This window comes from Anaerolineae bacterium (genome assembly GCA_035529315.1).
Taxonomy (GTDB): domain Bacteria; phylum Desulfobacterota; class Desulfobacteria; order Desulfobacterales; family ETH-SRB1; genus Desulfaltia.
The window spans coordinates 1-50341 of record DATKWZ010000052.1 but is presented as its reverse complement, the minus strand read 5'-3'; the positions used below and the strand labels follow the sequence as shown (position 1 = coordinate 50341).

The 50341-nt window shown below is 41.0% G+C and carries 55 protein-coding genes; 31 read left to right on the top strand and 24 right to left on the bottom strand.

Going from position 1 to position 50341, the window contains the following annotated elements:
- On the top strand, positions 1–145 hold a 145-nt coding region (locus VMW78_09755), incomplete at its 5' end, for a 4Fe-4S binding protein (protein HUV51288.1).
- Between the two features lie 218 nt (positions 146–363).
- Entirely contained in the window at positions 364–795 is a 432-nt protein-coding gene (locus VMW78_09750; protein ID HUV51287.1) for a SoxR reducing system RseC family protein, read from the top strand.
- 46 nt (positions 796–841) lie between these two features.
- Here VMW78_09750 and VMW78_09745 read toward each other — a convergent pair whose 3' ends face one another.
- The 12 genes from VMW78_09745 to VMW78_09690 all read right to left on the bottom strand — a co-directional run bounded on the left by VMW78_09745 (position 842) and on the right by VMW78_09690 (position 10560).
- Positions 842–2347: a proton-conducting transporter membrane subunit gene (locus VMW78_09745; GenBank protein ID HUV51286.1), complete on the bottom strand. Its 1506-nt coding sequence runs from the start codon at positions 2345–2347 to the stop codon at positions 842–844.
- A gap of 29 nt (positions 2348–2376) precedes the next feature.
- Positions 2377–4407, bottom strand: coding sequence for an NADH-quinone oxidoreductase subunit L (locus VMW78_09740; GenBank protein HUV51285.1), 2031 nt, complete (start codon positions 4405–4407; stop codon positions 2377–2379).
- Between the two features lie 15 nt (positions 4408–4422).
- Positions 4423–5916 (bottom strand): monovalent cation/H+ antiporter subunit D family protein, encoded by a 1494-nt coding sequence (locus VMW78_09735; protein HUV51284.1) that lies wholly within the window; start codon positions 5914–5916, stop codon positions 4423–4425.
- Between the two features lie 2 nt (positions 5917–5918).
- Entirely contained in the window at positions 5919–6320 is a 402-nt protein-coding gene (locus VMW78_09730; GenBank protein HUV51283.1) for a cation:proton antiporter subunit C, read from the bottom strand.
- A gap of 1 nt (position 6321) precedes the next feature.
- Positions 6322–6606: a hydrogen gas-evolving membrane-bound hydrogenase subunit E gene (mbhE, locus tag VMW78_09725; GenBank protein HUV51282.1), complete on the bottom strand. Its 285-nt coding sequence runs from the start codon at positions 6604–6606 to the stop codon at positions 6322–6324.
- Positions 6603–6848, bottom strand: a complete 246-nt coding sequence (locus VMW78_09720) for a hydrogenase subunit MbhD domain-containing protein (protein ID HUV51281.1) — start codon at positions 6846–6848, stop codon at positions 6603–6605. Before VMW78_09720 ends, mbhE begins: the two co-directional genes overlap by 4 nt.
- Positions 6845–7168 (bottom strand): monovalent cation/H(+) antiporter subunit G, encoded by a 324-nt coding sequence (mnhG, locus tag VMW78_09715; protein ID HUV51280.1) that lies wholly within the window; start codon positions 7166–7168, stop codon positions 6845–6847. The genes VMW78_09720 and mnhG overlap by 4 nt, the downstream gene beginning before the upstream one ends.
- Positions 7168–7434: a monovalent cation/H+ antiporter complex subunit F gene (locus VMW78_09710; protein ID HUV51279.1), complete on the bottom strand. Its 267-nt coding sequence runs from the start codon at positions 7432–7434 to the stop codon at positions 7168–7170. The genes mnhG and VMW78_09710 overlap by 1 nt, the downstream gene beginning before the upstream one ends.
- A 53-nt stretch (positions 7435–7487) precedes the next feature.
- Positions 7488–8390, bottom strand: coding sequence for a sigma-54 dependent transcriptional regulator (locus VMW78_09705; protein ID HUV51278.1), 903 nt, complete (start codon positions 8388–8390; stop codon positions 7488–7490).
- Positions 8391–8442: 52 nt separating this feature from the next.
- Entirely contained in the window at positions 8443–8934 is a 492-nt protein-coding gene (locus tag VMW78_09700; protein ID HUV51277.1) for a Na(+)/H(+) antiporter subunit B, read from the bottom strand.
- A 63-nt stretch (positions 8935–8997) separates the two neighbouring features.
- Positions 8998–9711 carry a Na+/H+ antiporter subunit E gene (locus tag VMW78_09695; protein HUV51276.1) on the bottom strand — a complete coding sequence of 238 codons (714 nt, stop codon included), beginning with the start codon at positions 9709–9711 and terminating at the stop codon, positions 8998–9000.
- Positions 9712–9786: 75 nt separating this feature from the next.
- Positions 9787–10560, bottom strand: a complete 774-nt coding sequence (locus tag VMW78_09690) for a universal stress protein (protein HUV51275.1) — start codon at positions 10558–10560, stop codon at positions 9787–9789.
- A gap of 713 nt (positions 10561–11273) precedes the next feature.
- On the opposite strand from VMW78_09690, the gene VMW78_09685 reads away from it, so the two are divergent.
- Positions 11274–12140, top strand: coding sequence for a universal stress protein (locus tag VMW78_09685; protein ID HUV51274.1), 867 nt, complete (start codon positions 11274–11276; stop codon positions 12138–12140).
- Positions 12141–12200: 60 nt separating this feature from the next.
- Here VMW78_09685 and VMW78_09680 read toward each other — a convergent pair whose 3' ends face one another.
- The 5 genes from VMW78_09680 to VMW78_09660 all read right to left on the bottom strand — a co-directional run bounded on the left by VMW78_09680 (position 12201) and on the right by VMW78_09660 (position 18797).
- Entirely contained in the window at positions 12201–12593 is a 393-nt protein-coding gene (locus tag VMW78_09680; GenBank protein HUV51273.1) for a response regulator, read from the bottom strand.
- A 93-nt stretch (positions 12594–12686) separates the two neighbouring features.
- Positions 12687–14255, bottom strand: a complete 1569-nt coding sequence (locus VMW78_09675; GenBank protein ID HUV51272.1) for a response regulator — start codon at positions 14253–14255, stop codon at positions 12687–12689.
- A gap of 5 nt (positions 14256–14260) precedes the next feature.
- A complete protein-coding gene (locus VMW78_09670) occupies positions 14261–16345 on the bottom strand; it encodes an ATP-binding protein (GenBank protein HUV51271.1) in 2085 nt (694 codons plus the stop codon).
- An 80-nt stretch (positions 16346–16425) separates the two neighbouring features.
- Complete coding sequence (locus VMW78_09665; GenBank protein ID HUV51270.1) at positions 16426–16881, bottom strand: multiheme c-type cytochrome; 456 nt, start codon at positions 16879–16881, stop codon at positions 16426–16428.
- Positions 16882–16910: 29 nt separating this feature from the next.
- The gene (locus tag VMW78_09660; protein ID HUV51269.1) at positions 16911–18797 is read right to left on the bottom strand and encodes a sigma-54 dependent transcriptional regulator; all 1887 of its coding nucleotides are present in this window, start codon (positions 18795–18797) and stop codon (positions 16911–16913) included.
- Between the two features lie 368 nt (positions 18798–19165).
- Here VMW78_09660 and VMW78_09655 point away from each other — a divergent pair, with 368 nt between their 5' ends.
- Both VMW78_09655 and VMW78_09650 read left to right on the top strand, forming a co-directional pair.
- Positions 19166–20047, top strand: a complete 882-nt coding sequence (locus tag VMW78_09655; protein HUV51268.1) for a deoxyribonuclease IV — start codon at positions 19166–19168, stop codon at positions 20045–20047.
- Positions 20048–20177: 130 nt separating this feature from the next.
- The gene (locus tag VMW78_09650; GenBank protein HUV51267.1) at positions 20178–21854 is read left to right on the top strand and encodes an electron transfer flavoprotein-ubiquinone oxidoreductase; all 1677 of its coding nucleotides are present in this window, start codon (positions 20178–20180) and stop codon (positions 21852–21854) included.
- A gap of 19 nt (positions 21855–21873) precedes the next feature.
- Here VMW78_09650 and VMW78_09645 read toward each other — a convergent pair whose 3' ends face one another.
- Both VMW78_09645 and VMW78_09640 read right to left on the bottom strand, forming a co-directional pair.
- Complete coding sequence (locus tag VMW78_09645; GenBank protein ID HUV51266.1) at positions 21874–23571, bottom strand: AarF/ABC1/UbiB kinase family protein; 1698 nt, start codon at positions 23569–23571, stop codon at positions 21874–21876.
- A gap of 20 nt (positions 23572–23591) precedes the next feature.
- Positions 23592–23909, bottom strand: coding sequence for a hypothetical protein (locus VMW78_09640; GenBank protein ID HUV51265.1), 318 nt, complete (start codon positions 23907–23909; stop codon positions 23592–23594).
- A 537-nt stretch (positions 23910–24446) separates the two neighbouring features.
- On the opposite strand from VMW78_09640, the gene VMW78_09635 reads away from it, so the two are divergent.
- From VMW78_09635 to VMW78_09540, 20 genes are all read left to right on the top strand, one after another.
- Positions 24447–25529, top strand: a complete 1083-nt coding sequence (locus VMW78_09635) for an aminoglycoside phosphotransferase family protein (protein HUV51264.1) — start codon at positions 24447–24449, stop codon at positions 25527–25529.
- Entirely contained in the window at positions 25504–26100 is a 597-nt protein-coding gene (locus VMW78_09630; protein ID HUV51263.1) for an adenylyl-sulfate kinase, read from the top strand. Before VMW78_09635 ends, VMW78_09630 begins: the two co-directional genes overlap by 26 nt.
- Positions 26101–26179: 79 nt before the next feature.
- Positions 26180–26425, top strand: coding sequence for a zinc ribbon domain-containing protein (locus tag VMW78_09625; GenBank protein HUV51262.1), 246 nt, complete (start codon positions 26180–26182; stop codon positions 26423–26425).
- 142 nt (positions 26426–26567) lie between these two features.
- Positions 26568–27242 carry a transcriptional repressor gene (locus tag VMW78_09620; GenBank protein HUV51261.1) on the top strand — a complete coding sequence of 225 codons (675 nt, stop codon included), beginning with the start codon at positions 26568–26570 and terminating at the stop codon, positions 27240–27242.
- A gap of 41 nt (positions 27243–27283) precedes the next feature.
- Positions 27284–27523: a FeoA family protein gene (locus VMW78_09615; GenBank protein HUV51260.1), complete on the top strand. Its 240-nt coding sequence runs from the start codon at positions 27284–27286 to the stop codon at positions 27521–27523.
- Complete coding sequence (feoB, locus tag VMW78_09610) at positions 27523–29700, top strand: ferrous iron transport protein B (GenBank protein ID HUV51259.1); 2178 nt, start codon at positions 27523–27525, stop codon at positions 29698–29700. The genes VMW78_09615 and feoB overlap by 1 nt, the downstream gene beginning before the upstream one ends.
- Positions 29701–29717: 17 nt before the next feature.
- Complete coding sequence (locus tag VMW78_09605) at positions 29718–30146, top strand: SH3 domain-containing protein (protein HUV51258.1); 429 nt, start codon at positions 29718–29720, stop codon at positions 30144–30146.
- A gap of 301 nt (positions 30147–30447) precedes the next feature.
- On the top strand, positions 30448–31134 hold the full coding sequence (locus VMW78_09600) for a tetratricopeptide repeat protein (protein ID HUV51257.1): 687 nt from the start codon (positions 30448–30450) through the stop codon (positions 31132–31134).
- 147 nt (positions 31135–31281) lie between these two features.
- Positions 31282–32661 carry a sigma 54-interacting transcriptional regulator gene (locus tag VMW78_09595; GenBank protein HUV51256.1) on the top strand — a complete coding sequence of 460 codons (1380 nt, stop codon included), beginning with the start codon at positions 31282–31284 and terminating at the stop codon, positions 32659–32661.
- A 199-nt stretch (positions 32662–32860) separates the two neighbouring features.
- Positions 32861–33085, top strand: a complete 225-nt coding sequence (locus VMW78_09590) for a hypothetical protein (protein ID HUV51255.1) — start codon at positions 32861–32863, stop codon at positions 33083–33085.
- Complete coding sequence (locus VMW78_09585) at positions 33082–33264, top strand: hypothetical protein (protein ID HUV51254.1); 183 nt, start codon at positions 33082–33084, stop codon at positions 33262–33264. Before VMW78_09590 ends, VMW78_09585 begins: the two co-directional genes overlap by 4 nt.
- 215 nt (positions 33265–33479) lie before the next feature.
- A complete protein-coding gene (locus VMW78_09580; GenBank protein HUV51253.1) occupies positions 33480–33866 on the top strand; it encodes a response regulator in 387 nt (128 codons plus the stop codon).
- A gap of 23 nt (positions 33867–33889) precedes the next feature.
- Positions 33890–34735, top strand: coding sequence for an ATP-binding protein (locus VMW78_09575; GenBank protein ID HUV51252.1), 846 nt, complete (start codon positions 33890–33892; stop codon positions 34733–34735).
- A 6-nt stretch (positions 34736–34741) separates the two neighbouring features.
- Positions 34742–35620 carry a P-loop NTPase gene (locus tag VMW78_09570; protein ID HUV51251.1) on the top strand — a complete coding sequence of 293 codons (879 nt, stop codon included), beginning with the start codon at positions 34742–34744 and terminating at the stop codon, positions 35618–35620.
- 37 nt (positions 35621–35657) lie between these two features.
- Complete coding sequence (locus VMW78_09565) at positions 35658–36047, top strand: NifB/NifX family molybdenum-iron cluster-binding protein (protein HUV51250.1); 390 nt, start codon at positions 35658–35660, stop codon at positions 36045–36047.
- A gap of 14 nt (positions 36048–36061) precedes the next feature.
- A complete protein-coding gene (locus tag VMW78_09560) occupies positions 36062–36418 on the top strand; it encodes a NifB/NifX family molybdenum-iron cluster-binding protein (GenBank protein HUV51249.1) in 357 nt (118 codons plus the stop codon).
- Positions 36419–36527: 109 nt separating this feature from the next.
- Entirely contained in the window at positions 36528–37178 is a 651-nt protein-coding gene (locus VMW78_09555; GenBank protein ID HUV51248.1) for a NifB/NifX family molybdenum-iron cluster-binding protein, read from the top strand.
- 40 nt (positions 37179–37218) lie between these two features.
- Positions 37219–37665: an iron-sulfur cluster assembly scaffold protein gene (locus tag VMW78_09550; protein HUV51247.1), complete on the top strand. Its 447-nt coding sequence runs from the start codon at positions 37219–37221 to the stop codon at positions 37663–37665.
- Entirely contained in the window at positions 37662–37847 is a 186-nt protein-coding gene (locus VMW78_09545; protein ID HUV51246.1) for a hypothetical protein, read from the top strand. Before VMW78_09550 ends, VMW78_09545 begins: the two co-directional genes overlap by 4 nt.
- Before the next feature lie 260 nt (positions 37848–38107).
- Positions 38108–38743, top strand: a complete 636-nt coding sequence (locus tag VMW78_09540) for an MBL fold metallo-hydrolase (GenBank protein ID HUV51245.1) — start codon at positions 38108–38110, stop codon at positions 38741–38743.
- Between the two features lie 582 nt (positions 38744–39325).
- Here the strand turns inward: VMW78_09540 and VMW78_09535 are convergent.
- The 5 genes from VMW78_09535 to VMW78_09515 form a co-directional block, all read right to left on the bottom strand.
- On the bottom strand, positions 39326–40696 hold the full coding sequence (locus tag VMW78_09535) for a sigma-54 dependent transcriptional regulator (protein ID HUV51244.1): 1371 nt from the start codon (positions 40694–40696) through the stop codon (positions 39326–39328).
- A gap of 138 nt (positions 40697–40834) precedes the next feature.
- The gene (locus VMW78_09530; GenBank protein HUV51243.1) at positions 40835–42259 is read right to left on the bottom strand and encodes an ATP-binding protein; all 1425 of its coding nucleotides are present in this window, start codon (positions 42257–42259) and stop codon (positions 40835–40837) included.
- Between the two features lie 34 nt (positions 42260–42293).
- Positions 42294–43673 carry an MlaD family protein gene (locus tag VMW78_09525; protein HUV51242.1) on the bottom strand — a complete coding sequence of 460 codons (1380 nt, stop codon included), beginning with the start codon at positions 43671–43673 and terminating at the stop codon, positions 42294–42296.
- Positions 43661–44404: an ABC transporter ATP-binding protein gene (locus VMW78_09520; GenBank protein ID HUV51241.1), complete on the bottom strand. Its 744-nt coding sequence runs from the start codon at positions 44402–44404 to the stop codon at positions 43661–43663. Before VMW78_09520 ends, VMW78_09525 begins: the two co-directional genes overlap by 13 nt.
- 194 nt (positions 44405–44598) lie before the next feature.
- Positions 44599–45369: an ABC transporter permease gene (locus VMW78_09515; protein ID HUV51240.1), complete on the bottom strand. Its 771-nt coding sequence runs from the start codon at positions 45367–45369 to the stop codon at positions 44599–44601.
- A gap of 370 nt (positions 45370–45739) precedes the next feature.
- On the opposite strand from VMW78_09515, the gene VMW78_09510 reads away from it, so the two are divergent.
- The 6 genes from VMW78_09510 to VMW78_09485 form a co-directional block, all read left to right on the top strand.
- A complete protein-coding gene (locus tag VMW78_09510) occupies positions 45740–45937 on the top strand; it encodes a helix-turn-helix transcriptional regulator (protein ID HUV51239.1) in 198 nt (65 codons plus the stop codon).
- Between the two features lie 9 nt (positions 45938–45946).
- The gene (gene pilM / locus VMW78_09505) at positions 45947–47002 is read left to right on the top strand and encodes a type IV pilus assembly protein PilM (protein HUV51238.1); all 1056 of its coding nucleotides are present in this window, start codon (positions 45947–45949) and stop codon (positions 47000–47002) included.
- Entirely contained in the window at positions 46999–47538 is a 540-nt protein-coding gene (locus VMW78_09500; protein HUV51237.1) for a PilN domain-containing protein, read from the top strand. Before pilM ends, VMW78_09500 begins: the two co-directional genes overlap by 4 nt.
- Before the next feature lie 36 nt (positions 47539–47574).
- A complete protein-coding gene (locus VMW78_09495; GenBank protein ID HUV51236.1) occupies positions 47575–48198 on the top strand; it encodes a type 4a pilus biogenesis protein PilO in 624 nt (207 codons plus the stop codon).
- Positions 48199–48206: 8 nt separating this feature from the next.
- On the top strand, positions 48207–48935 hold the full coding sequence (locus tag VMW78_09490) for a pilus assembly protein PilP (GenBank protein ID HUV51235.1): 729 nt from the start codon (positions 48207–48209) through the stop codon (positions 48933–48935).
- Between the two features lie 3 nt (positions 48936–48938).
- Positions 48939–50341: AMIN domain-containing protein (locus VMW78_09485; GenBank protein HUV51234.1), on the top strand; the 1403-nt coding region annotated here is incomplete at its 3' end.

Genomic DNA, 50341 nt, shown 5'->3' with positions numbered 1-50341 from the left:
GGTCAATGAAGCCCTATGCAAAGGATGTGGAAGTTGTGCCGGATTCTGCCCGAGCGGTGCGGCACAGGTTAAACATTTCAACGAGAAGCAGATATTTGCAGAACTCGAAGGGATCGTTGATTCGTTGCATTCAGTGGGAATATAAAATCGTGTTTCTTATTCAGTGTGCCGTTTTTTTATTATGAATATTGAACATAAAACCAGAGGCCTTTGAAAAATGTTCAATTTTGATCAAGTTCGAGGAAGGCGAAAATTTTAACCGCAGACATACATTGGGTATTTCGAGGATTAAAATTTGAGCCTGACGCAGAAATTGGGCAAAAGGGGGCGTTTTGCAAAGGTCTCACGATAAAGGCTGATATTTTGGCAACTCAAGAAGGCATTATAACGAAGGTTTATTCTACTACAGCATGGGTTAAATGCGCCAAATGCGCCGCGTGTGAGTCGTGCTCGGCAAAAGGTTTCTGTAATACGGCTGGAGTGTCTGATGATGTAGAGGTGGAAGCAATAAATGCTGTGGGAGCAAAGGTTAATGACAGGGTTACTATAAGTTTTGAAACATCTTCATTATTAAAAGTATCTTTCCTTGTTTATATGATTCCTGTTTTATTTTTAATCCTGGGGGTAATTATCGGCGATAAAATTGCGCTGATAATTAATTATGACAAATCAATATGTTCGATGCTTGTCGGTTTTTTATTTTTAGTTGCTGCATTTTTCTTTGTTAAAGCAAAAGGAAGGGAGCTATCCAAGAAAGATGCATATCAACCCAAAATCATTAGAATCCTAAAATAATAGTGCCGTTTTAGCTTTTCGAAATTCCTTGTTCGACATTACACTTCTATGGGATCGCTATCCCACCTATCACATAATCAAAAAGATTAAGAACCAGTTTAGGATACAATCCCAGCGTAATTGATACGCCTGCTATCATAAGAAGCGGAATACTCATTGTTAAAGGTGGATCCTTGATTTTATCGTTCGCCAGATCCGGATTTAACGGGCCGAAAAATATTATCTTCACAGACCGGAACGTATAGGCAACCGTCAGTATAATTGCGCCGGCTCCGAAAATGGCCACCATAAGTCCGGTGGGCATGGTCTGAATTCCTGTTTCAAATATGCCTGTAAACATAATCCATTCCGCGGGGAAGCTGCTCATCGGCGGAAAACCGGAAAGCATCAATGCTCCCATGATCCATAGCGCCGCTGTAATGGGCATTTTCTGCGCAAGTCCGCCCATCTGCCGCATATCCCTTGTCCCTGTCGTATAAACCAGTATTCCTGCCGTTGAAAAGAGTAATGTTTTCCCCATAATGTGTCCCAGGAAAAAGAACATACCTCCTTCAATGCTTGCTATAGTAAGAGCTGATATGCCAAGAAGCGAATATGCAAGCTGGCTTATTGTTGAACAGGCGGCAAAACGTTTTACATCTGTTTGCGCCATAGTCAGAAGGGAACCATATACCATTGTTACAAGCGCCATTACCATTAAAGGGATGGAAAATGCTTTAAAATCGGCAGGTAGCGGGAAGACTATTACTCGTAACAATACATAGGCCGCAACATTTGCATAAACAGCAAGAAGACCAGCTATGCACGTGGGATGCTCTGCATGGACCCATGGCATCCAAACATGAAAAGGCACAGCCGCCATTTTTATCAGTATTGCAATAAGAAGCACAAATATAATCCAGAAAGTCATCGGATTCCCTGCAAGAGCACTCATATCCGAGATATTAAAACTTCCGATCTGACTATAAGTCATCAAAAATCCGGCGATAAAAAATGACGCTCCGATAACAGCCCACATCAAACAGATCATAGCCACTCTTACTCTGTCAACATACCCAAAAGTAGCCATAATAAAATATAGCGGAATGGGTAGCACTTCCAGAAAAAAATACATCGCTATCAAGTTCTTTACAAGGCATACGCCCATAAAACCCATAGGAAAACCAAGGAACATGAAATAAAATCGTGTATAGTGGTTTAAATATGTCCGCTCATCCACATCACCGTATATTGCCTCTATTCTGTGATCTACATAATGTATTGCATAAAATGCAAGAGCAGCGCAAAGGCCGTTAATTATCAACGCGACCGGCAAACTCAACCCGTCGCCGAGAAGACCAAAGGTGATCGCCGAATCAATAAAGGGATATTCTTCAACAATTACTTCACCATGATAGACTCTTACACATGCCATAGCTAAAAGTGCTGTTGAATATAAAAGACTAAAACCCGCTATCCATCCTGCTTTTCTTCCTATCAGGTGCCTGGTCAAGAGTATAAATAAAGAAGCAATCGGCGGAACAATTATTATTTGCAAAAGAATATGAGACATCTATTTTATCCCCGTAATGTCATAAGAAATTATTTTAATACCACAAACAACAGGCAAACAAAGACAATAATAACATAGGATATATTATACAAAAGATCATCCGACTCGGTCCGCAGTTTAAACATCACCGCAGGGCATCTCTGCGTAAAAAAAGTCGGAATTTTCCTGTGGACGAAATTGTCAAACCCTTCTTCAACAGTATAAGCCACAATGTCCGACAGTTTAAAAATCCCGTCCATAAAAACTTTTAAATAAAAAGCATCAATGAACCATCTATTCCAGAAGAACTGATGAAAGAAATGTATAATTGGATTTCCCTCCACAATAGCCTTTGGATCCCATTTTCTGGCAATATACATCATATAGGCTGGTATGGCACCTAACAGTATAGACCCTATAGACAGCACTAAAACAAGTGTATGATAATTAAACGCATGTTCTCCTCCAGGTATAAGCGGTAAAGAAAGGGTTCCAACCAGGTTGGTCTTAAATCCTTCTTTTAGGAGATGCTCTACTTGCGGCCCTACCAGGCCAAGTGCCACAATGATTACAGCCAGAACACCGCACGCAACCCACATGGTTGGGGAGGCCTCATGAAGATGTCCTCCTTCCTGCTTTATATGTTTTATCTGTTTGCTCTCCTGTCCATAAAATACCATACCGACCATGCGTGTTGTGTAAAATGCCGTTAAAACTACGGTAATGACGGCAATAATAAATATCGGTATTTGATGGGCTTCCAGAGCGGAAAGTAAGATGGCATCCTTGCTGAAGAAACCCGGCAGAGGCGGAATCCCCATCAAACATAAAGCGCCTATCAGCATAAAAATCCAGGTTAGCGGCATATACTTTCTCATTGAACCCATATCGTTCATGTAAATTGAATGAGCAGTATGTATTACAGAACCGGCGCACAGGAAGAGACATGCCTTGAACACAGCATGACTTACAAGGTGAAATATTCCGGATGTGGTTCCGCCTAATAACACTGATCCGCTCAAGCCGGCCATGCCCAGACCCACCCACATATAGCCGATCTGGCTTACAGTGGAAAATGCAAGGGCCTTTTTAAGCTCTAAGGCGACCATGCCCTGAGTTGCCGCAACAAATGCCGTAATAACACCCACCCATGCTACAATCGTAAAAAACAAAGAAGCTTCACTGATGCCGGCCACCCAGTAGCCGTAATAAAAGATTGGAATAAACCTGGCTACCAAATAAACCCCGCTCTTAACCATGGTCGCCGCATGAATCAAAGCTGAAACCGGACCCGGACCTGCCATGGCTTCCGGAAGCCATTCATGAAAGGGAAACTGAGCTGATTTACCAATAGGGCCTGCAAGGAGAAGCACGGTAGTTAATGTGATTATACCGGGCGTCTTGGCCATTTCAGGCATCCAGATTGACGCTGTAGTGTAAATCTCCATGATATTCAAGGTCTTGGCATAGTAAAATATAATTAGTATGCCGCCTAACATGATAAGATCTCCCACGCCTGTTACCACCAATGCTTTTAATCCGCAGTGGGTTGGGGTAACAAACTTGGTTGGAGAGGGACCACCTATCCAGTATTTTTTCTCATCCCTGTAATAAAAACCGATCAAACCATAACTGCACAAACCAACAAGTTTCCATCCAACAAAAAGAAACAGCAAATTATTCGTAAGTACCAACAGAAGCATACTTCCGATAAAAAGGTTTACCAACATTAAAAACCTGGTTATGCCCGGATCTCCCTTCATATAGCCAAGGCAGTACACAATAATAATAAAGCTTATGACGGCAACGACAGTTGTCAGAATAATGCTGAGCGGATCCACCAATACCCCGAATTCCACTACAAAGGGTATCTCAATCCACTTCACAGAACTTTCTAGAGGCAATGTTTCCGGATGAAACAGATGCGTCAAGAGCTTCAGGCTGCCCAGGGCGGATAAAAAGGGGAAAAGTACAGCCGCGGCATTTCTTAGCTTAGGATGTACCTTGGCAAGCAGGAAGATGAAAACCACACCCATAAAGGGGAAAAATACACATAACCATGCTATTTGCAACGTATCCACGTAAAGTCCTCCTACTTAGAAACCTACAGGTATTACAAATTGAATTACCGTTGATATAATCTTTGAGCTGAAAATACCGGACAACAGTATCCCTGCAGCCATAATCTGTATAGGGATAAGCATACTTAAAGGAACTTCATCCATGTAAACTGCCTCGTAAGCCTTATCGCGGCCATAATCCGGCATTGGTGTTTCAAATGTCGCGATCTGTATTACTCTAAAGAAATAGATTACATTGAGAATGCTGCTAAATAACAGAACAGCTACAAAAATCCATTTATCGGCAGCAATTGCACCCATGATTAAATATATCTTGCTGAAAAAACCGCATGTAGGCGGTATGCCGACCATAGAAAACGCACCGATCAGAAAGGCCGACATAGTAAACGGCATTTTTCTATATAAATCTTTAAATTCATTAATATTGCAAGCGCCCATTTTATAGACGATAGCCCCTGCTACCAGAAACACACAGCCTTTTGTAAAAGCTTCATTTAGAATATGGAGCACTGCACCGGTAAGACCGGATTTGTTTGCCAGCCCTATTCCCAAAGCAATGTATCCGATCTGAGCCACAACTGAGTAAGACAGCATCTTTTTAAGATCAGTTTGGGCGATGGCATATATTGAACCAAGGATTACGGCAACAGCCGCCAGCCAGGTGAGTATGGTTGCCACAGGAATTATCTCTATGAAGAAAACGGGCTTAAAAACAGTAAACATAACCCGTATCATCATGTATGCCGCCACCTTTGTCATTAAGGGCGCAACCAGGCCGCTGACCGCTGAAGGAGCATCGGCATATGCATTGGGAGCCCATGCATGCAAAGGATAAAGCGCCATCTTAAGGCCTATGCCCACGATCATAAAGATGCCTGCCGTCAGTACAACCTTAGAATCATAGAGAGGTGGCAACAGTTTTGACACATCTGCCATATTCAGCGACCCTGTTACTATATATAAGTAACCAACGCCAAGAAGATAAAACGAGGCCCCGACTGTACCCATCATAATATATCGATACGTTGCAAAAGGAGCTCCATCCCTGCCTATAGCCATTAGGGCATAACATGAAAGAGAAGCGATTTCTAAAAATACAAACACATTGAAAAGATCTCCTGTTACAACTATTCCGAGAAGGCCTGTAACAAGGAGAAGGAAAAGTGTATAGAATGGAACAACTTTTTCGGGCAATTCCTTTTCAACGCTCTTTTTGGAATATATGGAAACTATTAGACTAATAGCCGTTATTATTACCAAGACAAATGCATTGAGATAATCTAATGCATACTCGATACCCCACGGAGGAGCCCATCCTCCGAGATAATATGAAAATGGCCCGCTCTCTATTACTCTATTTAAAATGCCAAGAGCTGATATAAGTGGAACAACGAGAACGGCAACGACCAATGGGTAGCACAGTCCTTTTTTCCACCATCCAATAACCGGCACAAAAAGAGCGGATATTAAAGGAATAACTATTAAAAGAGCAGGAAAATGTGTTGCCATATCTAAACTCCAGTGTCTTTTCTTATTTTCATAATTTCGTCAAGCTCTAAGGTCTTATATCTTCTGAAAATCAGTATAAGCACCGCAAGGGCAACGCCTGTTGTAGCAATGGAAACCACTATAGCCGTAAGCATCAGTACATGAGGAAGAGGATTAATATAACTGGCGGCATCAATAACAGCATGTCCGTGCGCCGCATGTGCATCCCCCAGAAATATCGGAACAGTCGCTCCCCCCTTCTTTACGCCGATGGAAACATAAAAGAGAATCACAGCAGACTGAAATATATTCATTCCGATCAGCTTCTTAACCAGATTTTTCTTGCCCACCATTGCATAAAGCCCGATGAGCAGCAAAATGACATACGCCCAGAAGTTGTATTTACTGACAATGTACTCAAGCATATCAGGCTCCTTCTCCCTTGCGTTTTTTTCTTAACATCAGAATACAGCCGATCCCGGCAGTAAAAATAACAGTGGTTTCACCCATGGTATCATATCCTCTGTAATCAGCCAGAACAGCAGTAACCATATTGGGAGTTGCTGTTTTTTTCAGCGAATCCTTGATATACTCCGGTGAAACATAGGCGTTGGCGGGAGAATTTGGATCGCCCCAATCAGGCATATCTTCAACACCGTATATAAGCAATCCTCCTGTTAAAACTATTATGAGTATCGCGATAGTTTTCAATCCTTTGACCTCCTTTTTGTTTTACTGACAGCCGCAATAAACAATACTGTTCCAACTCCGGCACCTACGGATGCTTCGGTAAAAGCAACATCCACCGCCCCCATCTCAGTCCAGAGGATACACATAAAAAAGCTGTAAGCGCCAAGAATAATAACAGCAGCCAAAAGATCCTTAATAGTGATAGCTGCAATCGCGCAGATAATGACAAAGATACAGAGAATAAGATCGAGTTGCCAGATCATTTGTTTTCCCCCCTGATCCAAGGTTTAACACCACACCGAAAAGCGGCCCTGGAAATGGCATGAGTCGCCGTAGGATTAGCTAAAAATATAAAAACAGCAATAACGACCAGCTTAATACAGTCTAAAATAGCTCCGTGGTTAAAGGCATGATATAATGCAAGACCAACAAGACATATGAGCACTGCAAGGGTGTCTCCTTTTCCGGTGGCATGCATCCTTGAATAAAAATCCGGGAAACGTATCAGACCGATAGTGCCGGTAGTAAAAAAGAAACATCCTATCAAAATCAAAATAATGGATATTGTTTTAACAACTTCCATCAAATTTCACCTCTCCCTTCAAAGTACTTTGCTGCCGCCAGTGTCCCGATAAAGTTCAGAATAGCGTAAACCATGACGATATCCAAAAACATCTCTATCCTGCCGTAGATAAATCCCATAAGTGCCAGTACCACCAGCGTTTTTGTGCCGATTGCTCCAACACTTACAACCCTGTCAATAATAGTCGGTCCAAATACTACCCGATACAAACAGACTAAAACAAGCAAGCAAAGAAAAATGCTGACGCCTAAATAAAAATCTTCCATATCGCTGCTCCTGAACTTAGTTCGCTTCGCTTACAATCAGCTTGTTAGCCAACTTATTGTTTTGTTGTTAAGTTATACTTTTTCAGCTTTGCATATAGTGTGCTGCGGCTCACATTGAGCTGTTTTGCAACCTGTAATTTATTCCAGTTACACTCCTGCAAAATTTTCATAAGGAATCTTTTTTCATTTTCCTCAAAAGAGCTTATCCCTTCATCCTTTTCTATCAAAACATCAGTTAAGATTCGAGATGGCAGAAATTCACGCTCGATTTTTTCATCCTCTGTCAGAAGAAAAGCGTGTTGTATTGAGTTTTCCAACTCCTTGATATTACCCGGCCAGGAATAGTCCATTAATATCTGCATGGTATCGGATGTAACACCTCTAACCTTTTTTCCTATTTCTACATTCAGCTTTTCTAAGAAGTGTTCTACTAAAAGGGGGATATCATCTTTCCTCTGCCTCAAAGAAGGTATATGTATATTAATCACATTCAACATATAAGAAAATTCTTCGTTAAAAGTTCCGCTTTCTACCTCCCTTCCCAGATCAGTATTAACAGCGGCGATTATCCTGACATCTGTCTTTATAGTTTTTTTTCCTCCAAGCCTTTTTATTGATCCATCCTGCAAGAATTCCTGAAGTTTGATCTGGGTCAAAGGAGCTATTTTGTCAATCTCACACAAAAACACTGTCCCGCCATTATTTAGTTCCAGACATCCTTTTTTCTGAGATACCGCCCCTTCAAAGGCGCCTATTTCATGGCCCAAAAGACCGCTTTCTACAATAAACTGCGGATAAGCCGAGCAGTTATACACATCAAAGGGGAAGTTTTTTCTCGCGCTGTTTAAATGAATAGATCTTGCCACCAATGCTTTTTCCGTTCCTTCTTCACCACAAACCAAAACTGTGGCATCAGTGGGAGCAAGATTCAATATCATATTATAGATCTGCTTCATCTTTGCAGATCCTTTATTAGTGTCCTGTATTCTCAAGCTTAGCCCTTAAATGTTAATCAGATTGATTCTGATCTTTTGTCGAAGGAAGCCCTCCGGTAGATATATCTAAAAAGATTGAGAGCATAACAGCCATGACAGCGATTCCCACACCTGTCTCAACACCAAGAATGCCGAGAGATCTTGCCTGGGGTATCCCAACATGCAGAAACTGATCAAGCGCCTTATAATCCAGAAAGTTTTCGCCAAGTATTACACATAACAACCCAATTCCAGCATATATAAAGACCCCAAGGCTGCAGAAAACGGTGTTTAATCTTTCTGACATCATGCGCAAAGCATTGTCCAGCCCATAAGTTATTACCAATAGAATTAATGCTGCCCCTAAAATTACTCCTCCCTGGAATCCTCCTCCAGGGCTGTAATGCCCGTGCGCGATAACATAGAGAGCATAAATCTGCATAAAGGGTATTAATAACCTGGAAAGTGTCTTAACAATAACATCGTCCGATTGTCTGGTCATGTCTACTGTATGTTTAATTACCATATTGCCAAGCCTCAATTCTCCAAATTATAATAATATGAAAAGTTATCTTTAATCATAACTCGTCTACTTTAATTCTACAAAGATAGGCGCCATATCAAGAACATCCTGAACATACACATGGTCGGCTTCCATGAATATATGAGCGATCCTGTCCTCCATCTCGCCGGTCATAAGATCTTCCGCCACCTTCTTGCTGACAGCGTGCACATAAAATACACCGTCTTTCACATCTACTGTGATAGTGCCAGGGGTAAGGGTTATCGAATTAGCAAGAGTAACCATCGAGATATCACTTTCCAGTTTTGACTTAAACTCAATTATCTTCGGATCAATAAGCCTTTTGGGCCACAGGGCCAGCCTTGCAACATGCAGGTTGGACAGGACAATCTGATACATTAGCCATGGGATATAAACAATAAATCTCTTAACTATAACACGCATATCCCCGGCCCTTGGATTGGCAAAAAGCAGACCATGCGATACGTGTGACACCAGGCCGCAACAAAGAACTCCGATGCTGATATGAAATAAATCATATTTTCCTGACAAAAGCAGCCAGAAACCGAACATAATAATAAATGTTGCAATAAACCTGGTGGCTTCGGCTTTTCTTTGTTTGGCGCCTGTAAATATTGCCTCTACCCTTTTTCGATGCACAGCCTGGGTCTCGGATGTGAGTCTGGCGGCGGTATCCAATATCTGCCTGGCCTTATTTCTTGCTTCGCCTAGCATCTCAAATGACTTATATGTGGCTTGAACCAGTACTGTTACTTCCATTCTGTTCCTCTTTTTTCCATCTTTATTTTAAAAAAATAGCTCGATTTACAGATGCTATTACAAATCCAAATACGCTTAAGGAACCAGCAACACAGGTATCGGAGCTTTTTCTATTACTCTACACACCGGCCTGCCTAAAAAAATATCCTTAAACTTCTGCCTGCGTGTTGCGCCCATAACTATCACAGTAGATTCATATTCATGAGCAGCGCGCAGGATTTCTTCACTAATCTCTCCGGCATACATGTGGTATTCTGTTGAAACACCGAGCTTTAAACACATTTCACGGGTATTAATCATATCTTCCATTAGCTGTTGCACATCGCGCATGCTCAATTTTTCGAATATTACATTTACAAGTTCGAGTTCACTTATTAATTCTTTAAAATCGAGTACCTGTTGCAATGCCTTTTCATATTCTGGTGACCAATCTGCCGTCAACAAAACACGCTCAAACATTCCTTTTGAACTAAAATTTAATCCTTTTTCGTCCTTATCGACAATAAGAAGAGGAATATTAGTGGACTTGATAATATCATTTAAAATTGAACCGCCAAATATTCTTCGATTCTCTTTTTTATTAAAATGCAATATAATAAGTGATATATTGTTTTTTTGAATTATGTTTAAAACACTTGCGGAGAGTTTGCATGGATCAATTTTAATGCTTACATGTATCCCTAAATCACTCAATCTCTTTTTCCATGCCTCAAACAGATCAGGACTTGCGTTGTTTGAAAGAAGAACAATCTCTTGCAAACCAAGACGTTTGAGACCCGACAATCCATCCAGCACACGAAAGGTGGGCTCGCTTAAATTTGTAGCATAAACAATTTTTTTTACGTCCATAACTTCCCTATGTCATAGTTTATACGCAGTCAATAATGAAAACTCATAAATACATATAATGCCTGCTCTAAGAATCTATACCGACCTTATCGATCATTGATAAAATCGTAAAAAGTCAAAAAGTTCTCTTTTCCGTCATTCCGGCCCCGCATCAAGTGCGGGATAAACTCCAGCCGGACACGTAGTAAAGCGTCAGCGCTAACCATTAGCGCTATCCAGCAAACTCAATGCATTCTGGATGCCCCCGTATCAAGTACGGGGCAGGCTTATCAAGTCCGGCATGACGATTTCGAGACTTTTTACGAGTTCATTATCATTAAACATGATATAAAAATTAAAGTATTGCAACATTCATGCCTTTTCGGTTGCAATTCATATCTAACTGTTTTGTTTAATATTTTTGAGCTCAAAAACAAAGTGCAATCAATGATCCTAACACAATCTGTCCAATAACTGGACAAAAAATAGTTATGTTTAGGAACATATTTATATCTTTACATAATTTTGTGTACAAATAACGAACACTTCTTGCCGCAATATCATACAGTAAAATTTTATGCATTTTTTTTCTGCTGCATTATTGTCTTTATACTACCTGTTTGCCCATACAATACATATGCTCAGACACACAATAAAAACTTGACAATCTAAACACTTTCTGATTATCTTTATAAAATTTAAAAATGGGATCCATAAGTTTAGGAGGAAGTTATATGAAATTTAAAAAGATGCTGTTTGCAACCAACTTTGATGAACTGTGGTTTGATGCCTTGGAATCATTGATGGAACTAAGAAAGGCCGGGCTTAATCATGTGGTTTTTCTCCATGTAATAAACAGAGAAGCAGTTGCCATGCATCGTGGGACAGGTTACCTTAAAGATGAAGATGTTAGATTAAAACAAATGGCAGATGTGCGTTTTATTGATTGGGCGGAAAGCGTATTTGAAAAAGGAATGGAATGCGGCGCCTATGTGGTTGTTGGAGATCCCCTCCCAAAAATTCTTTCAACGGCTGAAACAGAAGGTGTAGATCTCATCGTAACAGAAGCTTATAAAAGAACAAAATTAGAGAAACTGTTTGCAAGTTCAACCACAATGGAACTCCTCAGGCGGTCAAAAACTCCTGTGCTGGTTCTTAAATATATGCTGCCGTCAGGCAGGGTTAATGATAAGCCATTTGATAGACCTCTACTGGTAACAGACTGGTCATCTCCATGCGAAAGGGCGTTGGAACAGTTAATAGATATAAAAAAGGCTGTAAAAAATGTGGTGGTAATACATGTTATCAGTGATGATGTTGTAAAGGGCAAATCAAAAGCTGACCTTATGAAGATTCAAAAGGAAAATAAAAAAAGACTGAAAGATGTCTGCACAACTTTTGAAGATGAAGGGGTTGAAGCGGATTTTCATCTTTACATGGGTGACGTGGCCTCACAGATTGAAACCGCCGCGCGTGAACACAGCGCCACTATGATTGTCATGGGTACAACAGGAAAGGGAGCCTGGCGGGCACGCTGGCTTGGCAGTGTATCTCAGAAAATAACAGAAACTTCTGAATTTCCAACACTGCTGATACCTTAAAACCTCGTCAAACAGTCGAGTGGCAGCGTCATTAACCACTCGACTACATTTACATTCGAATCAGGACAAGAACTTCTTTAGGGTTGCCGCCAGTTCTTCCGGTTCAACCGGTTTTTCCAGATAGGCATCCGGTTCAGGTACGTCTTGACCCTCAAACTCTGCAAGGGCCTTTTGAGAACGGGTAAAGGTTCTTTGAGCTATTCCGGAAAGTATTATTACCGGAATAGCACTAAACGCGGGGTCTGTTTTGACTTCCCTGTACATCTTAATCCCGCTTTCTTTAGGCATTAATACATCTAATATAATTGCGTCCGGTTTTTCCGCTCTAATTTTATTAATACCTTCTTCGCCGTTTAATGCGGTTATCGGAGTATAGCCGCTGTTTTCTATAACGCTTGACGCAAATGTTATTATATCAGTATCATCATCAACAATCAGAACCTTTTTACCCATAATACTCCTCCTTTGTTCTATGAGACCTTTAAAAGCATATTTGTAACTATATTTAAAATAATACAATAAATTTATAAAATATTACAAGTAAAATTATTCTTTCTCTGTAAATTCTTGTTTCGGGAGCCTGATTAAAAACCTTGTGCCCTTGCCTGGTTCCGATTCCACCTCCATGGTTCCTTTATGCTCATGAATGATCTTTTGAGATACAAGCAACCCAAGGCCTGTGCCACGATTTCCCTTTGTGCTGAAAAATTCGGTAAAAATTCTATCTTTAACTTCCTGATCCATACCGCAACCATTATCAACCACATCGTAAATCACACCGCCTTCCTTGTCATGATGCACCCCAAGCTTTACCTGCCAATTTTTTTCTGTATCAGAGTCAAAAATGCAGGCATCAATCGCATTTGAAACCAGATTAAGAAGACAGGTGTGTATCCCTTTTGGATCAAGATAAACTTCGCCTATTTCCTTGTCCAAGCTCCTTATCAGTGTAACATCATTTTTTTTAGCCTTTGACTCCATAAGATTGTAGACTTCATCCACAATAATATTTGGATCATATTTTTCATATTCCGGTTCACGTTCCTTTGAATAACTGAGAAGACCCAAAACCAGATCAGAAACTCTATTAATATTTCTTTCCACCATGTCCCAACCTGTTCTTAGTTTGCTTTCCGGATGCCCCTTTTCTGCACCAGAACCGGCAAAGCTATCAGGCGACTTTTTCAAGGCGGTGTTAACGATATAGACCCCACCTTTTAAGCCATTTAAAATATTCTTTATGCCGTGTGCAAGACCGGCTACTGTCTGGCCAACAGCTACCAGTCTTTCCGACTGAATTAATTCTTTTTGCAGTTGTTTAATTTCTCTAAGATCCTGGAAAAAGCCAACACTGCCTATAGGTCTTTCGTCTTCATAAAGTATCGCGCCTGAAAATCTGACCGGTACTAATCCACCTTTTTTTGCCCTTAAAAACGTATCCTGTCCTGTAAAAATAACATTAGCACAATTTGTCTTATCTGAAAAAGCATCAGAGATCTTCTGCATTATCTCTACGGGATAAAGATCTTCTGCTTTTTTTTCTCTTTTAACTTCATTCTCGGTATATCCAAAAAGTTTTTCAGCAGCCTTGTTAAATATTATAATATTATCTTCTCTGTCAGTGGCAATAATTCCATCAATCGACCGCTGTACAAGTTTATTCTCAAATTCATATCTTCTCTTTATCTCTTCTGTTTTATCCTTTACCATTTTCCACAATTCATTGGCATACCTGTTCAACATCTTTTTCGTTTTCAGCCGATCTTCAGCCCTTTCAAGGGCAACTGAAAGGACCTGATCGCTAACCGGCTTGTTAATAAAATCTGATGCACCCAGATGAAGAGACTGAACTGCGGATTCCATATCACCATGACCGGTAATAACAATAACCTCTGTGCTTGGATTAATTTTTTTTATCTCCTTTAAAACCTGTATGCCGTCCATGCCAGGCATTTTTATATCAGTAAGCACTATTGGAAAAAATTCTTTTTTAAAAAAATTAATACCCTGTTGTCCGCTCTCAGCGGCTATCACTTCATATCCATCGCTTTTAAGAGACATGCTGAGAAGTTTTCTAATACCTTCTTCATCGTCAATCAGTAATATTTTTGGCATATCAATTACTCCGATGCGTGTAAACAAACAGGAAATCTCAACTCAAAGGTTGTACCAACACCTTCTTTGCTCCTTACGTCGACTGTTCCTCCATAGTCACGAACAATTCCATAACTTATGGACATGCCCAGTCCTGTACCCTTACCTACATCCTTGGTGGTAAAAAACGGCTCAAATATTCTTTCTATATTGCTGCCGGGAATACCTATACCAGTATCAGATACAATAACCACAATCTGATTTTCCTGCACAAATGATTTTATTGTCATAGTTTTTTCAAACTCTGGCCCCATTTTGTGGACCTTTTCATCTATAGCATCCACTGCATTGGTTACCAGATTGATAAAAACCTGCTCAAGCCGGTTGTGATCAGCCATTATGGATGGCAAATCTTCGGCTAATTCAAGATCAACTTCTATCTGATGCAATCTTATCTGCTGGCCCAATACTTTAAATACATCTCTGATGGGGTTATTAATATCTACCATTGACCGAGCAGAAGGAGATATTCGGGAAAAATCCCTTAAATGATTAATAATTGCAGATGCTCTGTCCACATAACTGCTCATTTCTTCAGACACGCTTTTCAAGTCTTCAATATTTATTTTTTTACCTTGTTTAACTATTTTCTCAATAAAATTACTTCCAATTTTGATAACATTTAAAGGCTGATTTAATTCATGGGCTATACCAGAAGCCATGGTGCCTATAGTAGTCATTTTGCTGGCCTGTACTAACTGGGCTTCCTTTTGTATGTTTTTTGTAATATCAGTAGTTGCCACAATTAACACATTTTTCCCCATATATTTTGACGGGCAAGCCGTAATGTTTACATAGAATACACTCTTATCCTTATGCACATGCCTTTTTTTCGTAAAGAATCCCCTTTGGCTGGAGGAAAGTTTTTGGAACCCATCTATAACTTCTCCGGTTTGTTTATGTCCCAAATCGCTGAAAGACATTTTAATTAATTCTTCCCTCGAATAACCGTAGGTATCAATAACCCGTTCATTGATATCCAGAATTTTGAAATTATCCCTGTCTATTATAAAAATGGGATCAGGATTGGTATTAAACAACAGTCTATATTTTTCCTCGGATAATCTGAGCTCTTTCTCATAAGATCTCAACTTATAAAGCATGTGTTGAAACGAATCCCGGAGTCTAACAGTTTCATCTCCTTTATAATCCTGATAAACAGAGCATTTCATACATTGATCTAATTTTTGTGGAAATATTCCTGACGGCTCGCGAAAACATAATGTATCCATCATATACCAGCACGGAATAGCATTGTTTTCATAGGCTGGACAATCCGTTTTGTCACAGCTCAACAGCCTCCAGCAAGGTATAGATCGCCCATGGGATTTCTCAAGTTCATGGACATATTTTACACGGCTAATCTCATCAGCGACCTTAGTTAGCTGAACAATGGGTCGAACGGTATATCTATTGAGCCACAAGGTCAGGGAAAAAGCGACCACTGCTAAGGATATAATAGTTAAAATTATATTCTGCTTTCGCACCGAGGCAAGCGCATTCTGAATCGGCCGCCAGCTAAACCCAACCGACAACACCCCCAGGAGAGGTTTTTCATCCCCGTGACACTTATAACAGGCCTTCTCATTATGGACAGGAATGGCGTAACGCAATATCTTGACATTTACATCATTTTCAAGGAACGTTTCCAGACCCTGTGCTAATTTACCTGTGCTAAACACTTCAAGAGTAATCTTAGAAACGGTTTTTCTGTTGATATCATGACGGTTTGTTCCATTACGCTTGATAATACCAGTGTCATCGCAAAGATGAACTACTTCCATATCTTCCAGGGTGCCCAGCCTCTCCAATATGGCCTGAACTTGCTCCATTTCGCCATCCAGCATGGGATACTCTATGCTCTTCATAACAGTATCACTTATTTCCAAGGCCATTTTTTTGTTCTCTTCAGTATAACGATTAACCTGGGAAATCACATCAAAATAGCCAAAAGCGCCCAGCACCGTAAACAGGATTATGCTCACGCCTAATATTATCTTGGTTCTTAAACCTCCTGATATGAATCTCTTTAAATTTACCCATCTGAACATAAAGAAAATTCCCGCTCAAACCTAAAAATAAATTATGGCATAGATGCCTGAACCTGCCAGGAAACTGATTTTAGCCTTTTTCAATACCCCGGATGCTTGTGTCCGCTGTGACAGGAAGTACAAATGTTCTTTGGAATACTCAGTGTCTCTTGATGTTCGCGCTTGGTAGGAGCTTTGAGGTGCAAGCTGGCAGGACCATGGCAGCTTTCACATTGCTTATTGATCATGCCCGGAGTCTCCCGGACACTGGTAAATCCTCCCTGTTTTCCGTATCCCGTGGTATGGCACGGTATACAGCCTGAGTCATTGTCTTTTTTTCTCATCTTTATGATCCGGAAACTTTTTGAGTATTTCCAAGAATAATAGCTCGTCACGTGTTCGGAATGGCAGTCATTGCATTTTTCCATTCCAACATATTTTGCTTGCTTTTCTTGTCCGGCAATAACGGCATTAAATAAAAAAAACGAAAATAAAATCAGCAGGAAGACAATCAGGATAGAGCCTCTTGACATATAAGCTTTATTTTTACTCTCCATATGATGCTCCATAAAAAATCCATTAACACTTATTTATTAACCGAATTAATATTATACTTTTTCAACTTTGCATACAGTGTACTGCGGCTGATGTTTAGTGTTTTTGCTACCCGCAATTTATTCCATCTGTATTCTTCCAGGACTCTTGCAAGAAATCGTCTTTCGTTTTGCTGAAAGGAGCTTATGTTTTCTTTTTTATCTTTATCAATATTATCAATAGGAAAACTCGTATTCTGGGGAAAATTTTGTTCGGTAATATATTCATCCTTGGTAAGAATAAAAGAGTGTTCAATAATATTTTCCAGCTCTCTGATATTACCAGGCCAATTATAGCCCAATAATAGCCTCATAGCCTCGGAAGAAATTCCTTTTACTTTTTTATTCCCTTGCGAGTTCAGTTTTTCAATAAAATATTCAACCAGAAGAGATATATCGTTTCGTCTAACCCTGAGAGGGGGAATATTTATTGGAATAACATGTAATCTGTAATATAAATCCTCCCGAAAGCTTCCCTTCTCCACCTCTTTTTGCAAATCTTTATTAGTTGCTGCTATTATCCTGACATTTACTCCAATGGTTTCCTGCCCTCCCAATCTCTCAAACTTTTGAAACTGGAGAAATCTTAGGAGCTTAACCTGTGACATTAAAGGAATCTCTCCGATTTCATCCAGAAAAAGGGTCCCATCATTCGCCAGTTCAAATCGTCCGATCCTCTTATGTGTTGCGCCGGTAAAGGCTCCCTTCTCGTGGCCGAACAACTCGCTTTCGAGCAATGTATGAGGGTATGCAGAGCAATTCACAACAACAAAAGGCTTGTCTTTTCTATGGCTATGCAAATGAACTGCCCTCGCAATAAGCTCTTTCCCTGACCCGCTTTCACCTTGAATCAATACTGTTGCATCGGTAGGAGCTATATCTAAAATCAAATTATAAATCTGACGCATCTTGTGATCTTTCCCGATGATGCCTCCAAAGCCTGAAAACATTTCGACCTTATCATCTAATCCCTTCAGCCTCTCCTCATTCAGCGCTATTCTTCTAATATCATAGGCAACCTGCGAAAGCATAAGATAAAAAAAGCGTAAATCATCTCCTGAAAAAACATTAGCCTCAGATGCAAGCAGAATCACTCCGCCGGCAATATCACCATTTCTATCTATCGGGACAACAGATAAAGACTTATAATTTTCAAAGTTTTTTAACCATCCATAGCCCATAGCGCTCAGTTCGGCAATCTCCATTGGATAATGCATCGAATTAATGGTAGATATAATTTCTTCTTTATCCTCTGCCTGCAAGCATCTATAACCATTGACCTTAATGAATTCGTCTTTTACTTCGTTAAAAACAAGGGGAATTGCCTCTTTAAACGAAAATATATTTTTGATTCGCTCGATGATAAGATCAAAAGCTTCGGCAAGATATTCCTTTTCACTGAGGTTGCATGTAATATCGCAAAGAGTTTTTATTTCATTATGCGATTTTTCAAGCGCTACTGTCTTTTCCTTTACCGCCTTTTTAAGCTTAAATGTATAATGCTTAAGCGTTTGTTTGACCTTCAACTTTGCTTCAGCACGTTGAAGAGCCTTGGAAAGAGCGTCCGCATTAATAGGTTTTGTTATAAAATCAGAAGCTCCAAGCTGTATTGACTTGACAGCCTTTTCCATGTCTCCGTGCCCGGTTATTATAATGACCTCTGCATCCGGATTTATCTCTTTGATCCTTTTTAAAACATCTATACCATCTATCCCGGGCATTTTTATATCTGTTAAAACAATAGAAGGGGCTTTTTGTTTAAACAGTTCAATACCGTTGTGTCCATTATCAGCCATTATAACATCATATCCCTCGTTTCTAAGAGATATGCTTAATAATTTTCTAATGCCTTCCTCGTCATCTATAAGCAATAACTTCAAAACGCCTATCCTCCCAATTTCGACTCCGGAAATCCGATTCTAAAATTGTTTGTTTGATTAAAGTTGCGAAACAGCATATTTTATATAAATTATTTCAAACAAAATACATATTCTGAAACGCAATAGCGAGCGAATCTAAAAACGGCTAACTTCCTTATGGTCTAAGATTCCCCGTAGCTTACTACAGGGAATCTTCAAATAGCTCATTTGGCATTTTAATAGGGCATTATTCGGCAAATTGTCAACAGAATTAGCAGCCACACATGTATTCGCAGCGAGCAAAGCCTGCGTTTGAGCTAAACATAATCTTTTTCATTGATGTTTTTTATTTTTTTGATAGTTTTATTTGATGAAATCGGATATAAAATATGCGTCAAAAAAATGAGATAAATGCTATGGCCTCCTGCCTGCTTGGAGCGCATTTTTCAATTGCAAAGGGCATGCACAACGCTCTGTATGAGGCAAAAGCGCTAAAATGCAATGCTATTCAGATTTTTACGCAATCTTCAAACGCCTGGAAGCAACGCATACTGACGCAAGAGGAGGTAGAACTCTTTGAACAGGCAAAAATAACAACCGGCATTAAAGCAATCGCCTCACACACCTCATATCTTATAAATCTTGCAGGTTATGAAAACAAGAAGCACGGCATGTCCCTTCATGCGCTGAAACAGGAACTTATCAGATCTTCAATGTTAGGCATCCCTTTTGTCGTGCTTCACCCGGGTTCTCATATGGAAAAAGGGGAAAAAGAGGGAATCATCAGGATAGCTGAAAGCATAAATGAGATATTTGCCCAAACATCTGATATAAGTTCACGCCTCCTGCTTGAAACCACCGCGGGCCAGGGCTCAAGCATCGGGCATACCTTTGAGCAGCTTGCATCTATATTAGATTTAGTAGAAAATAAAGAAAAAATGGGCATCTGCCTTGACACATGCCATATCTTTGCCGCAGGCTATGATATCAGGAATATCGAGTCATACAGTAAAACAATAAACCTTTTCGACAATATAATAGGCATTAACCGTCTATATTTTATACATTTAAATGACTCAAAAAAGGCTCTGGGCACAAGGATTGATCGGCACGAACATATTGGGCGGGGATTTATCGGCTTAAAAGCGTTTGAATATTTTATGAACGACAAAAGGCTTAAAAATATTCCAAAGATTATTGAAACCCCGAAAGAAAATGTGACTTGCGATTATGATAAAATCAATTTAAATAAGCTAAGGGCGATGTTATAGTAAAAAGGTCTTGAAATCGTCATGCCGGACTTGATAAGCCTGCCCCGCACTTGATGCGGGGCAGGAATGACGGAAAAGAGAACTTTTTGACTTTTTACGAGTTTATCAATCATAAAAGGCTATAAATAAAATGAATATAGAACACGAGAAGATAGATTTTGATATGCTTTTTGTTGGAGGCGGCCCTGCAAGCCTTGCAGGCGCTATTAGATTAATGCAGTTAGCCAAACAAAAGGGGATCAATCTGGAGGTGGCTATTATTGAAAAAGGGGCTGAAATAGGATCGCACGCTTTGAGTGGAGCTGTTTTAAACCCTGTTGCACTAAAGGAACTTATCCCTGATTTTCTTGAAAGAGGATGCCCTGTTGAACAAACCGTAAGAGAAGACGAATTTTACTTTCTGACCCGTAAAAGCTATTATAGCCTTCCTTATACACCGCTATATATGCGAAACAAAGGCTTTTACGTTATAAGCCTTTCACGGTTTACAAGATGGCTTGCGGAAATTGCCGAAGAGCTTGGAATAAACATCTTTCCAGGTTTTGCCGGAAGAGAGGTTCTTTACTCTCTGGATAATAAGTCAATCATAGGAATACGCACGGGAGACAAGGGGCTTGATAAAGAAGGTAAGCCTAAAGGCAATTTTGAGCCGGGAATAGATATATTGGCCAAGGTTACTGTGTTCGGAGAAGGGTCAAAGGGAAGTCTTATGCAGAATGTTGCAGAAAAATTTGATATCTTTTCCGGAAAAATGCCGCAGGCATTTGAAACAGGCATCAAAGAGGTTATACAACTGCCTGAAAACAACTATTTTAAGACCAGCAAAGGCAATGATATCCATACGTTCGGCTATCCTCTGGGCATCAGCGCACCTGGCGGCGGTTTTATCTATGAAATGGAAGGCAACAAAGCAGCTCTGGGATTTATTACAGGTCTTTCATATCAGGACCCTATGCTTGATCTGTATGAGGAATTTATTAAATTCAAACATCATCCTTTGGTATCAAAAATTATTCAAAACGGCAAGGTGGTCGAACAGGGAGCGAGGACCGTTTCCACCGGAGGATATTATACTATTCCCAGGCTCGCTGTAAATGGCGGAGTATTCATTGGCGGCAGTGCGTCAATGCAGAATACTCCGGGACTAAAGGGCATACATGTTTCCATGAAATCAGGTATGCTGGCAGCAGAGGCAATTATAAAAGCTCATGAAAAAAACAGCTTTACGCAGGAAACGCTCAATAATTATCATGAGTTGTTTGAAAAAAGCCTGCTAAAAGAAGAAGTTTATGAAGGAAGAAACTTTTCCCAGGCCATGTCAAAAAAGGGGCTGGTAAAATTTATCCATCTTGGCGCCCAGTATTTCACAAGAGGATGCGGGATACATGACAAAATGCCTGTTGAAGAGGATTATAAAACCCTGCGGCCTGCAAAAGCGGGCCCTAAAGACTTTAAAGGGATAGAGCCTGATAAAAAGCTTTTTGATGGTGTTTTATATGTTGACAAACTTACAGGAGTTTATCTGTCAAAAACCATGCACAAAGAGGATCAGCCGTGCCATATTCTTATCCACGATCAAAATCTGTGCATGAATGAATGTTATATTACCTATCAATGCCCCTGTATAAGATTCTGCCCTGGTAATGTTTACGAAATCGAGACGGATGAGAACAGCTCTCAAAGACGGCTTAAACTCAACCCGTCTAATTGCCTGCACTGTAAAACGTGTGAAATAAAGGATCCTTATAAAAATATAACCTGGACATGCCCGGAGGGCGGAGAAGGCCCGGGTTATACGCTACTGTAATTTAATAACTGTTTACGGTTTACAGCCTTCCTTTTCTTAAAATAGCCACAAGAAGCCATATTCCCATCATCGCGGCAGAAATAAATCCTATAATGCCGATTATAGATAATCCGTGAAACAGCGGAGGGGTTTTTGCAAAAACTATCAGGGCGGAACCGATAATAAGTGATGCTATAACAATCGAAAAGGATATCCTGTTGCTTATCTGGTTATAGGTTTCAAGCACAGGCTCAAAACCCTTATGCTCAAACCTGATGCTTAATTTCTGCTGTTTTATCAGCCGTGTAATTTCAAGAGTATCCTTAGGAAACTGCTGAAAAAATTGAAACGTGGCAGATATAAGGCTAATAATATCGCCGGCAATTCTTTTTGGATAAAACCTTGCGCTTTTCACCTTCTCAATAAACGGCGCTGCCTGTGCTATCATGTCAAAATCAGGATTCAGCTGAAGACCAACACCCTCTATGGTACTGAAGACCTTCATCATAAGAAATATATCGGCCGGAATTCTCAGGCTGTGACGTGAAGCCATTTCAATCAGGCCATAAAGCATTTTGTCGATTTCGATATCCTTTAGCGGCTTGTAAAGGTGCAGACCCATGAATTCCGACACCCCTCTTTCAAGCATTCGAACATCAGGATCTTCATCATATATGGTAAGTTTAAGCAGCGCCTGGGTTGCTCGTGCCGAATCTTTATGTACCACATTATCGATAAGATCAACAAAGTCCTCCTGTGTCTGCCTGTCCACAGAGCCTACCATTCCATAGTCGAGCAGGCATATTACATTGTTCGGCAGCACATAAATATTTCCAGGATGCGGATCTGCGTGAAAAAATCCATGCTCAAATACCTGACGTAAATATAGATCTGCTCCGCGTGAGATGATAATCTTTCTGTCAAGCCCGGCCTTGTCCAGCTTGTCAATTTCAGACACCTTGATACCATCCACAAACTCCATTGTAAGAACACGTGATGTTGTTGTATCTCGAAAGACCTTTGGGATATAAATGGTAGGGTCATCCAAAAATTCTACGGCAAACCGTTCCATGTTTGAGGCTTCTATGTTATAGTCTATTTCTCTTCCAATTGTTCTGGCGAATTCTTCGACTACTTTAACCGGACGGTGCAGGGCCATCTCCTCTATGTGACGTTCCATAAGGGTTGCCAGATGGAACATGATCTCGAGATCAACCTCTATGATTTTCCTGATACCCGGGCGTTGAACCTTGACAACGACCTCTTCGCCATCCTTTAATCTGGCCCTGTAAACCTGCCCGATCGATGCAGAAGCCAGAGGAGTCTTGTCTATAAAATCAAATATCTTTTCGGGCGGAAAACCGAGTTCCGTTTCGATTATATTGCTTGCTTCATCAAAGGAGCATGGAGGCACCATATCCTGAAGTTTGGAAAGTTCATTAATAAAATCAACCGGAATCAGATCAGGACGGGTGGAAAGTATCTGGCCGAGCTTAATAAAGGTCGGGCCCAGTTCTTCTAAAGCCAACCTGACCCTTTCCGCTTTTGAAAGCTTTTCAAGGCGATCGCGCCGTTTTTTTGAAATCATATTTAAACCGATTTCAAGATACTGCTCTATCTTCAACACTTCAATAAGATTGCCAAATCCATATTTAAAAAGGACTGTCAGTATCCGGCGATAGCGTTGCAGATGACGATAGGTACGGCCTATTACTCCGATTTTTCGTATGCTAAACATAATATTTTATGCTCTATGCTCTACTCTCCACGCTCCATGCTCTTTTCGCTGACAGCCTTTTTTAGCTCTCTTATCTCTTTTTTCAAACCCTTTAACTCATCTGCGGTTACCAAATCCGCCTTTTTCATCAACCTTTTTACTGTTTCCTCCACCCTTTCTTCCATTTTATTCTGGGCATCCTCATACCTTTTCTGAAGCTCATCAACAAACTTTTCCCCTTCCTTTTCAGACAGCTCTCCCTTTTTTACAAGCTCTTCAGCCAGGTCTTCAACCTCGTCCTTGGTTTTAAGGGCAAGGCCAATGCCGGTAAAAATAGCCTTTTTAATAAGATTAAGCATGGCATACTCCTTTTTTGTAATTTATCTTTTTATAAGTTTTCAGGTTTATGAAACAAGCCGGCCACAAAGTTCCACGCCGCCTTATAGTTTATAAGCCTTGCAAGCTCTATTTTTGTGGCCCTATCAGATAGCTTATTCTGCGCGACCTGGAGATGTAACTTTTAACAAACTTTTATTTTAATAAATTAACATATATACAAGGCTATTGCAAGGAGTTTAAGCCTTCTAACCGCACCTTGGCATCACATGTTAACGGGCTGTTGCCCGGCAGACTTTGTAAAAAACATTCGGCGCCAGCATTACAGTATATGTTTAAATAAAACCGCCCACATGAACAATTCTCACAAATACACCTGCGCAAGAAACTTTACATATTCCGATTGTTGTGCAATATATTCTCGTGGTTAATCCGCCTCAGGCGGACCCAAGTTATGAATTTTAAGAGAATTATATTATAATTCTGGTGTGTTGGTGCTTTTGTGGCTGAACTATTGCATATTCTGGCCAGCTTTAATGCTATGGTAAGGAAATAAAACAATGGAAACAATACCTGTCAAGCTCGAATCGCTAAAGGAATACCTTGAAGAACGTTTTGGCGGAAAACTTGAAATTCTTAGAGTCAAAAAGCTTGGGACCTTTACTGATACAATAAAAAAGTTAGGATATGGCGACACATTTCTGGTTACCTTTAGCAAAGAAGGTCGAGATAGATCGGTGGTGTTTTCTACAATGCGAAAGGATAAATACGGCCACCAGTATCTGTGGGACCGGGCTAATGTTTTGATGTTTCAGTATGATGCCGGCCAACGCCTTCCTAAACATGCTCATCCCCTTGATATCGGATACTTTAACCTCGAAGGGCTGGCTCGTTCTGTTCGTGATGCAAATATCTATTTTCTGCTGACGGAAAAGGTCGAGGGAACCGATTATTATTTGGATTTAAAACGCCTTAAAAATGAGCCTCTAAGAGATCTTGATATGGAAAGAGCAAGGGCGCTTGGCGAGTATCTGGCAGATATTCACAGCCAAAAAAAAGATGAACCGGACCTTTATACAAGAAAAATTAGAGAGCTTATAGGGCATGGCGAATGCATAATGGGTATTATCGATGGATATCCGGAAAATTACGATTTTTCCCCAGGCACTGCTTTTTGTGATATTGAAAAACTTTGTGTTGAATGGCGCTGGAAGCTAAAACAGTATACCCACCGCCTTTGCCGTGAACACGGAGATTTTCACCCATGGAATATAAAATTTAGAAAAGGAACGGATTTTTCTACATTTGACAGAAGCAGAGGAGAATACGGAGAGGCAGCAGATGATGTTTCCACATTGAGTATCAATTATCTGCTCTATTCTCTCCTGAAGCACGGCAAATTAGATGGTCACTACAAAAAACTGCACGATATTTATATGACTACATATTTGGAAAAGACAAAAGATCAGGAAATCTTTAAAATCATACAACCTTTTTATGCTTTCAGATGTCTTGTAATAGCCTCCCCTGAATGGTATCCAAATCATCCTGCAGATATACGCAAAAAACTTTTTAACTTCACAAGAAATATTTTGGCAACAGAAACAGTGGATATAAATGAAATCAACCGATACCTCGAATAGAGCATGGGCTGTCTGGTTTACAGGACTTCCCGGGTCCGGGAAAAGCAAGCTGTCACAACTTGTGTTTGAGATGTTGATCGATAATGGGATAACATGCGAACGGGTTGAGATGGATGCCATACGAAAGCAGTATGTTCAAAATCCTGAATATACGGACAAAGAACGTGATTTTGTTTATGAAAAACTGGTTGATTTTGCAACAGAACGTGTGCAAAACGGAATCAATGTAGTCATAGATGCGACCGCCCATAAACGATCGTACCGGGAAACAGCGAGAAAAAAGATCAAACGGTTTATAGAGGTGATGGTCAGATGCCCTCTTTCAATCTGCATTAAAAGGGAATCTAAACGCGAGAAAGGTCTGGTGGCGGCACAAATGTATCGTCGGGCGCTGGAACGAAAAGAAAAAGGGGTTCAGTTCAAAGATCTGGGGCCTGTAATCGGAGTGGATGTCCTGTACGAAGAAAACCCGGAGGCTGAAATCATTATCGATAACGGCACGGGCACGGCTATGGATAATGCCCTTAAAGTTAAAGAGGCAATCAGACAATACATAACCGTTCACGGTTAACAGTTCACGGTTCACGGTTAAAAAAACTGTGAACCGTAAACCGTGAACTATTACAGATATGTTTTAAAGGAGGGTAGCTATGCCGATATATGAATTTAAATGTTTAAAATGCCAGGAATATTTTGAGCTGCTTGTAATGGGTCAGGATGAAGAGAGCGAGCTTAGATGTCCTAAATGTAAGTCCGAGGAATTTGAGCGAATTATCAGCACAACCAACTATTCCATGAGCAGTGGTTCAGGCAAAGGTCAAGAGGGGGGCGTTAAGACAAGGCAATGTTCATCCGGCTCCTGCACTACCTATGATATACCGGGGCTGAGCAGGTAGAGCCCTTTGAAAAATTATCTGAAGTTTAAGTTATTTGAAAGTTGAAATCAAACACAAAGTAAAGGGTTTTGATGAGGATTAACAGGATGAGTTGTGATGTTTTAATCCTGAACATCCTGTTAATCCTGTCAAAAAAGTCTCTATGAAACAGATCCACAGTCAGGAAAAGCAGCAGTTTAAAAAGCTTTTTAAGCAGGAGCTTATTGATAATTTTGAGGACAGATTCAAGGTTCTTGAAGTTTTTTTGAAAACAGAACAGCATGTTACCATCGGCGAACTGGTTCAGATTCTTGAGGACCAGGGATTTCATTTTGAGCCCGATTTTGTAAGAGACACCATCAAGCTTATGTGCCGCTTTGGTTTTGCTCAGGCAAACAGGTTCGACAGCGGGCTTGTGAGGTATGAGCACAGACATTTATGCCGGCACCATGATCATATGATCTGCACAAAATGTGGAAGAATTATTGAATTTCACGACAAGCGGCTTGAGCTTTTACAGATACAGATAGCTGAAAATTACGATTTTCACATACTCCAGCACAAGATGGAGATTTACGGTATATGCCCTCAGTGTCTTAAAGAGCGAAAACAGACAATACCACTTGTTATGGCTAAACAGGGTGAACAGCTTGTTATCAAAGATTTTACAGGCGGCACAGGCGCACGCATGCGTTTATTGTCAATGGGTTTGAAGATCGGGGATACAATAGATGTGATTACCAATATCGGCAAGGGGCAGGTGGTTATTGCAATAGATTGCAACCGTTACGTGTTGGGGCGCGGCCTGTCGCAAAAAATACTTTGTTGCCTGGTTTAGACTTTTTGCAAAACCATCAATACTGACACGGAGAATTGAATATGCTGCTGAGTGAAATGAAGAAGGGGCAAAGCGGAATAATATCCGGCATGGGCGGTAATGGCATCTTGCAAAGAAGGATAAGAGAGATGGGCATTCTTAAGGGAACCCGGGTGTATGTTGAAAAATATGCGCCCCTTAAAGATCCGCTTGAATTGATAGTTAAAGGCTATCATATATCCCTTCGCGTTGAAGAGGCTGCCCAAATAACGGTCGATGATGTTAAACAGGATTCTTTGTAATGCATAAAAAGAGTATAACTATAGCTCTTGCAGGCAACCCGAATTCAGGCAAGACAACAATATTTAACAATATTACCGGAACCAGGCAGAAGGTTGGAAACTGGCCCGGGGTAACGGTTGAAAAAAAAGAGGGGATAGTCAGCAAATACGGTTATGATCTTAAAATTGTCGATCTTCCGGGAACTTACAGTTTAACGCCATTTTCCATTGAGGAGATAATTGCAAGGGATTTTGTCCTTGAAGAATGTCCGGATGTGGTAATCGATATTATTGATGCATCCAACCTGGAACGAAGCCTTTATCTCGCAACACAGTTAAGAGAAATCGATTGCAGGGTTATATTTGCCCTTAATATGGCGGATGTTGTCCGGGCACATGGGACCAGAATCGATGCTGAAAAGCTTTCCGAACTGCTTGATCTGCCTGTAGTATTTACTGTGGGCAATAAAAATGAGGGGATTGATACACTGTTAAAAAAGGCTATTGAGCTGGCCGGGTCAACAGCAGAAATCCAGCAAAAACGGAAGGTCAAATACAGCAAGGATATTGAAAATGCGATTGTTAAGCTTCAAGATTTTATTGAAAATAAAGTTGAAGTAAAGCCCGGCTATAATTTGAGATGGACAGCAATAAAACTGCTTGAAAATGATAAAATCGTAATGGAACGGATTTTCCGGAAGGCAGAGGGCAAAGGAGATGATTTGCTTCAGGAGGTTAAAACGCTTCGCGCGCACCTCATGGATCGTTTTAATGATGATCCTGAAATAGTTATGACCGATGAACGGTATGGTTTTATTGCCGGAATAGTAAAGGAGACGCTTACAAGTTCATCGCAAAATCGTGTTGATATATCCAGAAATATCGACCTTGTTTTAACGAACCGGCATTTCGGGTTTCCTATCTTTATTGTATTTATCTGGGCCATGTTTCAGCTTACCTTTTCCCTGGGAGCCTATCCAATGGAGTGGATTGACAGGGGGGTTACTATTCTTGCCATAGGGCTGAACAGCCTGCTCCCGGACTCTGTTTTGAAAGATCTCATTATAAATGGAATAATTCCCGGAGTAGGGAGCGTTATAATCTTTTTGCCGAATATTTTAATCCTTTTTTTCTTTATAGCCATCTTTGAAGATACAGGCTATATGGCAAGAGCGGCTTTTCTGATGGACAGAATAATGCATGTTATCGGTCTTCACGGAAAGTCTTTTATACCGATGCTTATGGGCTTTGGCTGCAATGTTCCTGCCGTAATAGCCTCCCGGACTCTTGAGAGTGAAAAGGACCGCATTCTTACAATTCTTATTACCCCCTTTATGTCCTGCTCGGCTAAACTACCTATTTATATAGTTCTTGCAGGCGCCTTTTTCAGCGCAAAGGCCGGCACGGTAATATTTGCAGTTTATCTTGTCGGAATAATAGTTTCCTTTGTATCCGGACGATTGTTCAGGGCCACTCTGTTAAAAGGGGCTGATGCTCCGTTTGTAATGGAGCTGCCTCCATACAGGGCTCCCATGATCAGCAGCCTTTTGATTCACATGTGGGACCGCGGCAAGATGTTTTTAAAGAAGATGGGAGGCGTGATACTTGTTGGTTCAATTATTATCTGGGCACTTTCGGCATTTCCCGGGAACATACGATATTCTTTAGATTATGCATCAGAAATTGTCAGGGTAGAAGCTTTATATGAGGCGGAAATTACGGCTGCCGGTAAATCTGAAAGAGATGTGATTGAGAAAAAAAAGGATGCGGCCATAGCAAAGCTTATAATGGCCCGGAGAGCGGAAAAGACGGAAAAATCTTTTATGGGGAAAATCGGCAAGAGCATTGCTCCTCTGTTTGCGCCTCTTGGAATAGACTGGCGCGGAAGTGTGGCGCTTCTTACCGGTGTTGTGGCCAAGGAAATCGTTGTCAGCTCAATGGGCATACTTTATGCTGTTGAAAAAGAGCCTGATGCTCTTCAGAGCGCTCTTGTCAAATCCAACATGACCCCTCTTTCCGCTTTTTCAATGATGCTTTTTGTTCTTTTGTATCTTCCATGTATTGCCACAATGGGAACCATCTGGCGGGAAACAGGGGGCTTTAAGTGGATGCTTTTCTCTCTTCTGTACAGCACGTCTCTTGCATGGATTGTGTGTTTTTGTGTGTATCAGGGAGGAAAGATTATAGGGATTAACTAAAGAAGGCGATGCAAAACTTGAAATATATAGTTGCAGCGATAATTTTTTTTATAATATTTAGCGGCATTGCCCTGGCTGAACGCTTAACTGTGGAATCGTCAGTCGCCAACATACGTTCCGGGCCGGGCAGTGATTATGATATCTTATGGAAGGTTGAAAAATATTATCCCATTGTAATTATAAAAAAATCAGGGCCATGGTACTTTTTTCGTGATTTTGAAGAGGATGAAGGGTGGGTGCATAAATCACTTGTCAATAAAACTCCCTCTGTTATCACAAAGAATGTAAAGTGCAACATCCGGTCAGGGCCGGGCTTAAACTATAAGATATTATTTTATGTTGAGAAAGGAATTTCGTTTAAGGTTATTAAACAAAAAGGCAAGTGGATTAATATTCAGCATGCTGATGGAGACAGCGGGTGGATCCACCAGTCTTTGGTCTGGTGATTAAAACCATCGTGGATCAGGAGCATAAGCGCTTAAATAAGTGGGGAATCGTTAACAATTAGTAATTCACAATTGATTATTAATTATTATACAAAATGGGTCGGTGCCGATAACTACTTAATTTATCACTGCAAATTGTCAATAATCAATTGCTAATTGTGAATTGTGAATTTTACTCCAACTACTTCTGATAGCATCTTAAAAAGTCAAATTCGTCGAACATGTCAGTTATTTTCGGTCACAGTACCGCAGGCGGCATAATCTATCTTTTTACGAATTAATCAAATATTAAAGGAGAAAAATGGCTAAGAAAAAGATAACGAGAAAACAACTGATAAAAGGACCGGATGAATTTATAAGCCTTTCATCCAGATTATTAGAATCCGCGATAAAATATAAGGTTCAAATATCATTTGTCCTTGGTGTAATTGCATTGCTTATAATTGTTGTTTCAGGGATTCGGTATTTTTCAAATAAAGCCGAAAACAGGGCATTCGCCTTGCTGGACCAGGCTATAACCGGATATAATTTTATTTTAAAGGATAATGGACCTGAAAAGGCTTACCAGGATTTTGGGCAGAATTTTGATTTTATTATAAAAAAATATTCAAGAAGAGATGCCGCAAAACTTGCAGGGCTTATATATGCCAATATTTGTTACAATGCGGGAGATTATGAAAAGGCAACAGCCTTATATGATAAATCTTTAAAAGACTTTAAAAATCACCCATCGATTGAAACATTTATTCTAAGCGGAACAGGTTACAATCATGAAGAAAAAAAAGATTACAAGGCCGCAGTGAACTGTTTTGAAATGATTGTTGCGCAATCAGGCACTATAATGAAAGATGATGCTCTTTTCAATCTGGGCCGGCTTTATGCGGCAATGGGTGAGAACGAGAAAAGCATAGCTGCTTTTAAGAAGATTATTTCCGACCATACTGATTCAATCTATATTGAGATCGCAAGCGAAAGGGTAAGCGGTTGAGATCTTTGCAAAACGCTCCCTTATTTCCAACAAGTTGCCATCACAAATTGCGCTAACTGCGGAGAATGCGAGCGAATTCAAAAAGCTCTTATAGACAGCCCTTCTAAACATAATATTATTGAAAATTCGCCTTTTAAATAACGGAAAATGACAAAACCACAAAGAACTGTAAAACTGGATGAAATCACAACGGAAATTATTCTTGAAAGTATATCCGATGGTGTTTTTACGATAGACCACAACTGGCAAATCACCTCGTTCAACCACGCCGCTGAGGAGATAACCGGGATTTCCCGAAAGGAAGCAATCGGGAGGCACTGCTGGGAAGTTTTTCGTTCAAACATGTGTGAAGGTGATTGCGCCTTAAAAAGAACGATGAAAGAAGGCAAATCGTTTGTCAGTACGTCTACCCATATTATTAACAGTGAAAAAAAACGCATCCCCATCACGGCATCCACCTCCCTTTTAAAAGATAAAAAAGGAGAAATCCTTGGCGGGGTCGAGACATTCCGGGACCATAGTCTCGTGGAAGAATTACGGAAGGAGCTTTCCGCTCGTTTTCAGATGGGGGATATGGTAAGCAGCAGCACGGCGATGAAAAAAATTTTTAATATCCTGCCGCAGGTGTCTGAAAGTGACAGCACGGTACTTATTGAGGGAGAAACAGGCACCGGCAAAGAGCTGGCGGCAAGGGCAATCCACAATTTAAGCCACCGTAAAAATGAGCCTTTCGTTGCCATTAACTGTGGCGCCCTCCCGGACACGCTGCTTGAGTCAGAGCTTTTCGGCTACAAGGCCGGCGCCTTTACCAATGCGGTCAAAAACAAACCGGGACACTTTGCCCTGGCGGAAGGCGGCACGATCTTTCTTGATGAAATCGGGGACACCAGCCCCGCATTTCAGATCAGGCTTCTGAGGGTCATTGAAGAAAGAGAATTTCAACCCTTAGGTGCTGTAAAAAAAGTAAAGGCGAATGTCAGAATTATCGCCGCAACCAATCAAAACCTTTCTGAGATGGTGGACAAGGGTGCGTTTCGTCAGGATCTCTTTTACCGCATCAATGTGGTACTGCTGAAACTCCCCCCGCTTCGGGAACGGATGGGAGACATCCCGCTTCTTGTCGAGCGATTTATCGGCAAGTTAAACAGAATTCGCGGAAAGGCCGTAACCGGTATTGATCAGGAGGCGCTTGAAGCGCTTATGCACTATGATTTCCCCGGTAATATCAGGGAGCTGGAAAATATTATCGAGCATGCCTTTGTGCTGTGCATGGTGGGAAAAATTCAGTTGCGACATATGCCGATCAACCTGTCTTTGCAATCTCTGGCTGCGGATAAACATGCAACAGAACATGATACTTTAAAATCAGCGGAAATAAAGATCATAGCGGATGTACTGAAACGGAACAACTATAACCGCAAGGCTGCGGCCAAAGATCTCGGAATGCATAAAAGCACGCTTTTCCGAAAGATCAATAAGCTGGGGATAGTTCTTCCAAAAATTGACGGGCGCTCCGACCGAAAATAAAACCATTCATAATGTTGCATAATTGCGACTTTTTGAGTCGCCTTTTTGCACGTCTTTCTGCCTGCGCAAAACCATGCAATAGCCGCATCTGCACCATAAGTATTCGCAATTATTAAATATCAGCGTTAAATCAATTCGCAATGACACATTGGCATGTTGTTTGCTACTTCTTTTATAAATAAGGAGGTCATTCAGGATTATGAAAATTGCGCTTACTGTCTGGGAAGACCGGATTTCACCGGTGTTTGATGTTGCAAACACGCTTCTTTTAGCGGAGATAGCAAACGGCGAAGTATTAAACAGACAATTTGCGCCTTTTAATCCTGTAATATCATCACGTCTTGCGGAGATGCTGAAACAAATGGGTATATCCGTCCTGATATGCGGGCTATTTCGGAAGTGCCTGCAAATATCATTGCAGTGAACGGCATAGAACTTATTCCTTTTATTTCCGGCAATGCGGACAGGGTGATTGACTCTTTTGCAAAAGGCAAACCGATTATCCCGGCATTTTCAATGCCGGGATGCGGGAAACAGTGTCGCAGACATGGTAAAAAGAATAATTATTTTGCTCAACAACCGAGCAACGCCAGACTTTTTTAAAGGAATATCAATCAGTAAAGTTGTTAAAAACAGTATGTTTTGCAATTGTACCCGCTTGGATGCAATATTTCCTTTCCCTTAATCAGCCTTCAGTGAAAACAAATTTACTGAGGGCTGATGCGGGGAAATTTTAGTTGAAAGGATATGGAGGATACTGGATTGCAGCTTCACAATATATTTAAATGGTTCAAAACAGTTCAATGCAGGCGAGATAAATGATACATATATTACTGGTAAGTTCTGATAAAGATTTTTTTACCGATTTAGCATCAAACATGGAAAAAAATGTCAATTTGAGCATTTCACGGGCAGTGTCCGGCGTCAATGCCCTCTCCATGATTTCAGTTAATAGCTTTGAACTGGTAGTGACTGATGAATCACTTTCCGACATGACCGGTCTTAAATTCGTGGAAAAACTGGTTTCAACAAATCCGATGATCAATTGTGCCGCAGTCAGTTCTCTTTCATCCGAGGATTTTCATGCAGCAAGCGAGGGGCTTGGTATTCTTATGCAACTGCCGCCCCGGCCGGATAAAATTCATGCAGAAAATCTGTTGCAGTACCTTAAGAATATTTTAAGCATTACAAACAGAACAGGCTGATTAAACAAGGAGTCTTTTTGCTTATGATTATAAGTATTGCAAGCGGAAAAGGTGGAACAGGCAAGACAACCGTGGCCACAAATCTGGCGCTTTCACTTGAATCCGGTGTTCAACTGCTGGATTGTGATGTGGAAGAACCCAATTGCCATCTCTTTTTAAATCCACTAATTGAAGAAACCATAACTGTTTTTACACCTGTGCCTGAAATCGATGAGGATAAATGTACTTTCTGCCGGAAATGCGTTGATATTTGCCGGTTCAAGGTTATCGCCATAGTCGGAGAAACCGTTCTCACGTTTCCGGAACTGTGTCACAGTTGCGGCGGTTGTATGGTGGTATGTCCTGAAGATGCCATAACCGAAACCGGCCGTGAACTCGGTGTAATTGAAAAAGGCAGTCTAAATAATATCGATTTTGTGCATGGACGTCTCAGGATTGGTGAAGCAATGTCCCCTCCCCTGATCAAAAAAGTCAGATCCTTTGCCCGGTCTGATAAAATCAATATTATTGATGCGCCTCCGGGTACGTCATGCCCGGTTATTGCCGCCATGAAAAACACTGATTTTGTTTTATTGGTAACCGAGCCCACGCCTTTCGGTCTCCATGACCTGAAACTGGCGCTTGAGGCGGTTAAAATTTTGGGCATTCCCCACGGTCTGGTCATTAACCGTTCAGATATCGGTGACAGCCGGGTACAAGAGTATGCCGGGCAGGAAAACCTGCCGATTTTGATGGAGATTCCCTTTGACCGGCGAATCGCTGAAGCCTATTCAAGGGGGAGGCCTATTGTGGAAGAGATGCCTGAGTGGAAAGAGAAATTTCTAAAATTATACAGTCAGGTTGAAAAACTGGTTGGGCAAAGGAAATGAAATTCAATGAGAGAACTGGTGGTTTTAAGCGGCAAAGGCGGTACCGGAAAAACAAGTTTGACAGCTGCTTTTGCGTCTCTGTCAAAAAACAGTGTTCTGTGCGATGCGGATGTAGATGCCTCAGACCTCCATCTGCTGATGGCCCCTGATATCAAACAACGCACCTATTTTAAGGGCGGCGGCATTGCGGTCATTAATCCGGATCAATGCACCGGGTGCGGTCTCTGTATGGAAGTTTGCCGGTTTGATGCTGTTAAAGAAGGTTTTAAGGTTGATGAAATTGAATGCGAAGGCTGCGGGGTCTGTGTGGATCTCTGCCCTGAACGGGCAATCGATTTTCCGATCAAAACATGCGGAGAATGGTACATTTCAGAAACACGGTTTGGCCCGATGGTTCATGCAAGACTCGGCATTGCTGAAGAAAATTCCGGCAAGCTGGTTGTTCTTGTCAGGCAGGAGGCAAAAAAGCTCGCTGAAAGTAAAAATATCGACCTGATCCTTACCGATGGCCCGCCAGGCATAGGGTGTCCTGTTATCGCTTCACTCGGCGGTGCTACCGCTCTGATTATTGTAGCTGAGCCCACGGTTTCCGGGCTGCATGATATGGAACGGGTCACGCAGCTTGCAGCCAATTTTAAAGTGCCGTGCATGGTATGCGTTAACAAGGCTGATTTGAATCCTGAGCAGGCAGAGGCGATTGAAAAACTGGCCCGAAAGAAAAACCTGTCGGTTCTCGGTCGTATTCCGTTTGACCCTGTTTTTACAGAATCTATGATTCAGGGTAAAAATATCATTGAATATAAAAATGACTCAAAGATCAGTCTGATCGTCAGAGAGATATGGAACCAAATTATGACATCACCGGCCATGAACAAAAAGGAATAATGGATTAAAATATTATTAAATAAGGAGAACTTTTATTATGAAAAACGGAAGAATTGCAGTTCCATCCAACGGACAGGGGGGTCTTGACGGAACCAGGGCAGGACATTTCGGTCATTGTGAAGTGTTTACTTTTATTGATGTGGAAAACGGAGAAATAAAAAATGTTTCAACACTGCAGAACCAGGAACATGTCCAGGGCGGATGCATGGTTCCTGTCAACCTGCTGGCAGAACATAAAGTTAACGCTCTCGTCGTCGGAGGAATCGGCATGCGACCGCTTATGGGGTTCAGGCAGGTGGGTATTGATGTCTATTATGATGGTGAACGGGCTGACATAAGGCCTGTGGTTGAAGATCTTATCGCAGACGAACTGCAAATTATTGCAAACGACCAGGTTTGCGGTGGTGGTGGAACGAATCCGGCCTAAAGGAGAAATAGAAAATGAAAATAGCTGTTACATCAAAAGGAACAGATATTGATTCACAGATTGACCCCAGATTCGGGCGCGCTGAGTATATTCTTATAGTAAACACAATCAGTCTTGAGGTTGAAGTGTTGAATAATTCAGAGAATGTAAACGCGTTTAAAGGCGCCGGGATTCAGGCTGCCGCCATGGTAAGCGACAAAGCAGAGGTTTTGCTTACAGGTTTCTGCGGCCCTAATGCGTTTAAGACGCTTGAGGCTGCAGGGGTAAAGGTGGCAAATAATGTCAGTGGTACGGTTAGAGATGCTGTAAAAGCCTTTAATGAAGGTAAAGTGTCCTTTGCTGACGGCGCTAATGTCGAAGGGCAATCCTAAAAAGATCTGAATTTTTCTGACAGCAAGCGCATATAACGCAAAACATACACAGTGTATATTAGCGGCGTTTTTGAAAGAAAGGTGTAGCTATGAATAAGGAGGTTCAGAAATGAAAGTCGCTGTAAGCTCCACCGGAAATGATTTAACATCTCAAATTGATCCGCGTTTTGGCAGGTGCAAGTGTTTCGTAATTGTCGAAACAAATGACATGCGCTTTGATGCATTTGAAAATGAAAATGCCGTCCTTTCAGGCAGTGCAGGTATTCAATCTGCCAGTTTTGTGGCTTCTCAGGGAGTCAAAGCAGTGCTGACAGGCAATTGCGGGCCAAAAGCGGCACAGGCGCTTTCTGCAGCAGACATTGAAATTTATGTCGGACAGACCGGAACAGTCCGGGATGCTGTGGAAAAATATAAAAAAGGTTTTTTGGTCTCGGCTGCGGATGGTAATGTTTCTGAAAAATTCGGCGCTGGCGGATCAGGATCAATGCAGAATTCCGGAAAGCCGGTATTTAGCCGAAAAATGGGCATGGGTGGCGGCAGAGGCATGGGTATGGGAGGAGGCAGAGGTATGGGCGGCGGCAGAGGCATGGGTATGGGTGGTGGAAAAGGTATGGGCCGCGGTATCGGCATGCCGCCGGCTGATCGGGAGGCTTCAGGTGATTTATCAAAGGAAAAAGAGTTAAAGCTGCTGCAGGAACAGGCTCGAGAATTGAAAAAACAGATGGAAAATATTGAATCCAGAATCAAAAACCTAAAATAAATTTTCATATCATTTAATTTTAACAAAAGGAAGAATTCGTATGGGCGACCATTTTGATGCTTTTGTAGAAACTCTGCAGGAGCAGATATTTGATGAAACGAAAGAAGCCTTCGGGGAAGCAGGTTTTCAGCGCTGGCGCAATCCTCTCTACAAAGGAAAGCTGGAAAATCCTGATGCGCATGGGCGTATTACGGGTAGCTGCGGTGACACAATGGAAATTTACCTGAAATTTAAAAATGACCGTGTAAGTGAAGCATCATATCTCACTGATGGCTGTGGTTCAAGCACGGTATGCGGTTCTTTTACAGCAGAGATGGCAATCGGGAAAAATCCTGATGAACTTTCTGAAATCACCGGTGAAATTGTATTACAAAAAATCGGCAAATTTCCAAAAGAGGATGAGCACTGCGCCTTGCTTGCCGCAGAGACACTCCAGGAAGCGTTGCACAGCTATTTAATTAAAGACAATATACCGGGCGAAAAATGACGGCATCCAAAGAATTAATTACTGTACATGTAAATGTTGAAAACGCCAAAAAAATTGCAGGTCGAGATGAAAAAGGTGTTTATCGAGTAGACACAGCGGACTGGGTGGGCAAAATGATTTCAAATGCATCGAATACCGGCATGCCCCTATATTTCCCCGGAAGAAATGGCAAAAATCCTTGAGGAGACAACCGGTGTGCCAGTGGTGCTGGGCACGCATGAATATCACTGAAATAGCCCCCTATGGGATATATGAAAGTGGAAATAAAACCGATCGGTTTTGCTCATACGGATGAAAAAAATCAGCAAAAATGACAAGAGCTGCAAGTCTCCGCTGTGAAAAGAATATGAACAGCTGCCCATTGACTAACTGTTTTAAATGCATGCTTGGAAAAGAAATTCCGGAAATTAAATCCATAGGTATTTTTGGATAAAGCAGTCTCATGAAAATCACTATTATATACGACAATACCGCATGGGAAAAAAATCTTACGCCGGACCGGGGATTTTCCTGCCTTGTTGAAGCATACAACCGGAAGATTCTTTTTGATACAGGCGCAAAAGGCGGGATTCTGCTTAATAACATGAAAAAACTCGATATTGATCCTTCTGAAATAGACATGGTTTTTATATCACATGATCACTGGGACCACACGGGCGGGCTTTTGGATGTTTTGAAAAAAAACCAGGGTAGCGTGTATCTACCGAATTCCTGCAAAGGAGCCGATAAAGCCGTTAACACGGTAAGGATCAATGATGCGCTTAAAATTTGTGAGAATATCTATTCCACAGGCGAGCTTAAACATATTGAGCAATCCCTTGTCGTCCGAATAGGGGATGAAGTGGTTGTTATCGCGGGATGTTCCCATCCGGGGGTGCGGGAAATTGTCGGGGCGGCATCCAGATTCGGCAACGTTACCACACTGGTCGGCGGCCTGCACGGATTCAATGATTTCGACATGATAAATGATCTGAAAAAAATTTGCCCAACCCATTGCACTCAGTATATACAGGAAATCGCGACACGGTATCCTGAAAAATATATGCTCGGCGGCGCGGGAAAAATAATTGCGTTATAGCTATGAAAACCGATTACGATTGGGGGGCTGACTTGCGGGCGGATTTGAAGGCTATGGGCTGAAGAGCTAAGCCCTCAATCTTTGGTACAGGCATTGCAGGAGGAAGCCGAGGTTAAGAGCATAAAGGGCGAAAAAATATAGGGTTTTAGGAACAAAAAAAATCGGCCAAACATGGGGGGTATGCTTGGCCGTTAAGGAGAAAAACAGATGGAAAAAATTATCAGGTTATCTATTAGCTAAGCAACTTGCGTGCCAGGTTGTATGGCTAATGCGCCCAACTCCTTTATTGCTGAATTATCAATAGGTTGTGTTCCTTATCAAGATTTCTTGCCCTTATAAACTATTTATTATTACCAAAATTTGTTTCCATTTAGAAACGCCTGGTTTCCATTTGGAAACTAATTGCGTTTTTAAAGAGACTTTTTGGACAGGATTAACAGGATATTCAGGATTAAAACATCAAAACTCATCCTGTAAATCTTTATCAAAATCCATTACTTTACGTTTGATTTCAACCCGTTTTATATTCACCGCAGAGGACGCAAACAAGCTGATTTTTTACAAAGGGCTAAAGTGTCTCAATTAGGGTAATAGTTCGTGTCTGCTTATTTTTTTGCTCAGGCCGCTTTTGCCGATGCCTAAAAGTTCAGCAGCATTGGACTGAACATTATTTGTGAGCTTCAAAGCCCTTTTGATCATATTGTTTTCAACCAGAGCAAGAGTCTCATATAATTTTGCATTGCTGGGTATTCCGTCAAGATACATTGAACTGTCAACATTGTTCCTGAAATCCCTGGGAAGATCGGACACCCTGATGATTTCATCAGAACACATAATCATCGCCCTCTCAATAACATTCTCCAGCTCCCGAACATTTCCGGGCCAGTTGTAATTGTTAAAAAGACGTTCAACTTCATTGTCAAGACCCTTAACAGGAGTATCTGAACCGCGTTCATCAGCATATTTTTTTATAAAGTGATCAATTAAAAGCCGGAGATCATCTATACGTTGTTTCAGGGGCGGCAGGACAATATTTACTACATTCAATCTGTAAAACAGGTCCTCCCTGAAGCGGCCATGATTCATCTCTTCCTTTAACTGTTTGTTCGTGGCGGCAATAATACGGATATTGACGGAAAGCGGCTTAACTCCGCCGACCCTTTCAACAACCTTTTCCTGAAGAACCCGTAATAGTTTTACCTGGAGACCTTGTGAAAGCTCGCCTATTTCATCCAGAAACAGTGTCCCCTCATCAGCCATTTCAAACCGCCCCTTTTTCATGGCTATGGCACCGGTAAATGACCCTTTTTCGTGGCCGAAAAGTTCGCTTTCAAGAAGATTTTCAGCAAGGGCGCTGCAGTTTACGGCAATAAAAGGTTTGCCACGCCTTGGGCTGTTAAAGTGAATGGCTTTTGCCGCCAGCTCTTTTCCTGTGCCGCTTTCACCCTCGATCAGGACGGTCGCATTGGTTGGCGCAACTTTACGGATTATCTCAAAAACATCCTGCATTGCCTTGCTTTTGCCGATTATGTTGCTGAAACTGTACTTTAACCTTACAACATCACGCAGGTATATGTTTTCTTTGACTACGCGGTACATTGAAACCGCTTTGTTCACATAAACAACCAGCGTTTCATTATCAAAAGGCTTAAGAATGTAGTTGTAAGCCCCTTTTTGCATTGCCTGTACCGCCTTTTCCACTGTGCCGTAAGCAGTCATCATTATGACCGGAAGATCGGTGTTTTTGGTCTTGATCTTTTCAAGCAATTCAATACCGTCCATTGAAGGCATTTTCATATCGGTTAAAACAAGGTCAACATCGGAGTTATTCAGAATTTCAAGCGCCTCTTGGCCGCTATTGGCGGTTAAGGTCGCAAAACCTTCTTCTTCCAGCACAGCGCTTAATATGGGTGGATAATTTTTTTCATCATCTACGATTAGAATGGTTTCCATTGATGATACCTTTATTAGTATATAACTTCAGACATCATAAAAACTATTTATATCTGTTCACAGGTTCAACAGTTCAGGGTTCACGGTTCAGGGTTATAAGGTCGCGGTTTAAGAATTCAGAGCACAGAGTTATTATTTTCATATTGCACTGTGAACCGGCAATTCAATTCTAACACAGGCTCCATGAGCAGGTTTGTTGTCAATCCGGATGCTTCCTTCATGCATTTCGATGATGTTTTTTACAATGCCCAGGCCCAGGCCCGTCCCCTTTTCCTTTGTAGTAAAAAAAGGTTCCCATATCTTTTCCATAACATCTTCCGGCATACCTTCCCCTTGATCTTCAAAAGTAATTGTTACTGAGTCATCCTTTGAAGTAAGCTGAATATCTATTTCCCCGCCACCCGGCATGGCCTGCATGGAGTTTATCAATATGTTAAGGAATGCCTGATATAACATGGCGGAATCGGCCATTATTTTCGGGAGATTATTATCATAATGCTTCTTAATTATATAGCCCTGTTTTTTTATCTGTGGCTCAAGAAAGGTAATATTTCTGTCAAGCACTTCTTCAACATGGCACGGTACAAGATTCGGCATTTTAGGTTTCGCAAAATTTAAAAAATCTGTTATTATATTATTCAGTCGATCCGATTCTTCTAAAATTATATCCGGAATAGTGCTTGAAGGATCAAAATGGTTCATTTTTTTCTTTAGAAGATCGGCTGAACTCCTGATGATCCCTAATGGATTCCGGATTTCATGGGATACACCCGCTACCATCTCTCCCAGCGAAGACAGATGTCTCGCTTTAGTTAATTGCTCCTTAAGCCGCAGCCTTTCCAGGGCTCTGTTTTCAATAATTGCCTCTCCCCTCTTGACTACAAAGAAAAGGGCCAAAAAAAGAGCGCCCATAATCAGGGCAATCGTGATAATAGCAAGTATCTGAAATCGAAAAATTGTTTTAAAATCTTCTGATATGTCTTGAACGATTTCAAAAACACCAAAAACCTGTCTTTTTAACGTCGGCAAAGGCTCTTCCGTGCGTAATGGAGCAAATGTAATCAATTTAACATCTTGGGGAAATCCAAACAGGATCTGAAAAAAGTTGCCTCTTTGAATCAGTTTTGATGTTGATGCGTCTGAAAGAGCGCTTATATACCCTTTGTCTCCGACATTCTCGGAACCTATCAGTTTTTGATCATAACTGTAAATAATTGTGTTATTCTTATCATAAATATTTACCTTTTCTACATTGAAGCTATGTAAAGTGCTTTTGACGATCATATCCATTCTTTTATAATATTTTTCTTCGCTGAGCCGGATTACCTTCTGGTGTGTTATGGAAAGAGGAAGGTAAAATTTCATATAAACCTGATGATTAAGATTTGCTACAAGAAGCTTGGCATAGTCTTCACTCTTCTTGATCTGCATCATTCTTGACCAGTGATTGTTGAGACCAGCTAAAATCAGTATCCCTGAAAAGGTTAATATCAGGCTTGTAAAGGTGAAATACTTTACCAGTTTGAATGGTTTGACTTTTTCATCTGAAGGTTTGGAAATCATATTTATTAAAATGCGGCGCGTTCAATATTATCTTTTACTTAGGAATCGGGATGTCTGATAAAATACTTTTAATATCATCATCCGCAAAGCTGATTCCAGCTCCGATAAAAAAGGATTCTTTTCCTTCGTCACTTATAAAATCGTCAAATCCCGAGGTTATATAGATGTGTTTAAACGGTTTATAGTCGGCTTTGAATTTCAGGTGTGCGTTTCTGTCCGGATCAAAATCAAAGGCTTCGAGTGAAAGGGTCAAGCAGTCACTGAAGAGATAGTAATCAAGGCCGACACCACCGGTAGATTCGAAAAGACCGCCGCGCAATCCGATGTCATAATATCGTTTTGCTATCTGTGCTGAAAATTTGAGTGCATCCTTGTCGTTTTCCACTGTACGTGTAGTATTTCCGTTTGTTGTGGTATCTTTTATCTCTTCCTTTCCGCTTGGATCGTCCAATACCTGAAGCAGATAATATTTATCCTCCCTGGGTTGAATGCGAAGCGAAAGATAAGATTTAACTTCATTACTGTCAAAAAGATATTCTCCTCTATAATCAAGATATGTTTTATATTCGTCCTGTTTCTGGAGATAATCGTTTATGCTGACGAGAGAGGTATTAATATTTTCTACTGTTTCATCCTCGTTTACCAGCTTTCCGATGCTTCCTTTGCCCTGATTAATCTTGGACGTAATCTCGTTAATGTCGGCGAACAGCACCTCCATTTTTTCGGAGGCCTTGCGCACATTAGATATTATACCGCGGATATCCTCCCTGTTAGTATCTCCTATTTTGTTTAATGTTCCTGAAAACTTGGACAGATTGGCAATTATGTTTGTGACATCATGATTGTTTTCCTGAACGGTTTTATTTAAGGTTTCAACCATTTCTTTAATATTTTCAACGATAGAGTTAAGTGAAGCCTCCCCCTTTTCGCCGCCGACAACATTTGCCAGGGAATTTGTCAGCCTGTTGATATTTTTTGCCACATCTCCCAGGGTAATCATAAGGGTATCCATGTCCGTTGTTGGGACTGTTTTGACGATCCTGTCACCCTCTTTTAGCTGGGGAGCGGAAGGAGATCCCTGGACAAGTTCAATATATTTATCGCCAAGAATACCCTTGGTCCTGATAACAGCCTCTACATCCCTTGTCAGCCTTACATTGGAATTAATTCTTAAAGCAACCAGCGCTTTTCCGTTTTCCAGAGAAATCTTGCGAACCCTGCCGACCTCCACGCCGGCAATTTCTACCTGAACATCCTCTGCAAGACCTGTTGCAGAGTCAAAATATACATTAACATCATATCCCTTTGCTCTTTTAAAGCTCACTCCTCCAACCCGCATTGACATATATGTCAGGATGAGAATTCCGGCTACTACAAAAACACCTACTTTTGCTTCAACAGTTAAGTTTGACATGCTTTTTCGATTTCCCTGCTAATGAACCGTTTAATAACAGGATTATTAGACGATCGTATTTCTTCGGGAGTTCCTGTTTTTATAATCTTTCCTTCATACAACATTGCCACCTTATGCGCAATCTTGAAAGTAGATCCGATATCGTGACTAATAACGACAAAGGTTGCCTTTGTGTTAAGCTGTGTATTTATAATAAGGTCGTCAATGCTTTCGCACATAATAGGATCAAGACCGGTTGTGGGTTCGTCAAACAACACAATTTTAGGATTAAGCGCGATAGCCCTTGCAAGCCCGACACGCTTTCGCATTCCTCCTGACAGCTCAGAAGGCATCTTGTGTGTTACATTTTTTAAACCAACCTGTAATAATTTTTCTTCTACGATTTCACTGATTTCCTTTTTAGATAATTTTGTATGCTCTTTGAGCGGGAATGCAACATTTTCTCCAACCGTCATTGAATCAAAAAGCGCTGCGTCCTGGAAAAGCATCCCGAACATTTTTCGCATTTCGTTGAGCTCCTTATCGTTTAGCTTTGCAGTATCAATGCCATTAACAAGCACCTGGCCTGAATCAGGTTTAATAAGGCCCATAATATGTTTTAAAAGAACACTTTTGCCTCCGCCACTCCCGCCGATAATAACGGTAATCATTTCAGGCTCAATCCTGAGATCAAGATTGTCTAAAACCTTTTGGCCTTTAAATGATTTACATACTTTTATAAGTTCGATCATTAGAACTATACAGTCCAAAATTCTGTCATTCCCGCCCTGTGTGTCTCTGCGAAAGCGGGATACGTAGTAACACGAATGAAGCATCAGTGCTAACCGTCAGCGCTATCAAGTAATTACAGGGTGTCGTAATCCATAAGATTGCTTCGCTTTGCTCGCAATGACGTGTTTTTTGACTTTTTGCGAATTCATCAGGATTAGAACATAAATGACGTAAGAAAATAATCGCTAATAAAGATTGTTACCGATGACAGGACGACCGACTGGGTGGTTGCCTTACCAACCCCTTCGGCTCCGCCGGTTGTACGAATTCCTTTATAACATCCTATCAGGGAAAGTATCAGCCCAAAACATGCAGCTTTGATAAGACCGTTAAAAATATCTTCAAGATCAACAAATTCAACAATTTTAGCTATAAAAATTCCGGAATTGATTTTCAGCATCTCTACGCCGACAAAATAGCCGCCGAGAATGCCGACAAAATCGGATACTATTGTCAAAACAGGCAGCATAAATATTGCGGCAACTATGCGCGGCATCACAAGATAGTGAATCGGGTTGACAGACATGCTATGCAAAGCATCAATCTGCTCTGTAACCTTCATGGTTCCGAGTTCGGCGGTCATTGCCGAACCTACGCGTCCCGTAACCATTAAGGCGGTAAAAACAGGCCCTAATTCCCGCGTCAGACCCAACGCAACGGTTGCGCCGACCAGGCTTTCACCCCCGAACATTTTGAAACCATAATACGATTGAAGGGCAAACACCATGCCGGTAAATATTCCTGTTATCAACACAACAAAGATCGAGTTGACTCCAACAAACTCCATCTGCTTAAAAATAAGCCGGAAACGAAACGGCGGGCGCAACATCCAGGTGATTGCGGAAATTAAAAGCAGTATAATCCTGCCGGATTCTTCAACAGCAATTAGAAAGGGTCTTCCCACACGTTCAAGTAAGCGTATCATCGGCTCTCTATCTGCTTCGTTGATTTGCAACCCATCTTTATCCTTCAACCCCATATCATCCCAGCATCCAATTATCCATATATGGAATCGACTCTTAAAGTCAAGGCTAAACCTTTATTATATCATGGGAAACCCAGCCCTTTAGACAAGGGCAGGGATCATCGGCTTTGCCTGGAAATATGGTCAGGGGCTAAATAACACAATATATAGTGACTAAATTAAAAACAACACAATATAAGATAATTATACCTAATTATAGATAAAAGATGTATAATTATATATAATTATCTTGACTTAATTATGACTCTTTGGTAAATAACATATATTATGTTTGATTTAAGAAATAATAAAGCTGTAGAGGGTTACATATATGAGTAAGAATTCATTAAAAGAAATTAGAGAATCTCTTATGATGAGCAAATCCGAACTTGCCAGGGAAGCAAATATTTCGCCGATTACTATTGCTCGCATAGAAAAAGGCATGAAGTGTAGAATGGAAACTAAACGAAAAATTCTTTTAGCGCTGGGTTTTGGGCTTTCAGATAAAAAGAAGATATTTAGTAGTTAAGAGTATATTATGTTATTCAGAAAAACATCAAATCTTGTTGGCTTAGACATAGGTTCCAGGGTTTTAAAAGCCAGTGAAATTGTAGAAACAAAAAGCGGGCACAGCCTGCAGCATTTCGGGATGCTGGATATGGCCTACGGCGCTATCGAAGAAGGGGTTATTAAGGATGCCGACAAGGTTGCAGCTTCAATTCGCAAACTCTTTAACGAAAATGATTTTAAGACGCAGGATGTCGCCATATCAATCGGGGGACTTTCTGTAATTGTAAAAAAGATCAGCGTTCAAACAATGACGGAAGATCAACTTCAGAAATCTATTAATTCTGAGGCAGAGCAGTATATTCCGTTTGCTATAAGCGATGTTAATCTTGATTACCAGATACTTGGAGAGGCTGAAAACAACCCGAATCAGATGGACGTGCTTCTTGTTGCAGTCAAAAAGGAGGTTGTCGACAGTTATGTCAATCTTATAGAGATGGCCGGGCTTAATCCCTGTGTGATAGATATTGATGCTTTTGCACTGCAAAATATCTTTGAACTGAATTATGCTTTGGAAGATGAAGGCATAGCTCTTATTGATATCGGCGCAAGTAAGACCTCGTTGAATATACTGAAGGGTAATTCTTTCTTATTCACTAGAGACGTGACACTTGGATGTAGTATGATAAACAGGAAAATCGTTTCACTTATTGATTGTTCCTACGAGGAGGCCGAACAGCTTAAATACGGCGAACAGCCGGACAGAATTTCGCCTGATGATGTAAAAGAAATTATTTTATCGGTGGTAGATGACTGGTGCGATGAAATAAGGCACGCGCTTGACTTTTTTTATTCCGCATACCCTGATAATAAGATAAAAAGGATTATGCTGAGCGGTGGAGGATCTTATATTAAGGAATTTCGCGAACTTCTGGCCGTAGAAACATTATCTGAAGTGGAAATAATTAATCCCTTTAAAAATATTCAAATAAATAAAAAAAGTCTTGATATTTCATACCTTGAACGAATAGCCCCTCAGGCCGCCATCAGCATGGGCCTGGCAATTAGAAAAATTGATGACAAATGATACGAATTAATCTTCTGCCATTTCGTGTTGCACGTAAAAAGGAGAATGTACGACGTCAGATCTCCATTTTTCTGCTGTCTTTTTTATTGATCACTCTGATTATGATCTATTATAATATTAGATTAAACAGCAAGATACAGGATTTGAATACCAGGACAAATAAAATCACAAATGAGCTGACACAATATAATAAGATCAACGATGAAATAACATCTATCAAAACGAAGTTGGAACTGCTGACAAAGAAAACAGAGGTCATTAAAAATCTTGGGCTGAGTCGTGAAGATTCCGTTCGTCTGCTCGATGCCATGACGGAGATGGTTGTTGAAAAACGGATGTGGCTGAACATGCTTGAGACAAAAGAAAAGACCGTCAACATTAAAGGTGTTGCTTTAGACAATAAAACAGTAGCCGATTTTATGACATGTCTTGAGGACTCAAAGCTTTTTAAGAAGGTGGAATTGAAAACCACAAAACAACAAAAATTTAAAGAAAGTATAAATCTCAAAAGTTTTGAAATTACATGCGAAAGCTAAAGGTGTGTCAACTTTGCAGGCAGGGCAAAAAAATAAATGAAAAAGATTAAAATATCATTGGAATTGTTTTCGCCTGTTTTTGAAAAGATCGAAAAAATCTCAAAGAAACAAAGGATGCTGATATATTACGGCAGCATAACGCTTTTGATAGGCGCTTTTGTATATTTTTGTTGTCTCCCCAAATACAAGACAATCGATAAATTAAGCCAGAATTATGATAAGCTTGAGCAACAGTTTGCTTCGGCCAAAATAAATTCAATACAACTGGGAAAATTCCGAAACAATATGAAAGAGGCGGAAAAGGATTACAGGCTTGTAATGAAAGCATTGCCGGAAAAACAGGAGATACCGGCTTTACTGGCAGGCATTTCACAAGCCGGCCAGGTTGTCGGCTTGGAGTTTATCCTGTTTCAGCCAAGAACGGAAATAAAAAAGGATTTTTATGCTGAAATTCCTGTGTCAATTCAGGTGGCAGGCAACTATCACAATGTCGGGCTTTTTTTTGACAAGGTCGCGAGTTTACCAAGAATTGTTAATATACAAGAAATAAAGATGACTTCTCTGAAGGGTAGCGACGAGCTCATCACTTCATGCAGCGCCATCACTTACAAGTTCATCGATGAAGCTCCTCCTGAGAAGTCAGCGGAAAAGAAAAAATAAAAAAACTTATGTTTAAATATCTTTTGTCTACATGTTTATTGTTTTCCGTTTTCCTGGTTTTGGGTTGTGAGGACAAGGCCTCGCCGCCACTTCAACCAAAGGTATTCAGTAAAAAGATCGTTATTGAAACTGAAAAGACAATCAAGAAGCCCGTAGCTTTATCAACTCCGGAAACGGATAATGCCGGCAGGGAAATTGCTTTAAAACCTGAGCCGGTTGCCGTCGAAATCAGGCTTTACAATCCTGAAGGAAAGATTGACCCGTTTGCTCCTTTATTCAAAGAAGAAAAGCCGGCTGCAGGGGATGAAGAGGCCACGGGAATGGGGAAAGAAGGGATATGCATTCCGCATACTCCCCTGCAAAAGACGGATTTAAGCCAGTTGAAGCTTGTGGGAATAATTCGAGCTTCAAGCGGAGACAGGGCAATGGTGGAAGAGGCTTCCGGCAGGGGATATGTTATTGAAAAAGGCACATTTATCGGGATAAATTGCGGCAGGGTAAGCCGGATATTAAAAGACATGGTAATTGTCGATGAACCGTTGCTGCCGGTTGAGGATGTGGATAAGGGTCGCATATACGATATTGACGGTAAAAACTTTTTTATAACCGAAATCAGTGGTAAAAGCTTTATTAATATTGACGGCAAACAGTTTGAAGCCAAAATCAACAAAATCAATGGCAGGGCTTATTATATTGATCCACAGGAACTGAAACTTCAGAAACCGTCTGGAGAATAAAAAATGTTTTACAAAATTATGAAATTTTCAAAAAACAGGGCTTTGTCAATTCTGATGATAATTCTGCTGATGCTTTTTGCAGGATGTGCTTCGAGCAAGGCGGTAAAGCAGGCAGATCAGGAAGCCGGAGAGTCTCTTAATCTCATCACGGATATCAGCACGGCAGAAGGTTCTGAATCGCTTGCCGTATTAATTAAAGCAGAGCAGCTGCTGACCTATACTTCTGTGAAGCAGCCTATGCCTTTAGGTGTGGCGCTGTACTTTCCCGGAACAGCTCTTGGAGAAATTGAAACCGCTCTGACCCCGGACAGCGATATTGTTGCGTCGATTAAAGCTTCCGCGCTGACCGAAAACGGGCATACCTCCAAGGTTGAGATCGCATTAAGACAGGATGCTCCTTATGAAGTATCCCGTGAAGGAAACGGCCTTCAAATATCATTTGCAAAAACAGGTAAAATAACCGCTTCCGCGCAAGACACATCAAACATCAATACGGCTGAAGTAAATATGCCGGCAGAAACCGCCCTGGAAGAGGATAAGGATAAAAAACCTGCATGGGTTAACCGGGTGGATTTTTCAAGCGAAGATGCCGGCAAATCAACTATTATTATCGGAACAACAAGGCCTGTTGAATACAAAATGGATAAGGCCGCGGATAAAAGGCTTAAGCTGATACTTTTCAACACCAATCTTCCGGACTATCGCAAACGGCCGCTGATAACCACCCGTTTTAACAGCGCTGTTGATCGTATTACGCCAACGCAGACTTCTGATTTAAAAACCGGTTCAATAATTGTAATAGAGATGCGCGAATCGGTTCCCTATTATGTCGAACAGGCAGATGATCTTTTGTTGGTCCATTTTGATGCATCTTCGATCCCTCCCAGACCGGCTGAAGAGGCTGATCTCCCATCCTGGAAGAAGGTTGTAATGCAGGCAACTGCCGGGGAGGAAGAAATTGAAGATAAAAAGGCCGAAGATAAAGTATTGCCGCCGAAACTTGCCGGGGAATATACAGGGGAAAAGATAGCGCTTGATTTCTATGATACGGATATCAAAAATGTGTTTCTCATTTTAATGGAGGTAAGCGGGAAAAACTTTGCAATAGACAAGGATGTAACCGGCAAGGTTACTCTGACCCTCGCAAAACCTGTGCCCTGGGACCAGGCGCTCGACCTGATACTGAAGATGAACCAGCTCGGCCAAACTTCTGAAGGAAATATAATAAGGATTGCCACCCTTGAAACACTCAAGAAAGAAGGGGATTTCAAGCAGGCTGAGATAAGTACGGCGCAAAAAGCCAGAGAGGAGCGAAAAACTCTTGGACCACTTGTTACCAAATATATTCCTGTCAACTATTCCAATGCAAAAACCGATATGCTGCCGCATCTTGAAAAGCTATTAAC

Excerpts from the sequence above, each read along its gene's own strand:
- VMW78_09580 (HUV51253.1), top strand. The coding sequence starts at position 33,480 with ATGATACATATATTACTGGTAAGTTCTGATAAAGATTTTTTTACCGAT.
- VMW78_09565 (HUV51250.1), top strand. The coding sequence starts at position 35,658 with ATGAAAAACGGAAGAATTGCAGTTCCATCCAACGGACAGGGGGGTCTT.
- VMW78_09495 (HUV51236.1), top strand. The coding sequence starts at position 47,575 with ATGAAAAAGATTAAAATATCATTGGAATTGTTTTCGCCTGTTTTTGAA.
- VMW78_09570 (HUV51251.1), top strand. The coding sequence starts at position 34,742 with ATGAGAGAACTGGTGGTTTTAAGCGGCAAAGGCGGTACCGGAAAAACA.
- VMW78_09620 (HUV51261.1), top strand. The coding sequence starts at position 26,568 with ATGAAACAGATCCACAGTCAGGAAAAGCAGCAGTTTAAAAAGCTTTTT.
- VMW78_09560 (HUV51249.1), top strand. The coding sequence starts at position 36,062 with ATGAAAATAGCTGTTACATCAAAAGGAACAGATATTGATTCACAGATT.
- VMW78_09650 (HUV51267.1), top strand. The coding sequence starts at position 20,178 with ATGAATATAGAACACGAGAAGATAGATTTTGATATGCTTTTTGTTGGA.
- VMW78_09575 (HUV51252.1), top strand. The coding sequence starts at position 33,890 with ATGATTATAAGTATTGCAAGCGGAAAAGGTGGAACAGGCAAGACAACC.
- VMW78_09710 (HUV51279.1), bottom strand. The coding sequence starts at position 7,434 with ATGGAAGATTTTTATTTAGGCGTCAGCATTTTTCTTTGCTTGCTTGTT.
- feoB (HUV51259.1), top strand. The coding sequence starts at position 27,523 with ATGCATAAAAAGAGTATAACTATAGCTCTTGCAGGCAACCCGAATTCA.
- VMW78_09510 (HUV51239.1), top strand. The coding sequence starts at position 45,740 with ATGAGTAAGAATTCATTAAAAGAAATTAGAGAATCTCTTATGATGAGC.
- VMW78_09705 (HUV51278.1), bottom strand. The coding sequence starts at position 8,390 with ATGAAGCAGATCTATAATATGATATTGAATCTTGCTCCCACTGATGCC.
- VMW78_09590 (HUV51255.1), top strand. The coding sequence starts at position 32,861 with ATGAAAATTGCGCTTACTGTCTGGGAAGACCGGATTTCACCGGTGTTT.
- VMW78_09655 (HUV51268.1), top strand. The coding sequence starts at position 19,166 with ATGCGTCAAAAAAATGAGATAAATGCTATGGCCTCCTGCCTGCTTGGA.
- VMW78_09555 (HUV51248.1), top strand. The coding sequence starts at position 36,528 with ATGAAAGTCGCTGTAAGCTCCACCGGAAATGATTTAACATCTCAAATT.
- VMW78_09670 (HUV51271.1), bottom strand. The coding sequence starts at position 16,345 with ATGTTCAGATGGGTAAATTTAAAGAGATTCATATCAGGAGGTTTAAGA.
- VMW78_09730 (HUV51283.1), bottom strand. The coding sequence starts at position 6,320 with ATGCTTGAGTACATTGTCAGTAAATACAACTTCTGGGCGTATGTCATT.
- VMW78_09745 (HUV51286.1), bottom strand. The coding sequence starts at position 2,347 with ATGTCTCATATTCTTTTGCAAATAATAATTGTTCCGCCGATTGCTTCT.
- VMW78_09640 (HUV51265.1), bottom strand. The coding sequence starts at position 23,909 with ATGCTTAATCTTATTAAAAAGGCTATTTTTACCGGCATTGGCCTTGCC.
- VMW78_09595 (HUV51256.1), top strand. The coding sequence starts at position 31,282 with ATGACAAAACCACAAAGAACTGTAAAACTGGATGAAATCACAACGGAA.
- mnhG (HUV51280.1), bottom strand. The coding sequence starts at position 7,168 with ATGGAAGTTGTTAAAACAATATCCATTATTTTGATTTTGATAGGATGT.
- pilM (HUV51238.1), top strand. The coding sequence starts at position 45,947 with ATGTTATTCAGAAAAACATCAAATCTTGTTGGCTTAGACATAGGTTCC.
- VMW78_09680 (HUV51273.1), bottom strand. The coding sequence starts at position 12,593 with ATGGGTAAAAAGGTTCTGATTGTTGATGATGATACTGATATAATAACA.
- VMW78_09600 (HUV51257.1), top strand. The coding sequence starts at position 30,448 with ATGGCTAAGAAAAAGATAACGAGAAAACAACTGATAAAAGGACCGGAT.
- VMW78_09665 (HUV51270.1), bottom strand. The coding sequence starts at position 16,881 with ATGGAGAGTAAAAATAAAGCTTATATGTCAAGAGGCTCTATCCTGATT.
- VMW78_09525 (HUV51242.1), bottom strand. The coding sequence starts at position 43,673 with ATGTCAAACTTAACTGTTGAAGCAAAAGTAGGTGTTTTTGTAGTAGCC.
- VMW78_09720 (HUV51281.1), bottom strand. The coding sequence starts at position 6,848 with ATGATCTGGCAACTCGATCTTATTCTCTGTATCTTTGTCATTATCTGC.
- VMW78_09700 (HUV51277.1), bottom strand. The coding sequence starts at position 8,934 with ATGGTAATTAAACATACAGTAGACATGACCAGACAATCGGACGATGTT.
- VMW78_09695 (HUV51276.1), bottom strand. The coding sequence starts at position 9,711 with ATGGAAGTAACAGTACTGGTTCAAGCCACATATAAGTCATTTGAGATG.
- VMW78_09530 (HUV51243.1), bottom strand. The coding sequence starts at position 42,259 with ATGATTTCCAAACCTTCAGATGAAAAAGTCAAACCATTCAAACTGGTA.
- VMW78_09540 (HUV51245.1), top strand. The coding sequence starts at position 38,108 with ATGAAAATCACTATTATATACGACAATACCGCATGGGAAAAAAATCTT.
- VMW78_09490 (HUV51235.1), top strand. The coding sequence starts at position 48,207 with ATGTTTAAATATCTTTTGTCTACATGTTTATTGTTTTCCGTTTTCCTG.
- VMW78_09675 (HUV51272.1), bottom strand. The coding sequence starts at position 14,255 with ATGCCAAAAATATTACTGATTGACGATGAAGAAGGTATTAGAAAACTT.
- VMW78_09685 (HUV51274.1), top strand. The coding sequence starts at position 11,274 with ATGAAATTTAAAAAGATGCTGTTTGCAACCAACTTTGATGAACTGTGG.
- VMW78_09535 (HUV51244.1), bottom strand. The coding sequence starts at position 40,696 with ATGGAAACCATTCTAATCGTAGATGATGAAAAAAATTATCCACCCATA.
- VMW78_09635 (HUV51264.1), top strand. The coding sequence starts at position 24,447 with ATGGAAACAATACCTGTCAAGCTCGAATCGCTAAAGGAATACCTTGAA.
- VMW78_09515 (HUV51240.1), bottom strand. The coding sequence starts at position 45,369 with ATGATACGCTTACTTGAACGTGTGGGAAGACCCTTTCTAATTGCTGTT.
- VMW78_09630 (HUV51263.1), top strand. The coding sequence starts at position 25,504 with ATGAAATCAACCGATACCTCGAATAGAGCATGGGCTGTCTGGTTTACA.
- VMW78_09550 (HUV51247.1), top strand. The coding sequence starts at position 37,219 with ATGGGCGACCATTTTGATGCTTTTGTAGAAACTCTGCAGGAGCAGATA.
- VMW78_09520 (HUV51241.1), bottom strand. The coding sequence starts at position 44,404 with ATGATCGAACTTATAAAAGTATGTAAATCATTTAAAGGCCAAAAGGTT.
- VMW78_09690 (HUV51275.1), bottom strand. The coding sequence starts at position 10,560 with ATGGACGTAAAAAAAATTGTTTATGCTACAAATTTAAGCGAGCCCACC.
- VMW78_09625 (HUV51262.1), top strand. The coding sequence starts at position 26,180 with ATGCCGATATATGAATTTAAATGTTTAAAATGCCAGGAATATTTTGAG.
- VMW78_09500 (HUV51237.1), top strand. The coding sequence starts at position 46,999 with ATGATACGAATTAATCTTCTGCCATTTCGTGTTGCACGTAAAAAGGAG.
- VMW78_09645 (HUV51266.1), bottom strand. The coding sequence starts at position 23,571 with ATGTTTAGCATACGAAAAATCGGAGTAATAGGCCGTACCTATCGTCAT.
- VMW78_09545 (HUV51246.1), top strand. The coding sequence starts at position 37,662 with ATGACGGCATCCAAAGAATTAATTACTGTACATGTAAATGTTGAAAAC.
- VMW78_09615 (HUV51260.1), top strand. The coding sequence starts at position 27,284 with ATGCTGCTGAGTGAAATGAAGAAGGGGCAAAGCGGAATAATATCCGGC.
- VMW78_09735 (HUV51284.1), bottom strand. The coding sequence starts at position 5,916 with ATGGCAACACATTTTCCTGCTCTTTTAATAGTTATTCCTTTAATATCC.